This is a genomic window from Pseudomonas gingeri, assembly GCF_013386165.1.
In the GTDB taxonomy this organism is placed as follows: Bacteria; Pseudomonadota; Gammaproteobacteria; order Pseudomonadales; family Pseudomonadaceae; genus Aquipseudomonas; species Aquipseudomonas gingeri_C.
On sequence record NZ_JACAOS010000017.1, the window covers coordinates 1 to 55,969 of the forward strand.

Annotated in this window: 55 protein-coding genes (1 of these 55 cut by a window edge); 23 read left to right on the forward strand and 32 right to left on the reverse strand. The window is 62.1% G+C overall.

Features of this window, described 5'->3' with window-relative positions; translation table 11 throughout:
• Positions 1-20 precede the first annotated feature (20 nt).
• The 4 genes from HX866_RS20260 to HX866_RS20275 all read right to left on the reverse strand — a co-directional run bounded on the left by HX866_RS20260 (position 21) and on the right by HX866_RS20275 (position 4,545).
• Entirely contained in the window at positions 21-572 is a 552-nt protein-coding gene (locus HX866_RS20260) for a hypothetical protein (protein WP_177140314.1), read from the reverse strand.
• A gap of 17 nt (positions 573-589) precedes the next feature.
• Positions 590-3,052 (reverse strand): fimbria/pilus outer membrane usher protein, encoded by a 2,463-nt coding sequence (locus HX866_RS20265; RefSeq protein WP_177140315.1) that lies wholly within the window; start codon positions 3,050-3,052, stop codon positions 590-592.
• 7 nt (positions 3,053-3,059) lie between these two features.
• Positions 3,060-3,764: a fimbria/pilus chaperone family protein gene (locus HX866_RS20270; protein WP_177140395.1), complete on the reverse strand. Its 705-nt coding sequence runs from the start codon at positions 3,762-3,764 to the stop codon at positions 3,060-3,062.
• 127 nt (positions 3,765-3,891) lie between these two features.
• Positions 3,892-4,545, reverse strand: a complete 654-nt coding sequence (locus tag HX866_RS20275; protein WP_177101504.1) for a DUF1120 domain-containing protein — start codon at positions 4,543-4,545, stop codon at positions 3,892-3,894.
• 424 nt (positions 4,546-4,969) lie between these two features.
• Between HX866_RS20275 and ppx the strand changes: the two genes are divergently transcribed.
• On the forward strand, positions 4,970-6,472 hold the full coding sequence (gene ppx, locus HX866_RS20280; RefSeq protein WP_177094119.1) for an exopolyphosphatase: 1,503 nt from the start codon (positions 4,970-4,972) through the stop codon (positions 6,470-6,472).
• On the opposite strand, the gene ppk1 is transcribed toward ppx, so the two are convergent.
• Both ppk1 and hemB read right to left on the reverse strand, forming a co-directional pair.
• On the reverse strand, positions 6,459-8,684 hold the full coding sequence (gene ppk1 / locus HX866_RS20285) for a polyphosphate kinase 1 (protein WP_177094117.1): 2,226 nt from the start codon (positions 8,682-8,684) through the stop codon (positions 6,459-6,461). The two genes, ppx and ppk1, sit on opposite strands and share 14 nt — an antisense overlap.
• An 18-nt stretch (positions 8,685-8,702) precedes the next feature.
• On the reverse strand, positions 8,703-9,716 hold the full coding sequence (gene hemB / locus HX866_RS20290; RefSeq protein WP_177094115.1) for a porphobilinogen synthase: 1,014 nt from the start codon (positions 9,714-9,716) through the stop codon (positions 8,703-8,705).
• A 207-nt stretch (positions 9,717-9,923) separates the two neighbouring features.
• Here hemB and HX866_RS20295 point away from each other — a divergent pair, with 207 nt between their 5' ends.
• Positions 9,924-10,526, forward strand: coding sequence for a DedA family protein (locus HX866_RS20295; RefSeq protein WP_177094114.1), 603 nt, complete (start codon positions 9,924-9,926; stop codon positions 10,524-10,526).
• On the opposite strand, the gene HX866_RS20300 is transcribed toward HX866_RS20295, so the two are convergent.
• Together HX866_RS20300 and HX866_RS20305 are read right to left on the reverse strand one after the other, a co-directional pair.
• Positions 10,504-11,745 (reverse strand): sterol desaturase family protein, encoded by a 1,242-nt coding sequence (locus HX866_RS20300; RefSeq protein WP_177124300.1) that lies wholly within the window; start codon positions 11,743-11,745, stop codon positions 10,504-10,506. The genes HX866_RS20295 and HX866_RS20300 overlap by 23 nt on opposite strands.
• Positions 11,746-12,064: 319 nt before the next feature.
• The gene (locus tag HX866_RS20305) at positions 12,065-13,963 is read right to left on the reverse strand and encodes an FTR1 family protein (RefSeq protein ID WP_177140316.1); all 1,899 of its coding nucleotides are present in this window, start codon (positions 13,961-13,963) and stop codon (positions 12,065-12,067) included.
• Positions 13,964-14,241: 278 nt separating this feature from the next.
• Here HX866_RS20305 and HX866_RS20310 point away from each other — a divergent pair, with 278 nt between their 5' ends.
• The 5 genes from HX866_RS20310 to HX866_RS20330 all read left to right on the forward strand — a co-directional run bounded on the left by HX866_RS20310 (position 14,242) and on the right by HX866_RS20330 (position 18,928).
• A complete protein-coding gene (locus HX866_RS20310; protein WP_177140317.1) occupies positions 14,242-15,576 on the forward strand; it encodes a COG3014 family protein in 1,335 nt (444 codons plus the stop codon).
• A 180-nt stretch (positions 15,577-15,756) separates the two neighbouring features.
• A complete protein-coding gene (locus HX866_RS20315; RefSeq protein ID WP_177140318.1) occupies positions 15,757-17,154 on the forward strand; it encodes a COG3014 family protein in 1,398 nt (465 codons plus the stop codon).
• A gap of 17 nt (positions 17,155-17,171) precedes the next feature.
• Positions 17,172-17,549: a YcfL family protein gene (locus HX866_RS20320; RefSeq protein ID WP_177101497.1), complete on the forward strand. Its 378-nt coding sequence runs from the start codon at positions 17,172-17,174 to the stop codon at positions 17,547-17,549.
• A 41-nt stretch (positions 17,550-17,590) separates the two neighbouring features.
• Positions 17,591-18,181 carry a penicillin-binding protein activator LpoB gene (gene lpoB, locus HX866_RS20325; RefSeq protein WP_177094108.1) on the forward strand — a complete coding sequence of 197 codons (591 nt, stop codon included), beginning with the start codon at positions 17,591-17,593 and terminating at the stop codon, positions 18,179-18,181.
• 3 nt (positions 18,182-18,184) lie between these two features.
• On the forward strand, positions 18,185-18,928 hold the full coding sequence (locus HX866_RS20330; protein ID WP_177101495.1) for a penicillin-binding protein activator LpoB: 744 nt from the start codon (positions 18,185-18,187) through the stop codon (positions 18,926-18,928).
• 138 nt (positions 18,929-19,066) lie between these two features.
• Here HX866_RS20330 and HX866_RS20335 read toward each other — a convergent pair whose 3' ends face one another.
• Both HX866_RS20335 and HX866_RS20340 read right to left on the reverse strand, forming a co-directional pair.
• Positions 19,067-19,699 carry a LysE family transporter gene (locus HX866_RS20335; protein ID WP_177094103.1) on the reverse strand — a complete coding sequence of 211 codons (633 nt, stop codon included), beginning with the start codon at positions 19,697-19,699 and terminating at the stop codon, positions 19,067-19,069.
• Positions 19,700-19,987: 288 nt separating this feature from the next.
• Positions 19,988-21,898, reverse strand: a complete 1,911-nt coding sequence (locus tag HX866_RS20340) for an ATP-binding cassette domain-containing protein (protein ID WP_177094101.1) — start codon at positions 21,896-21,898, stop codon at positions 19,988-19,990.
• Positions 21,899-21,948: 50 nt separating this feature from the next.
• Here HX866_RS20340 and HX866_RS20345 point away from each other — a divergent pair, with 50 nt between their 5' ends.
• Positions 21,949-22,413: a TIGR02444 family protein gene (locus HX866_RS20345; protein ID WP_177124296.1), complete on the forward strand. Its 465-nt coding sequence runs from the start codon at positions 21,949-21,951 to the stop codon at positions 22,411-22,413.
• Here HX866_RS20345 and HX866_RS20350 read toward each other — a convergent pair.
• Positions 22,410-23,480 carry an AlgP family protein gene (locus HX866_RS20350; protein ID WP_177124351.1) on the reverse strand — a complete coding sequence of 357 codons (1,071 nt, stop codon included), beginning with the start codon at positions 23,478-23,480 and terminating at the stop codon, positions 22,410-22,412. The two genes, HX866_RS20345 and HX866_RS20350, sit on opposite strands and share 4 nt — an antisense overlap.
• A 172-nt stretch (positions 23,481-23,652) precedes the next feature.
• Here HX866_RS20350 and HX866_RS20355 point away from each other — a divergent pair, with 172 nt between their 5' ends.
• On the forward strand, positions 23,653-24,318 hold the full coding sequence (locus HX866_RS20355) for an FKBP-type peptidyl-prolyl cis-trans isomerase (protein WP_177094098.1): 666 nt from the start codon (positions 23,653-23,655) through the stop codon (positions 24,316-24,318).
• A 63-nt stretch (positions 24,319-24,381) separates the two neighbouring features.
• On the opposite strand, the gene rsd is transcribed toward HX866_RS20355, so the two are convergent.
• The 8 genes from rsd to HX866_RS20390 form a co-directional block, all read right to left on the reverse strand.
• Positions 24,382-24,840 carry a sigma D regulator gene (rsd, locus tag HX866_RS20360; RefSeq protein ID WP_177101493.1) on the reverse strand — a complete coding sequence of 153 codons (459 nt, stop codon included), beginning with the start codon at positions 24,838-24,840 and terminating at the stop codon, positions 24,382-24,384.
• Between the two features lie 188 nt (positions 24,841-25,028).
• On the reverse strand, positions 25,029-25,544 hold the full coding sequence (locus HX866_RS20365) for a disulfide bond formation protein B (RefSeq protein WP_177094096.1): 516 nt from the start codon (positions 25,542-25,544) through the stop codon (positions 25,029-25,031).
• 225 nt (positions 25,545-25,769) lie between these two features.
• Positions 25,770-26,993, reverse strand: coding sequence for a heme biosynthesis HemY N-terminal domain-containing protein (locus tag HX866_RS20370; protein WP_177124295.1), 1,224 nt, complete (start codon positions 26,991-26,993; stop codon positions 25,770-25,772).
• Complete coding sequence (locus HX866_RS34405; RefSeq protein ID WP_371319273.1) at positions 26,990-28,114, reverse strand: uroporphyrinogen-III C-methyltransferase; 1,125 nt, start codon at positions 28,112-28,114, stop codon at positions 26,990-26,992. Before HX866_RS34405 ends, HX866_RS20370 begins: the two co-directional genes overlap by 4 nt.
• An 18-nt stretch (positions 28,115-28,132) precedes the next feature.
• Positions 28,133-28,900 (reverse strand): uroporphyrinogen-III synthase, encoded by a 768-nt coding sequence (locus HX866_RS34410; protein WP_177124294.1) that lies wholly within the window; start codon positions 28,898-28,900, stop codon positions 28,133-28,135.
• Positions 28,897-29,838, reverse strand: coding sequence for a hydroxymethylbilane synthase (hemC, locus tag HX866_RS20380; protein ID WP_177101485.1), 942 nt, complete (start codon positions 29,836-29,838; stop codon positions 28,897-28,899). Before hemC ends, HX866_RS34410 begins: the two co-directional genes overlap by 4 nt.
• A 139-nt stretch (positions 29,839-29,977) precedes the next feature.
• The gene (locus tag HX866_RS20385) at positions 29,978-30,724 is read right to left on the reverse strand and encodes a LytR/AlgR family response regulator transcription factor (protein ID WP_121135465.1); all 747 of its coding nucleotides are present in this window, start codon (positions 30,722-30,724) and stop codon (positions 29,978-29,980) included.
• Positions 30,721-31,803, reverse strand: coding sequence for a sensor histidine kinase (locus HX866_RS20390; RefSeq protein WP_177094091.1), 1,083 nt, complete (start codon positions 31,801-31,803; stop codon positions 30,721-30,723). The genes HX866_RS20385 and HX866_RS20390 overlap by 4 nt, the downstream gene beginning before the upstream one ends.
• Positions 31,804-31,988: 185 nt before the next feature.
• Here HX866_RS20390 and argH point away from each other — a divergent pair, with 185 nt between their 5' ends.
• The gene (argH, locus tag HX866_RS20395) at positions 31,989-33,383 is read left to right on the forward strand and encodes an argininosuccinate lyase (protein WP_177094090.1); all 1,395 of its coding nucleotides are present in this window, start codon (positions 31,989-31,991) and stop codon (positions 33,381-33,383) included.
• Between the two features lie 227 nt (positions 33,384-33,610).
• On the opposite strand, the gene HX866_RS20400 is transcribed toward argH, so the two are convergent.
• The gene (locus tag HX866_RS20400; protein WP_177140319.1) at positions 33,611-34,270 is read right to left on the reverse strand and encodes a glutathione S-transferase family protein; all 660 of its coding nucleotides are present in this window, start codon (positions 34,268-34,270) and stop codon (positions 33,611-33,613) included.
• 125 nt (positions 34,271-34,395) lie between these two features.
• Here HX866_RS20400 and HX866_RS20405 point away from each other — a divergent pair, with 125 nt between their 5' ends.
• The 3 genes from HX866_RS20405 to HX866_RS20415 all read left to right on the forward strand — a co-directional run bounded on the left by HX866_RS20405 (position 34,396) and on the right by HX866_RS20415 (position 38,268).
• Positions 34,396-34,680, forward strand: a complete 285-nt coding sequence (locus HX866_RS20405; RefSeq protein WP_177094088.1) for a hypothetical protein — start codon at positions 34,396-34,398, stop codon at positions 34,678-34,680.
• 316 nt (positions 34,681-34,996) lie between these two features.
• On the forward strand, positions 34,997-35,242 hold the full coding sequence (locus HX866_RS20410; protein ID WP_100942130.1) for a TIGR02647 family protein: 246 nt from the start codon (positions 34,997-34,999) through the stop codon (positions 35,240-35,242).
• Positions 35,243-35,421: 179 nt separating this feature from the next.
• Positions 35,422-38,268, forward strand: coding sequence for a class I adenylate cyclase (locus HX866_RS20415; RefSeq protein ID WP_177140320.1), 2,847 nt, complete (start codon positions 35,422-35,424; stop codon positions 38,266-38,268).
• A gap of 69 nt (positions 38,269-38,337) precedes the next feature.
• Here HX866_RS20415 and rnk read toward each other — a convergent pair whose 3' ends face one another.
• The 3 genes from rnk to cyaY form a co-directional block, all read right to left on the reverse strand.
• On the reverse strand, positions 38,338-38,751 hold the full coding sequence (rnk, locus tag HX866_RS20420) for a nucleoside diphosphate kinase regulator (protein ID WP_177094086.1): 414 nt from the start codon (positions 38,749-38,751) through the stop codon (positions 38,338-38,340).
• 169 nt (positions 38,752-38,920) lie between these two features.
• Positions 38,921-39,145 carry a DUF1289 domain-containing protein gene (locus HX866_RS20425; protein ID WP_177094140.1) on the reverse strand — a complete coding sequence of 75 codons (225 nt, stop codon included), beginning with the start codon at positions 39,143-39,145 and terminating at the stop codon, positions 38,921-38,923.
• The gene (gene cyaY, locus HX866_RS20430) at positions 39,145-39,501 is read right to left on the reverse strand and encodes an iron donor protein CyaY (protein ID WP_177094085.1); all 357 of its coding nucleotides are present in this window, start codon (positions 39,499-39,501) and stop codon (positions 39,145-39,147) included. Before cyaY ends, HX866_RS20425 begins: the two co-directional genes overlap by 1 nt.
• Positions 39,502-39,716: 215 nt before the next feature.
• Here cyaY and lptM point away from each other — a divergent pair, with 215 nt between their 5' ends.
• From lptM to HX866_RS20460, 6 genes are read left to right on the forward strand one after another with little or no spacing between them, the layout of a single operon-like run.
• A complete protein-coding gene (gene lptM / locus HX866_RS20435) occupies positions 39,717-39,878 on the forward strand; it encodes an LPS translocon maturation chaperone LptM (RefSeq protein WP_177094084.1) in 162 nt (53 codons plus the stop codon).
• A 9-nt stretch (positions 39,879-39,887) separates the two neighbouring features.
• Complete coding sequence (lysA, locus tag HX866_RS20440) at positions 39,888-41,135, forward strand: diaminopimelate decarboxylase (protein ID WP_177094083.1); 1,248 nt, start codon at positions 39,888-39,890, stop codon at positions 41,133-41,135.
• Positions 41,136-41,139: 4 nt separating this feature from the next.
• Positions 41,140-41,970 (forward strand): diaminopimelate epimerase, encoded by an 831-nt coding sequence (gene dapF, locus HX866_RS20445; RefSeq protein WP_177094082.1) that lies wholly within the window; start codon positions 41,140-41,142, stop codon positions 41,968-41,970.
• Between the two features lie 13 nt (positions 41,971-41,983).
• Complete coding sequence (locus HX866_RS20450) at positions 41,984-42,709, forward strand: DUF484 family protein (protein WP_177094081.1); 726 nt, start codon at positions 41,984-41,986, stop codon at positions 42,707-42,709.
• A gap of 2 nt (positions 42,710-42,711) precedes the next feature.
• A complete protein-coding gene (gene xerC / locus HX866_RS20455) occupies positions 42,712-43,608 on the forward strand; it encodes a tyrosine recombinase XerC (protein ID WP_177094080.1) in 897 nt (298 codons plus the stop codon).
• The gene (locus HX866_RS20460; RefSeq protein WP_177140321.1) at positions 43,608-44,315 is read left to right on the forward strand and encodes an HAD family hydrolase; all 708 of its coding nucleotides are present in this window, start codon (positions 43,608-43,610) and stop codon (positions 44,313-44,315) included. Before xerC ends, HX866_RS20460 begins: the two co-directional genes overlap by 1 nt.
• 69 nt (positions 44,316-44,384) lie before the next feature.
• Here HX866_RS20460 and sutA read toward each other — a convergent pair whose 3' ends face one another.
• From sutA to glnK, 4 genes are all read right to left on the reverse strand, one after another.
• On the reverse strand, positions 44,385-44,714 hold the full coding sequence (gene sutA / locus HX866_RS20465; protein ID WP_177094078.1) for a transcriptional regulator SutA: 330 nt from the start codon (positions 44,712-44,714) through the stop codon (positions 44,385-44,387).
• A 102-nt stretch (positions 44,715-44,816) separates the two neighbouring features.
• Positions 44,817-45,242, reverse strand: coding sequence for a secondary thiamine-phosphate synthase enzyme YjbQ (locus HX866_RS20470; RefSeq protein ID WP_177101471.1), 426 nt, complete (start codon positions 45,240-45,242; stop codon positions 44,817-44,819).
• Positions 45,243-45,455: 213 nt separating this feature from the next.
• Positions 45,456-46,796, reverse strand: a complete 1,341-nt coding sequence (locus HX866_RS20475; protein WP_177094076.1) for an ammonium transporter — start codon at positions 46,794-46,796, stop codon at positions 45,456-45,458.
• 34 nt (positions 46,797-46,830) lie between these two features.
• Positions 46,831-47,169, reverse strand: coding sequence for a P-II family nitrogen regulator (gene glnK / locus HX866_RS20480; protein ID WP_002555808.1), 339 nt, complete (start codon positions 47,167-47,169; stop codon positions 46,831-46,833).
• A gap of 417 nt (positions 47,170-47,586) precedes the next feature.
• Between glnK and HX866_RS20485 the strand changes: the two genes are divergently transcribed.
• From HX866_RS20485 to HX866_RS20495, 3 genes are all read left to right on the forward strand, one after another.
• Positions 47,587-47,847: an accessory factor UbiK family protein gene (locus tag HX866_RS20485; RefSeq protein ID WP_177094075.1), complete on the forward strand. Its 261-nt coding sequence runs from the start codon at positions 47,587-47,589 to the stop codon at positions 47,845-47,847.
• A gap of 206 nt (positions 47,848-48,053) precedes the next feature.
• On the forward strand, positions 48,054-48,710 hold the full coding sequence (locus HX866_RS20490; protein ID WP_177140322.1) for a hydrolase: 657 nt from the start codon (positions 48,054-48,056) through the stop codon (positions 48,708-48,710).
• Between the two features lie 66 nt (positions 48,711-48,776).
• The gene (locus HX866_RS20495) at positions 48,777-50,603 is read left to right on the forward strand and encodes a monovalent cation:proton antiporter-2 (CPA2) family protein (protein WP_177094073.1); all 1,827 of its coding nucleotides are present in this window, start codon (positions 48,777-48,779) and stop codon (positions 50,601-50,603) included.
• A gap of 39 nt (positions 50,604-50,642) precedes the next feature.
• Here the strand turns inward: HX866_RS20495 and HX866_RS20500 are convergent, their stop codons facing one another.
• Positions 50,643-50,948, reverse strand: a complete 306-nt coding sequence (locus HX866_RS20500; RefSeq protein ID WP_177094072.1) for a HigA family addiction module antitoxin — start codon at positions 50,946-50,948, stop codon at positions 50,643-50,645.
• Between the two features lie 7 nt (positions 50,949-50,955).
• Positions 50,956-51,234: a type II toxin-antitoxin system RelE/ParE family toxin gene (locus HX866_RS20505; RefSeq protein WP_177094071.1), complete on the reverse strand. Its 279-nt coding sequence runs from the start codon at positions 51,232-51,234 to the stop codon at positions 50,956-50,958.
• A gap of 524 nt (positions 51,235-51,758) precedes the next feature.
• Here HX866_RS20505 and HX866_RS20510 point away from each other — a divergent pair.
• Entirely contained in the window at positions 51,759-53,252 is a 1,494-nt protein-coding gene (locus HX866_RS20510) for a YifB family Mg chelatase-like AAA ATPase (protein ID WP_177140323.1), read from the forward strand.
• Between the two features lie 31 nt (positions 53,253-53,283).
• Here HX866_RS20510 and HX866_RS20515 read toward each other — a convergent pair whose 3' ends face one another.
• The 3 genes from HX866_RS20515 to HX866_RS20525 form a co-directional block, all read right to left on the reverse strand.
• Complete coding sequence (locus tag HX866_RS20515; RefSeq protein WP_177094061.1) at positions 53,284-54,168, reverse strand: alpha/beta hydrolase family protein; 885 nt, start codon at positions 54,166-54,168, stop codon at positions 53,284-53,286.
• A gap of 188 nt (positions 54,169-54,356) precedes the next feature.
• Positions 54,357-55,184, reverse strand: a complete 828-nt coding sequence (locus HX866_RS20520; protein ID WP_177094060.1) for an NYN domain-containing protein — start codon at positions 55,182-55,184, stop codon at positions 54,357-54,359.
• Between the two features lie 215 nt (positions 55,185-55,399).
• A protein-coding gene (locus HX866_RS20525; protein ID WP_177140324.1) for an aldose 1-epimerase family protein crosses the window boundary here: on the reverse strand, positions 55,400-55,969 show its 3' end. It continues 645 nt past the right edge of the window; the window shows 570 of its 1,215 coding nt (coding positions 646-1,215); the start codon falls outside the window, past its right edge; its stop codon occupies positions 55,400-55,402.

The following is a 55,969-nucleotide window of genomic DNA, read 5'->3' on the forward strand; positions in this document are numbered from 1 at the left end:
GCTTGCCAGCGATGAGGCCCTTATTCCACCGGCAGCAGCTCGAAACGGCCGCGACCTTCGACCCATGTCTCGTCGTGCACCCGGGTCGCACTCACCGGCAGGTGCGTGTCGACCTCGACCTGCGCCGAGAAAAACCGACCTTTGACTGGCCGGTCCCCAGCCAGCACCACCAGGCTCTGACCCGGCGCCATCAAGCGGCTGGCCGCAGCCTCGGTCGAGTGTTGCGCCGTGGCCAGGGTCACCGGTTTGCCATCGAGCACGGCGTGACTCAGGCCCACGGTGAAACGCCCCTGGCGATCGAAACGAAAGGCCTGCGCCCCCGCTGCCGCCGCCTCGAACCGCAGCACCATCGAGGTCGGCCAGGGGCAGGCAATGTTCAAGCTCAGCCGCCGGGTGCCGAGGAACAGGTCCGGCTGTCCTGGCGCCAGCGCCAAGCCTCCCGGGTGCAACGCCCCCAGTTCGATCTGCGACTGGCTCAGCGACAGCGTGCAGTCATTGGCCTCGGTCTGGACCGACAACAGGACAAGCGCGACGCAACAACACTGTAAAACCACGCGGACATGAGCGTTCATGGAAACCATCCCCAGGGTTAACTCGCCCGGCAAACCGCCGTGGCCGTTTCATAAAGCCGGTCACTGTCCAGGGTCTCGGACAACTCGACCGGCAACGTGCAGGCGCTGTGATCCGCCAACCTGATGGTGAATCGCTGGCCAGTCTCGACATTGCTCAGGAACACCATGCCGTCACCGACCACCGTGGTCAGGAAGTCCTCGTCATCACTGAACACCGAAGCGCCCTGAGGCAACGGCGTGGCGTTTTCGTCGGTGACCTTGAGCAGTAGCCGTCGCACCTTCACCACGCTGAAATCCACCCGATTGAATGAGCCGCGTCCGGCCTCCAGGCTTTTTGTCCCATTGCGCAGGTCGACCCGCCGCGGCAACGAGCGGGTGTCGACCTCCAGTTGGCTGTTGCGGTAGGCCGGCAGACCGGCGACCACCGCCTGCCCGCTGAAGTCGGTCCAGACCGGCCCCTGGGGCGTGGCGATCCGCGCTCCGGAAAGATCGCCCACCGAGACCACGCCAAAGGTCTCCTGGATCGCGTAGGGCGAGAACGTCAGGCCACCCTCGTGCAACGCGAGGCCTCCGGACAGCTGTCCGCTGTAGCTGCTGCTGGCGTCATTGCGGGTCACCCCCAGGCCGAGCTGGGTGTAACGTGGCATCAGGTCCAGCTGGCCCCGGGCAATCTGCCGGTCGCCCTTGAGATCCTGCTCCAACCCCAGGTTGTAACTGACCACTTCACTGACCCGTTCGCGGTAGTCGCCGCCGATATCGAGGCGCTCGCCGCGACGATTGAGGTAGCTGCTGATCCGCCGGTCGCCGCCCAGCGGAACGCTGACTCCCAGGCGTATCCCCAGGCCTGAGTCGATGGCATCGCGGTCGCCGCTCGAACCGATGTCGGACTCCACGCTCAGGCTCAGGCTGGCGTAGCGATAGCTCTGGTTCCACGAGCCGTGCAGACGCCGGGACAAGCGTCCGTCGAACATCAGGCTGCGTGAGTAACCCAGGCTGAAACCGCCGAGCTGCCGGTCCGCCCAGCCGAGCCCGGCGGTGTACTGGTGTTTGAAGCGTGAAGCGGAATCGTCCCTCAGGCCCACTTCGCCGACCTGTAGCAGATCACGATAACCGTCAGTGCGCAGGGTCGCGCTGAGGTCCAGGTCGACGCCCGCCGCCAGGGGACTGTTCAACGACAGGCTGTTCTGGCTCCCCGTCAGCGAGTGCCGAGTGTCATGGGACAGGCTGTTGCGCAGGCCGACGCCGACCTGCTGCCAAAGGCGGCCATCGAGCGCCCAAGCGCTGGCGCGATAATCATCGCTGCCCAGCAGCCCGGCGCTGAATGACGCGGCCTGGCCCAGCCCCCAGGTGCCGCTGCCAGTGGCGAGCAACGGCGGTTCTTCGCGACGCTCGGCGCTGCTGCGCACCCGCCCCAGGGCAAGGAAGTAACCAGGCTGAACCGAAGCGGTCCCGGGGAAAGAAGCGGCGGGCACGACAAAACGGCGCTCGCTGCCGGATTGGCTGATGACCCTGACCTCCAGGTCGCTGGTGCCGTTGAGCAGCGGCAAACCGCCCAGACTGAAAGGCCCCTGCGGTACCAGGCTGGTGTAGATCAACGCACCGGACTGGCGAACCTCGACCCGCGAAGCATCGAAGGCCACACCCTCGACCAGCACACCATGCCCGACCTGCCCCCGCTGCGCACCATCAGGCATCAACTGCACGCCGGAAAGCTGGACCCCGGCGAACACCGGACCGGCACTGTTGATCTGACCGGCCTGGAAGGTCGTCTGCCAAGGCCGGAAATCTCGCTGCGCATAGGCATACAGATGCTCGGTCTGCTCCTGCCCGTCATTGGAGACGTGCAACTGGCGGCTGCGGACAATCCAGTCGCCGGCATTGAACCCGGCCTCGGTCGTTGCCGAAAAGAAGCGCCCGCCGCCCAGGCGTGAGCGTGTGTCGAAACCCAGCACATCGTAGTTGAGCAGTCCGGCCGTGCCGCCACGGGCGTAGACGCCGCTGTCGAGGGCCGCTCCACGCAGGGCCCGGGTCGGCACCAGCAGGGAGACCTCCTCGCTGTTGGGGCGCAAGCTGACCTGGGTCTGCGGGTACTCGCGCAGAAAGTCGTGACAGCTTTCCTCATCGGCCTCCGCGCCGGCGTCGGGCCTCTGCAAGCCGGCTTTGTCCAGCAACCCGGAGGTAAAGCACAGCTCACCGTCCTGATCGAAACGCAGCATTGCCAGCCCCAGGAGATTACCGTTGAGTTCCAGCGTCACCCGCTGCGGGCCTTCGCGAAAGCGCGGCGCCGAGCGGAAATAATCGGCCACCTGCGGATCGAGGCCGCGCCCGGAGAGCACCGACAGATCAAACTCCGTCTCAGCCCCTTCATCCTTTTTCTCGGCGGCGAGCGGCTCGCCGAACCCCAGCAAAACGGCGACACCGAGGGCCTTTGCCAGCCCTGATGCGCTGGCGAACCTGGCTGGCGGTCTTGGGTTTCTCATGGAGGCGTCACAGCGCCTCGAACAGAATGGGCGCTTCATGACGGGCAACGGCAAAACCATAGACGGTCGCGGGCTGCAGGGTGACCGAGGTGGCAGCCGGTTGCGTCGCGTCTGTTTCGACGCTCAGCGCCTCCCCCGGCAGGACATAGCCGCGACTCAACATCACGTTGACCTTGTGCGGATTGAGCTCCAGCTCCGGCGACAGGCGAACCACATAGGGACTGTTATTGCGCACCACCAGCCGGGATTTCTCCAGGTGCCAGGTCAGCTCCTTCCAGGGCGCCGGATGCCGGGCCAACCCCTTGGGATGCAAGATCAACGGCAGGTTCTGCCGCAGACTGATGCCGACGGTGGCGCCGGTCCCGGTCTTGCGTTGGGGAATGCCCTCGAAAGTGACGCGCTTCAAACGTTGGGTCTTGAGTGGCTGGTCATTGGCGCTCAGAAACCGCACCAGTTGCGTCTCACCGGCATCAACCCGGGTCACGGGGGGCGTGATCACCACCAGCGATTCAAGATCCTCGGGAATGGACTCAATGGCCGAATGCAGCAACGCCGGACCGCCGTCGGTGTTCTTGATCTGGATACTGGCTTCGCCCTCGTCTTCATAGAGGATGACCACCGTGGTTTCCGGTTGCATGCCGTCGGCACGGGCGACACTCCAGAACACCCCCAGAAGAAATAACAACACAGCGGCAGACAATGATCCGAACATCGATATAAGGGGTACAACCTTCAAGCGATACGCTCCTTGCGAATGAACTTTTATTATTCGGCACACATAGAAAGAACGCCGGCACATGTTCATGCGCCGACGATGTTGTTACTGACATCAATACACGTCAGAGATAACGCAGTTCCAGCGTGGCCAGGCCATCCAGATAGATATCCTGGGTCACATCCAACTCGGAAACCCTGTTGATCACGGCTTTAACTTCCAAAGTACCGCTGACCCGTTGTACCGACGCCGGATGAGTGGCGGTGAAGCCGCTCCAGGACAGGATGTTCTGGTACTGGCCCAAGGCACCGTTACCCCGATTCCAGTTCAAACCGTTATTGGTCGAGACAATGGTGTTGACCAGCGGAAAGTCGGCCACGGAATCTTTCACGCTCAGGGCGTAACCGCCGATCCGCCTGCCATCCACCGTGGTCCCCAGGCCATAGTTGTACACATCGCTATAGTCCGGGCCGAGAGCCGACTGCAGGATTCCCGGGACCTTGCTGCTGGAGCGGTTGTCGAGCGCCTTCACCCCCACCCGGGTGCCGCCGTCGCAATTGACCGTATACGGTACGCCCCTCGGCTGCAGAGCCGTGTAGGCGTTGAGGCCCAGATCAGCGGCACGGATTTTCCCGAAATCGACCACCCCACCATTGTGCAGGCTCAACGTGCAACTGGACGGAACGATGGTGCCCTTCACCAGTAAATCCGCCGCGTTGGCATTAACTCCCAGTACGGCCAACAGAGCACCGAGCGTCCATCCGGATAGCAACTTCATTTTCCTACTCCCTATTATTAAGTGTGAGCAGATGCTGGTTATTCAGGACTGCGGAATTTAATCCCGGTTCATACCCGAAACAGAGTCAGCACTTAAGCCGCTCGACGGCAGTCCGATAAATAATTAACACCCCGGCATCATCGCCGGCCGCTAGTTTCCTCGCTGACACCTGACAAGAAAACCGGAAGGGGGCACGCTCGGGGTGCGACGGATAAACAAACACTGCCAACTTTAATAAATATCGCTGTCATCACAATTCATGACACAGGTCATCAATGTGAAATATTTATGTAGGAAAATTGAAGCAATGATTTTCCAGCCCCCTCGCTGCAAGCCCCAGGCCTGAGGCTCCCAGGCGTCCTACGTTGGCGTCGGCGCCTGATCGTGGCACGATGGCGAGGTTATCGACCGAGATCCTTCAACCATGCCGCATTCCCAAGCCAAGAATCTGTCCCTGATCGCTGCCATCGACCTGGGCTCCAACAGCTTCCATATGGTCGTGGCCAAGGCCCAGAACGGAGAGATCCGGATTCTCGAGCGCCTCGGCGAGAAGGTTCAGCTGGCGGCCGGTATCGACGAGGACCGTCAGCTCACCGAAGAATCCATGCAGCGCGGGCTCGATTGCCTGAAGCGCTTTGCCCAATTGATCAACGGCATGCCCCTGGGCGCCGTGCGCATCGTCGGCACCAACGCCCTGCGCGAAGCCCGCAACCGGGGCGAATTCATCCGCCGCGCCGAAGAAATCCTCGGCCACCCGGTGGAAGTCATTTCCGGCCGTGAAGAAGCCCGCCTGATCTACCTCGGCGTGTCCCACACCCTCGCCGACACCCCGGGCAAGCGCCTGGTGGCCGACATCGGCGGCGGCAGTACCGAATTCATCATCGGCCAGCGCTTCGAGCCGCTGCTGCGCGAAAGCCTGCAAATGGGCTGCGTCAGCTACACCCAGCGCTATTTCCGCGACGGCAAGATCACTCCGGCCCGCTACGCCCAGGCGTACACTGCGGCGCGCCTGGAAATCATGAGCATCGAGCACGCGTTGCACCGCCTGACCTGGGATGAGGCCATCGGCTCCTCCGGCACCATCCGCGCCATCGGCCTGGCCCTCAAGGCCGGCGGCCAGGGCAGCGGCGAGGTCAATGCCGAAGGGCTGGCCTGGCTCAAGCGCAAACTGTTCAAGCTCGGCGATGCCGAGAAAATCGATTTCGAAGGGATCAAGCCCGACCGCCGCGCGATCTTCCCGGCCGGCCTGTCGATTCTCGAAGCCATCTTCGACGCCCTCGACCTGCAACGCATGGACCACTGCGACGGCGCCCTGCGCGAAGGCGTGCTCTATGACCTGCTGGGTCGCCATCACCACGAAGACGTGCGCGAACGGACCCTCAGCTCGCTGATGGAGCGTTACCACGTCGACCTGGAACAGGCGGCACGGGTCGAGCGCAAGGCACTGCATGCCTTCGATCAAGTGGCGGATGCCTGGGAACTGGCGGATGGGGTCTGGCGTGAACTGCTGGGCTGGGCCGCCAAGGTCCATGAAGTGGGCCTGGACATCGCCCACTACCAGTACCACAAGCACGGCGCCTACCTGATCGAGCACTCGGACCTGGCCGGCTTCTCCCGGGAAGACCAGCAAATGCTCGCCCTGCTGGTGCGCGGGCACCGGCGTAATATTCCCAAGGACAAGTTTGCCGAATTCGGTGATGAAGGCATCAAGCTGATTCGCCTGTGCGTGCTGCTGCGCTTCGCGATCCTGTTCCATCACATCCGTGGCACCCAGGAAATGCCGCAGGTCACCTTGCGTGCCGACGGCGATAGCCTGGATGTGGTGTTTCCCAAGGACTGGCTGGAGCAGAACCAGCTGACTCAGGCCGACTTCGCGCTGGAAGCGGAGTGGCTGACCCGAGTCAGTATTACCCTCAACGTACGCTGAGGACCGGGTTGCTCAGGCGATCGAGCAGGATCGCCTGGGCACTGCGCGGGTTCTGGTTGCCGGTCGGCGTGTTGCGGATATAACGACCGTCCGACTGCAGGCTCCAGCTGTGGGTGTTATCGGTGAGATAACTCTCCAGCTCTTTCTTGACCCGCAGGATCAGCTTCTTGCCCTCTACCGGGAAGCAGGTCTCGACGCGCTTGTCGAGGTTGCGCTCCATCCAGTCGGCACTGGACAGGAACATCTGCTCCTCGCCACCGTTGAGGAAGTAGAACACCCGGGTGTGCTCCAGGAAGCGGCCGATGATCGAACGCACGTGGATATTGTGCGAAACCCCGGCGATGCCCGGACGCAGGCAGCACATGCCGCGCACCACCAGATCGATACGCACGCCGCACTGGCTGGCCTTGTACAAGGCGCGGATGATCTTCGGATCGGTCAGCGAGTTGAACTTGGCAATGATGTGCGCCGGCTTGCCGTCGATGGCGAACTGGGTCTCCCGGGCAATCATGTCGAGCATGCCCTTCTTCAGGGTGAACGGCGCGTGCAGCAACTTCTTCATGCGCAAGGTCTTGCCCATGCCGATCAACTGGCTGAACAGTTTGCCGACGTCTTCGCACAGGGCGTCGTCGGAGGTCAGCAGGCTGTAGTCGGTATACAGGCGAGCGTTACCGGCGTGGTAGTTACCCGTGCCGAGGTGCGCGTAACGGACGATCTCGCCCGCCTCGCGACGCAGGATCAGCATCATCTTGGCGTGGGTCTTGAAGCCGACCACGCCGTAGATCACCACCGCACCGGCCGCTTGCAGGCGGCTGGCCAGTTGCAGGTTGGACTCTTCGTCGAAGCGCGCCCGCAGTTCGATCACCGCGGTGACTTCCTTGCCGTTGCGCGCCGCGTCCACCAGGGCGTCGACGATTTCCGAGTTGGCCCCGCTGCGGTACAGGGTCTGGCGTACCGCCAGGACGTGCGGGTCCTTGGCCGCCTGGCGCAGCAGGTCGACCACCGGGGTGAAGGATTCGAACGGGTGCAGCAAGAGGATGTCCTGCTTGCTGATCACGCTGAAAATATTCTCGCTGTTCTGCAGCAGTTTCGGGATCTGCGGGGTGAACGGCGTGTATTGCAGCTCCGGATGACTGTCCAGGCCGGTGATGCTGAACAGCCGCGTCAGGTTCACCGGACCGTTGACCTGATACAACTCGGTCTCGTTCAGGTTGAACTGCTTGAGCAGGTAGTCCGACAGGTGTTTCGGGCAGGTATCGGCCACTTCCAGGCGCACCGCATCACCGTAGCGACGGGAGAACAACTCGCCGCGCAGGGCGCGGGCCAGGTCTTCGACGTCTTCGGAGTCCAGCGCCAGGTCGGCGTTACGGGTCAGGCGGAACTGGTAGCAGCCCTTGACCTTCATGCCCTGGAACAGGTCGTCGGCGTGCGCGTGGATCATCGACGACAGGAATACATAGTTATCGCCAGGCCCACCCACGTCTTCGGGTACCTTGATGATCCTCGGCAGCAGACGCGGTGCCGGGATGATCGCCAGGCCCGAATCGCGACCAAAGGCGTCGATACCTTCGAGCTCGACGATAAAGTTCAGGCTCTTGTTCACCAGCAAGGGGAACGGGTGCGTCGGATCGAGGCCGATGGGGGTGATGATCGGCGCGATCTCGTCGCGGAAGTAACGACGGACCCAGGTCTTCAGCTTGGTGGTCCAGTAGCGGCGGCGGATAAAGCGCACCTGGTGCTTTTCCAGCTCCGGCAACAGGATGTCGTTGAGGATCGCGTACTGGCGATCGACATGCCCGTGCACCAGCTCACTGATGCGCGCCAGGGCCTGGTGCGGCTGCAAGCCGTCGGCGCCGGCCTGCTCGCGGGCAAAGGTGATCTGCTTCTTCAGCCCGGCCACGCGAATTTCGAAGAACTCATCCAGGTTACTGGAGAAGATCAGCAGGAACTTGAGTCGCTCCAGCAGCGGATAGGACTCGTCCAGCGCCTGCTCCAGCACGCGGATGTTGAACTGCAACTGCGACAGCTCACGGTGGATGTACAGGCTGCTGTCATCCAGGCCGGGAATCGCCACCGCCGACGCCGACGCCACCACTGGCGGCGCTTCGGCAACCACCGGCACGGGTTCCAGCTCCGGCGGGGTTTCGGTGATCTGCTCGACCACCGGTTGGGCGTCTATTACTTCAACTTCGCTGAGTCCTTCGGTATTCATCGAGTGTTCCTGTGAGGGCTATTTCTGCTCTCGTAGCAGTTGAGCGGCGCGGGCGGCAAAGTAGGTCAGAATGCCATCGGCACCAGCCCGTTTAAAAGCGGTCAACGATTCAAGAATAACGCCTTCGCCCAGCCAGCCATTCTGGATAGCCGCCATGTGCATGGCGTACTCCCCACTGACTTGATAGACAAAGGTTGGCACCTTGAATTCATCCTTGACCCGAAAAAGGATATCCAGATACGGCATGCCCGGCTTGACCATGACCATGTCGGCGCCTTCGGCCAGGTCCGCGGCCACTTCGTGCAGGGCTTCGTGGCTGTTGGCCGGGTCCATCTGGTAGGAGGCCTTGTTCGCCTTGCCCAGGTTCAGCGCGGAGCCGACGGCATCGCGGAAAGGACCATAGTAGGCGCTGGCGTACTTGGCGGAATAGGCCATGATCCGCACATTGACGTGATCGGCCAGTTCCAGGGCTTCGCGGATCGCCTGGATGCGTCCGTCCATCATGTCGGACGGTGCGACCACCTGGGCGCCGGCCTCGGCATGGGACAGGGCCTGCTTGACCAGGGCATCGACGGTAATGTCGTTCTGTACATAGCCGTGTTCGTCGAGGATACCGTCCTGCCCGTGGGTGGTGAACGGGTCCAGGGCGACGTCGGTAATCACCCCCAGCTCCGGGAAACGCGCACGCAGGGCGCGGGTGGCGCGCTGGGCAATGCCTTGCGGGTTCCAGGCTTCGCTGGCATCCAGCGACTTGAGTTCGGGCGGTGTCACCGGGAACAACGCCAATGCCGGAATCCCCAGCTCGACCCATTTCGCCGCTTCTTCGAGCAACAGGTCGATGGTCAGGCGTTCAACCCCCGGCATCGAGGCCACGGCTTCGCGGCGATTCTCACCGTCCAGCACAAACACCGGCAGGATCAGATCATCAACCGTCAGAACATTCTCACGAACCAGACGACGAGAAAAATCATCACGGCGATTGCGGCGCAGGCGGGTGGCTGGAAACAAGCGATTGGCGGGGGTAAAGCTCACGGCAGACTCCTGAGCCCGCAAAAGCGGGCGAGCATGGCAGTTATAAGCGGCCATTATGACGAAGGAATTACAGTTGTGCTTACTCCTGCGACCTGCCGCCGCAGTCGCTGCTCTTGTAGGAAATGTTAACGTGGAGACACATTTCGACACTTTCCTCTCTGTCCTCGAAGGGTTAGGCTGCGCGTTCATTTCGCCAGCATCCAGACAATGCTCCAACAATTTCTGCAGGATTTCGGCTACTTCGCCTTGTTTCTCGGCACGTTCTTCGAAGGCGAGACCATTCTGGTACTGGCCGGCTTCCTCGCGTTCCGCGGATACATGGACATCAACCTGGTGGTTATCGTGGCGTTCTTCGGCAGCTATGCCGGTGACCAGCTGTGGTATTTCCTGGGGCGCAAGCATGGCCGAAAACTCCTGGCCCGCAAGCCGCGCTGGCAATTGATGGGTGACCGGGCGCTGGAGCATATCCGCCGCCATCCGGATATCTGGGTGCTGACCTTCCGCTTCGTCTACGGCTTGCGCACGGTGATGCCGGTGGCCATCGGCCTGTCGGGTTATCCGCCGGGCCGCTACCTGTTGCTCAACGGGATTGGTGCCGCCATCTGGGCCGCGGCCCTGGCCGCGGCGGCCTATCACTTCGGGGCGATCCTCGAAGGGATGCTCGGCAGCGTGAAGAAATACGAGTTGTGGGTGCTTGGCGGCCTGCTGCTGGCCGGCCTGCTCCTGTGGAGCTGGCGGCGCATCCGCAGCGCGCGCCTGGCTCGGGCCGAGGCCCGCCAGGCGGAAACTACGAACCGGCCAGGCGAATGACCCGCGGCTTGCTGCAGTAGTAAAGACCGATCACGCTCAACAGGCTGTAGCTGAGCACGCCGACCCAAGCCAACGGGCTGGCCGGCCACAGCCCGACCAGCGGCGCCCACCAGACCAGCGGCAGGTTGAACGCCAGGCGCACGATCTCCAGGCGCAACGCCCAAGGGCGATTCTCCAGCGCCGCGCCGAGCACGAACAGGCCCAGTATCAGGGTGCCGGCGCCCAGCAGCAGCGCCGCCAGCGGCAAATGCTCGCCGAAGTTCATCAGATAACTGCCCAAACCGACATAGACCGCGAACTGCAGGGCCAGGTAGATCTGCTGGCGAACCTCCAGGTGCACCTCGAATTTGCGGAACTGGCTCAGATCAGGCTTGTTCAGCGGGTATTTCGCCGCGACATCGGCCGGGCGCCAGCCGGTGCGCATAAACCAGATCCGCAGCTTGTCCCAATAGCTTTGCGTGCGCCGGGCGTCGGACCATAACTGCGCATAGAACTGCAGGTTGGCCCACAACGGGTTCCAGCTGGCGAGCGGTGTGGTCACGCCGAAGATCACCGGTTCACGCTCGTCCTCTTCCTGGAAAGTGCCGAACAGCCGATCCCAGAGGATAAACACCCCGCCGTAGTTGCGATCCATGTAGAGCGCGTTCTGCGCATGGTGCGCCCGATGGTTGGACGGCGTGACAAAAAACCACTCGTACCAACCCAGCTTGGGCACGTGCCGGGTGTGCACCCAGAACTGATACAGGAGGTTCAGCGAGGCCACGCTGATAAACACCACCAGCGGCACGCCGAGCACGGCCAGCGGCAGGTAGAAGATCCAGCTCAGGAGAAACCCGGTGCTGGTCTGGCGCAGGGCGGTGCTGAGGTTGTAGTCCTCGCTCTGGTGATGCACCGAGTGCGCGGCCCAGAGAATATTGCGCTCGTGCCCCATGCGGTGCAGCCAGTAGTAGCAGAAGTCGTAGGCGACAAAGGCGAACACCCAGACCCAGGGCTTTTGCGCGGAGAGTTCGAACAGCGCCAGGTGCTGGAGCGCAAAGGCGTAGGTGAGTATACCGACGCCCTTGGTGATCAGCCCGGTGGTGGTCGACAGCACGCCGGTGCTCATGCTGTTGATGGCATCCGCCATGCGATAGTTGCGCACGCCACGCCAGCGATCGGCGAGCAGCTCGATGACGATCAAGGCAATGAAAAACGGTACCGCGTAAGGCACGAAGTCCATGGGGCCAACCTTCCAGAGTCGATCTGTAAAGATTAGGGGCTATGGCGAAAAAATCCGCTGACCATGAATGCCAAAGCCGTAGACATTTAACGCCAGAAACCAGCAAAGGTCGAAACGCGATTACTGTAGGAGCCGGCTTGCCGGCGATGGGGCCCTTGAGTCTGGCGGCGTTCTGACTGACGCCATCGCCGGCAAGCCAGCTCCCACAGTCTTTCGGCGTACACAAAATCTGTGGTCGGCCCGGACCCTGTGAACAGAATCAATCAGTTGCACCGAACCATAGAATCTCCCACATGGGTTCGGCGTCTCACCACAAAAGTCAGGCCGTCTGAACCCGACGCTTCTCCGCCAACCGGCTGCGGCCGTACAGCACGCCAATCGCCAGCAATGCCAGCGCCTGGGCACCCAGCGAGTAGGCGTCGGCATGAATCCCCAGCCAGTCGAACTCGAAGAACGCCACCGGCCGCGTGCCGAAGATCCCGGCCTCCTGCAACGCCTTGACTCCGTGTCCGGCAAACACCACGGACAATGCGCACAGCAACCCGGCGTTGATCCCGAAGAACAGCGCCAGCGGCAGCTTCGCCGAACCGCGCAGGATCACCCAGGCCAGGCCGATCAGCAGCACCAACGCGGTGGCGGCCCCCGCCAGCACGGCGTTGTGTCCTGCAGGACCTGCCTGCAACCAGAGGGTTTCATAAAACAGGATCACTTCGAACAGTTCGCGGTACACCGAGAAAAACGCCAGCAGGGCGAAACCAAAACGCCCGCCGCCACTGACCAGGCTGCTCTTGATGTAGTCCTGCCAGGCCGCCGCATGCCGGCGGTCATGCATCCAGACGCCGAGCCAGAGCACCATGACGCTGGCGAACAGCGCCGTGAAGCCCTCCAGCAGTTCACGCTGGGCACCGCTGACGTCGATCAGATAAGCCGCCGCCGCCCAGGTCAGCAACCCGGCGACCAGCGCCAGGCCCCAGCCGACATGCACGCTGCGCACCGCCGACTGCTGGCCGGTGTTGCGCAGGAAAGCCAACACCGCGGCCAGGACCAGGATCGCCTCAAGACCTTCGCGCAGCAGGATCAGCAGCCCGGAGATAAAGCTCAGCGATTGGCTCAGGCCATCGTTGCCGAGCAAGTCAGCCGACTCCTTGAGCTTGCCCTTGGCAACATCCAGACGCTGCTCGACCTGCTCCATCGGCAAGCCATCCTGCAACGACTGCCGATAGGCCATCAGCGACTTCTCGGTGTCCTTGCGCACCGTGGCATTGACGTTATCCAGGGAGCTTTCCACCAGCTCGAAGCCTTCCAGGTAGGCCGCCACGGACAAGTCATAGGCTTGCTCATGCTCACCGGCACGGTAGGCGGCGAGGCTCTTGTCCAGGGTCGTCGCGGTGTAGTCGAGCAATTGCCCCGGACCGCGCTTGACCTGTGGCGGCTGGGCCCGCTGGGCACGGAAGGTGACGGCGGCGGCCGGGCCTTCGGCGGCCTGCACTTCAGCCGGCGTCGAGCGGGCCAGGTCGGCCAGGTTATAGGTTTTCCCACCATTGGCAGCGACCGGGGCAGCACTGAAACCGGCGATGTAGGTCGCCAGGTCCCAACGCTGACGCTCATCCAACTGGTCGGCAAAGGCCGGCATATCGGTGCCTTCGACGCCCAGGCCGAGGGTGGTGTAGATCGCGTAGAGGCTCAGTCGATCCAGCCGCGCGGCATCGCGCAGGTTGGCGGGCGGCGGTGTCAGGCCGACACCGGCCGGACCGTCCCCGGCCCCCGCGTCGCCATGGCACACCGAGCAGTGCTGGGCATAGAGCGGCGCCCCACGGCTCGGGTCGGGGGTAATGATCGGTGCCTGGCTGACCTCATAGGCCACGGCCAACTTCGCCCCCAATTGCCGGGCCTGGCGGGCAACGCTTTCGCCCTCCTCCCGAGCCGTCACGGCCGCCTGCAAAGCCTCGATGCCCTGCACCAGCCCGGCCTGTTCCGGCTTGGCCGGCAAGGCGGCGACCAGTCCTTGCAGGACCTTGATAAATTCCAGTTGTTCGCGGTATTCGGAGTCGTCGACCACCTGGCCGGCCTGCACCGTGGGCGGGTAATCGGCGCCGATATAGTCCAGCAGATGCAGGGCCTGGGGTGCGCCCTCCACCGTTTCAGCCAACAGGTTGAAGCTGCAAAGAGCGAACAGCGGCAGCATCAGCCACGCCAGGAAACGAGAGGGAACAGTCATGAAAAAGCCTAAATCCAGATGCGAAGTCACACATTGTTCCTTCTCAAAGCACGTGGCTCAACCCTGATCGGCCTTAATCCCCAATGTTTTGATCACGATCAGCCATCGTGATCCCAGCCAGAACGCGATCTCAACAACCGGTAGCAGTGTGGTTTTTCAGTGATGGCGATGTAATATCCACCACCGTTATCGTCGGCAAGCCAGCTCCCACGCCCAGCGTGCATCAGATACCTCGCGTCAGCGCTCATCACCCCAGGTAAGACAAGGAACGCCACACCATGCCCTCGCGCCGTTTACTCACACTCCTCTCCTGTGCGTTGCTCCTGAACGGTTGCGGACTGCTGCACGACTACGACCGGGAACTCCAGGCCACCAACGAGCAGTTGATCGCGGGCAACGTCAATGGCGCGCTGCAGTTGCTGGAACTGCACAACCCCTGGGACGACAAGGAACTGCTCTATTACCTGGAAAAAGGCGAACTGCTGCGGGTCAATGGCGACCTGCCCCGCAGCCAGGACGCCTGGCGCTCGGCGGACCAGATGATCTTCAAGTTCGAAGAGGGGACGCAGTACAGCGCCTTCCTGAAGAGCCTGGGGGTCGGCTTCGGCGTCGTCGGTGATTCGCTGCGCCGCTACGAAGGTTATGACTACGAGAAAGTCATGCTCACCACGCAAATGGCCCTTAACGAGCTGGCCCTGGGCGACTTCGACGGCGCCCGCGTCGATATCAAGAAAACCCACGAACGCGAAGCCCTGATCGCCGAACAGCGCGACAAGCAATATCTGGCCATCGAAGAAAAGGCCAAGGCCAGCGGTATCAAGTTGCGCTACCAGGACCTGCAAGGCTATCCGGTGACGACCCTCAACTCACCGCAAGTCATTGCCCTGAAAAACGGCTACCAGAGTGCGTTCAGTCATTACCTGGCCGGCTTTGTCTATGAAGCCCTGGGCGAGCGTGACCTGGCCGCACCGGGTTATCGCCAGGCCATCGAGTTGCTGCCCAATACGCCGCTGCTGGAAAAGGCCCTGTCCAACCTCGGCAAGCCGCCGCAAGCTTCCAGCGACAGCGACGTACTGATCGTCATCCAGACCGGCCTGGCACCCGCACTCCAGTCGCTGCCGATACCGATCCTGGTGCAGACCGAAGACGGCCAACGGATCACCGTCAACCTGCCGATTCCGGTGCTGGTAGCCGACACCTCGACGCCGCCCCTGAAACAGTTCCGCGTAGACGGCAAAGCCCAGTCGCCGACACAGCTCAACAACATTACCGACATGTCATTTCGTACCCTGCACGACGATATGCCGGTCATTATCAGTTCCACCCTGGCCTACGCCCGCGTCAATGCCGAAATTCAGGCCAAGGAGAACAAGCGCAAGCCGGACAAAGCCTCGTCGGTCTATCAGGGATTCATGGGGCGGTCCGATACCCGGACCTGGCGGACCCTCGCGGACAATACCCTGGTCATGCGCCTGCGCCTCAAGCCCGGCGTACACCAGATGCAACTGGGTCAGTCGGCGGGTTTGACGCCGTTGAGCTTCAAGATCGACCGGCCCTTCCAGGTGATCAGCCTGCGGGTCATCGGCAACCGGATCTTCGTCCTGCCCGGATGACGCTAAAAAGCCATTACATAGCCAATAGCCACAGTTATACTGGCGCGCCTTCGTTATCGCGATATGGCATTAAAGCTCCTCGATTTATGAGGAATTGGCAGGGTAGCCGCTTTCCCTCTCAATGGGTCCATCTCAGTCCGACCAGCACGCTTGGCTGATTTTTTCATCAGGGAAGATTACATGGCATCCCGTGCCCTCCTCTCGTTTGCCCTCGGCGCCGCGACCTTGCTGTCCGGCTGTTCGATCATGCGCAGCTACGACACCGAACTGGCGCAAACCAATCAGCAACTGGCCTCGGGCAATGTTGACGGCGCGCTGACCCTGCTGGAAAAGAACAACAGCGACGCGGACAAGGACCTGCTGTATTTCTTCGAAAAAGGCGAGTTGCTGCAGGCCAAGGGCGATCTGGCCGGCAGCCAGAAAGCCTGGGGCAGCGCCGACCAGATGGTCGGTCAATGGGAAGACGCGGTGAAACTGGACAGCGCCAAGTACCTCGCCCAGTTCGGCAGCTTCCTGGTCAACGACAAGGTCCGTCGCTACGAAGGCTACGACTACGAAAAAGTCATGCTGACCACCCAGATGGCGCTGAACCAGCTGGCCCTGAACGACTTCGACGGCGCCCGCGTCGCGATCAAGAAAACCCATGAACGCGAAGCGGTGATCGCCGACCTGCGTGACAAGCAGTACCTCAAGAGTGAAAACGAGGCCGACCAGCAGGGCATCAAGACCCAGTACAAGGATCTCCAGGGTTATCCGGTGGCCAGCCTCGACGCCCCGGACGTGGTCGGTCTGAAGAACAGCTACCAGAGCGCGTTCAGCCACTACCTGGCCGGTTTCGTCTACGAAGCCATCGGCGAGAAAGATCTCGCCGCCCCCGGTTATCGCCAGGCCGTCGAACTGCGCCCGAACACACCGCTGCTGGAGCAGGCGCTGGTCAATCTCGACAAGCCTGCCGGCAAGGATGACGACGGCGACATCCTGATTGTCGTGCAGAGCGGCCTGGCGCCGTCGCGCTCCTCCATCAGCATTCCGCTGCCGTTGCCGATCGACCACAACCTGGTCATCACTCCGTTGTCGTTCCCGATCATCCAGGCCGACACCTCGACGGCCACCTTCGCCCAGATCGGCGTGGACGGCCAGCCGCAGAACCTGACCCTGCTCAACAGCACCAACGCCATGTCCCGCCGCGCCCTGCGCGACGACATGCCGGGGATCATCCTACGCACCAGCGTGCGGGCCATCAGCCGTGGCGCGGCGCAGGCCAAGCTGAACAAGACCAATCCCCTGGCCGGTCTGGCCGTCGGCATCACTTCCGCGGTCCTCGAAGGCGCCGATACCCGCACCTGGCGAACCTTGCCGGACACCACCCAGGTGGTACGCCTGCGCCTGAAAAAGGGTGAACACCAGGTCACCCTGCCGAATGCCCTGGGCGGTTCCCGCGTAGCGTTCACGGTTGACCGTCGCTATCAGGTCATCAGCCTGCGTGCCGTGGGCAACCAGGTGTTCACCAGCGGCGTAGCCACCCAACGGATGGCGGATAGCGGGCCGACCGCCATCGCCAGTGTCAAACAACCTTGAAGAACGGAGTCTCGTGCATGCGTTTCAAACTGATTGCTGCCGTCGCCCTGGCCCTCCTGGCCGGGTGCGTCACCCCGCCGCCGCCACCACCGGCTCCCGGTAGCGCGGCGAGCAAGATCGTCGCCATGGGCCCAATGGAAAACATCGAGGTTGGCGCCATCCGCGTCGCCCGGGAAAACGGTTTCCTCACCGTCAAGGTGCAGCTGAGCAACACCCGCACCAAGAACAAGATGATGTATTACCGTTTCTCCTGGCTGGGCAACGACGGCTTCCCGGTGAGCGACGACGAAGTCTGGAAAACCCTGAACCTGTATGGCGCCCAGAGCACCTTCCTGCAGGCGATTGCGCCGACGCCCAAGGCCACCGATTTCCGCCTTGAAGTCAAAACCCCCTGAGTCGACGCCCCCTCTCGCGTCCTTTTGAAGAGAATCAGCCCATGTTTGCACGCCTGTCCCTCCTTGCCGCCTTCGCCCTGCTGGCCAGCGGCTGCGCCAACAACACTTCGCCCGTGCTGGGCGGCGGAAACATCAGCTACGGCGACACCAAGGCCGTGGAACTGGTGACCAACGAGTTCGGTTCCACCGACCTGCAGATGATCGCCGAATCCATGACCCGCTCCCTGGCCCAGTCCGGCATCCTGCAAGGGCGTCCGGTGGTGCAGGTCTATGACGTGAAGAACAAGACCAGCGAGTACATCGATACCCGCGACATCACCAACTCGATCAAGACCCAGTTGATGAAGACCGGCACCGCCCGCTTCGCCAGCGACAACACCGAGATGCAAAGCCAGGTCGACCAGCTGAAGTTGCAGAACCAGAGCGGCCTGTACAAGAAAAGCACCGTCAGCAAGACCGGCAACATGATCGCTGCCAAGTACCGCCTGGAAGGTTCGATCAGCTCGATCGTCAAGCGCAGCAGCGACTACAAGGACGTGTTCTACAAGTTCAGCCTGCAACTGATCGACGTCGAAAGCGGCCTGGCCGAATGGATGGACGAAAAAGAGATCCGCAAAACCACGGAGCGTTAAACAATGCGTGCATGGATTGGCATGATCGGCCTGGTCTGCGCCTTCGGCGTCCAGGCCGCGCCCAAGGTGGCGGTGGCGGACCTGGCGTACCAGGCGCAGGTGGAGCAGTACATCCACAATATCTCGGCGCGGGATAACCACCAGGAGAGTTACTACGGCGCCAGTGGTTCGTCGAGCTACGACGAGTACGAAAGCCGCAGCAGCTACATCGAGCAAGGCGAACTGCGCCGATTCACCGGCGATATCAAGGGCGAGATCCTGCGCAGCGGGATGTTCCAGCTGGTCCAGGGCACGCCCTATACCGCCAGTTCCAAGGGTGATGTCTACGACGTCATCAAGCGGATCAAGGGTGGCAGCTTCAAGGGTGCCGATTTCGTGCTGTTCGGCACCGTGTCGGACATCGACTTCACCCAGGACATCAACGAGCTGGCCAACACCAACAGCTACTCTGCGGTGCTGGGGCTGACCCTGGTGGGCGATTTCAGCCTGATCAACACCCGCACCTACGAGATCACCTCGGCGTTCACCGCCATGGGTGAGGGCCAGGACACCAAGCTGATCAACAGCCGGGATGTCCACGTGTCGCTGAACCGTCCGCGGGTGGTGCGTGATGTGTCCAAGGCATTGGGCGAGGATGTGGCGCGGCAGTTGAGCCTGCAATTGGGCGGGCCGGACATGGGGCCGGGTTCGGCGCCACCATTGCGCAACAACCTGCCGCCGGATGAAGCGCCACGGATTCTGAACTGATCCGGGACCGCGTTATCGTTCATCGCGAGCAAGCTCGCTCCTACAATGGTTCGCGCTGACCTGAGTTTTTGTACACGACGCGGACAACGGTAGGCGCCGGCTTGCCGGCGATGGCGTCCGCTCAGACAACCCTGACCTTCAGGTGGTCGCCTTGTGCAAGGTCGCCAGAAACCCCGCAGCCCCCACGAACAAACCGGCAAAGGTGCGGTTCATCCGACGTTGCTGCTTGGGCGTGCGCAACAGGCGCAGGACCTTGGACGCCAGGCCCGTGTAACCGGCCATGACGACCATATCGACAGCGATCATGGTCACGCCGAGGATCAGGTACTGATGCACCAGCGGTGCTTGGGGATCGATGAACTGCGGCAGCACGGCCAGCATGAACACCAGGGCCTTGGGGTTGCTGACGTTCACCAGGAAACCACGGAACATCAAGGTCAACGGCTTGCCGACCGGGCGAATCGTCGATTCTTCAGCCATGTTGCTGGGCAACGCACGCCATTGCTTGACCGCGAGGTACACCAGGTAGATCACGCCGAACCACTTGATGGCATAGAAGGCCGAGGAAGACGTCGCCAGGATCGCCCCGACGCCCGCGGCAATCACCGCGATCTGCGCCGCCAGGCCCAGTTGCAGGCCCAGGGCATTCCAGTAGCCACGCAGGAAACCGTATTGCAGGCCGCTGGACATCGAGGCGATGGCGCCGGCACCTGGGGATAGGCTGATGACCCAGCACGCGGCAAAAAAGGCCAGCCATGTCTCAAGCAGCATCACGCACCTCGGATAAGAGTTGTAACAAACCTCTAAGCTAATCCGTGGGCGTGAAATTGACTATCGTTTTTTGTCGGGCGCGCGCGCCGCTGACAAACACCAGCCGCCGATCCGGTTAACCTTTGTGGCGAGCGGGCTTGCCCGCGTTGGAGCGCGAAGCGCTCCTAAAACCAGAGAACGCGCTGTATCAGATACACCAAGGTGACCGGTTTCAGGGCCGCTTCGCAGCCCAGCGCGGGCAAGCCCGCTCGCCACAAATCTTGCCCAGGCTTGAGCCCGGCGGCGCAATCAGGACAACGCTTCCAGCTCCGCCTGCATGCTTTCGAGCAATTCCAAAGCTTCCATCCACGCTTCTTCGAGCTGGGACTCGCGCACTTTCAACTTGGCCTGTTCAGCCAACAGATCACGCAACTCGTCCTTGCGAGCGGCTTCGTAAACGGCGCTGTCACCGAGGCTGGCTTCAATCTTCGCCAGCTTTTCGTGCAGCTTGCCCAACTCGGCCTCAAGCTTGTCGGCTTCGCGCTTGTGCGGGGCCAGTTGCTGGCGCAACGCGGCAGCCTGCTGACGCTGGGCCTTCTTGTCGGTCTTGTCGGCATTCACCGGCGTATTGCTCACCGGCGCATTGCGCTGGCGATACTCCACCAGCCAGCGGGCGTAGTCTTCCAGATCGCCGTCGAACTCTTCGACCTTGCCGTCAGCCACCAGGTAGAAATTATCAGTGGTGCTCTTGAGCAGATGACGGTCGTGGGAGACCACCAGCACCGCACCACTGAACTCCTGCAAGGCCATGGTCAACGCCAGGCGCATTTCCAGGTCCAGGTGGTTGGTCGGTTCGTCGAGCAGCAACAGGTTCGGCCGCTCCCAGGCGATCAAGGCCAGCGCCAGGCGCGCCTTCTCGCCACCGGAGAAGTTCAGCACCGGCTCGTCGATGCGCGCGCCACGGAAGTCGAAACCACCCAGGAAGTCGCGCAAGGTCTGCTCGCGCTCGGTCGGCGCCAGACGCTGCAGGTGCAACAACGGGCTGGCCTTGGAGTCCAGCGAGTCGAGCTGATGTTGGGCAAAGTAGCCGACCACGGTGTTTTCACCGCGGGTCATCCGCCCCGCCAGCGGCGACAGCTCGCCCGCGAGGTTCTTGATCAGGGTCGATTTACCTGCGCCGTTGGGGCCGAGCAAACCGATCCGGGCACCCGGGGTCAGTTGCAGCTTGACCTTCTCGAGGATGGTCTTGTCGCCATAACCCAGCCGCGCGTCGGACAGATCCAGCAGGGGGCTGGAGATCTTCTGCGATTCGCGGAACACAAAGTCGAACGGCGAATCGACATGGGCGGCAGACAGCTCCTCCATCCGCTCCAGGGCCTTGATCCGGCTCTGGGCCTGGCGGGCCTTGGTGGCCTGGGCCTTGAAGCGGGCGATGTAGCTTTCCATGTGCGCACGCTGCGCCTGCTGCTTCTCGTAGGCCTGTTGCTGCTGGGCCAGACGCTCGGCACGAGCGCGCTCGAACGCCGTGTAGCCACCGCGATAGAGGGTGATCTTGCGCTGGTCGACATGGGCCACGTGATCGACCACTTCATCGAGGAAGTCACGGTCGTGGGAGATCAGCAGCAAGGTACCGGGGTAACTCTTGAGCCAGTCCTCCAGCCAGATGATCGCGTCGAGGTCCAAGTGGTTGGTCGGTTCGTCGAGCAACAACAGGTCCGACGGGCACATCAGGGCCTGCGCCAGGTTCAGGCGCATCCGCCAGCCACCGGAGAAAGCCGAGACCTGATGGTCCATCTGGTCGTTGGTGAAGCCCAGGCCCGCCAGCAGCTTGCGCGCGCGGGCATCGGCGGTGTAACCGTCGGCGCTGTCGAGTTCCGAGTGCAGGCGCGCCTGGGCGGCGCCGTCATGGGCCGCTTCGGCCGCCGCGAGGTCGTGTTGCACCTGGCGCAGGCGCACGTCACCGTCGAGCACGTAGTCGACCGCCAGGCGTTCGAGGGTATCGACCTCCTGGCGCATGTGGGCGATACGCCAATCGGCCGGCAGGAAGCAGTCACCCGAGTCGGGGTGCAGCTCGCCCCGCAGCAGGGCGAACAGGCTGGATTTGCCGGCGCCGTTGGCACCGATCAGGCCGGCTTTATGGCCGGCGTGCAGGGTCAGCTCGGCGTCTTCTAGCAGACGTTGCGGGCCACGCTGTAAAGTCAGGTTCTGAAGTCGAATCATAATGGCGGCGGAGTCTACCAGCTTCCCTCGCAACTGGCGCGGATCTCACCATGCATGCTGACCTGTGGACGTTTTCCCTGAACACTTACGCCAAACCCGGCGTCGAAGAAACCTGCCTGGCGCTCCAGGCGCAGGGGGCGAATGTCTGCCTGCTGCTGTGCGCGGCCTGGCTGGGCCGACGTGGGGTGCGTTGCGAGACCGAACGCTCGCGACAATTGCAGGCACTCGCCGAGCCCTGGGATGAGCAAGTGGTGCAGCCGCTCCGACAGTTGCGCACGCAATGGCGCACCGCGGCATCCGCGGACGTCGAGTTGAAAATACTGAGGGATCAGGTCAAGGCATTGGAGCTGGCCGCCGAACAGCAGCTATTGCAGCGACTGGAAGGGTTGGCGCGGGACTGGCCAGAGGTGGGCGCGGAAGATCTGGACGCGTGGCTGGAGGCTGTCACCACCCAGGCCGCGCACCTGAATCGCGACGCGCTGCGGCAGCTGCGCGTCGCGGTGAGCCAGACTTAGGAAGCGCTGGTCGGGGTTACGGCAGGTGCGGCTGGAGCAGTCGGCGCGGCTGGAGCAGCGCTGGCTGGCGCAGCCGATGCCGGCGCGGCGGGCTTGGCGGCAGTCACAGCTGGCTTTGCGGCGGGCTTGGCAGCAGCTGGTTTAGCAGCAACCGGTTTTGCAGCTGGCTTGGCGGCAGCAGGTTTGGCAGCAGCAGGTTTTGCAACTGGCTTGGCGGCAGCAGGTTTAGCGGCGGCAGCTTTTACAGCAGGCTTGGCGGCAACCGGTTTGGCAGCAGCAGCTTTGGCGGCTGGCTTGGCAGCAGCCGGTTTAGCTGCAGCGGCTTTTGCAGCTGGCTTGGCGGCAGCCGGTTTAGCGACAGCAGCTTTTACAGCAGGCTTGGCGGCAACCGGTTTGGCAGCAGCAGCTTTGGCGGCTGGCTTGGCGGCAACCGGTTTAGCAGCAGCGACTTTGGCGGCTGGCTTGGCAGCAACAGGTTTGGCGGCGGCAGCTTTTACAGCAGGCTTGGCGGCAACCGGTTTGGCAGCAGCGGCTTTGGCGGCTGGCTTGGTAGCAGCAGGTTTAGCGGCAGCAACTTTTGCAGCGGGCTTGGCGACGGCAGGTTTAGCAGCGGCAGCTTTTGCAGCAGGCTTGGCGGCAGCCGGTTTGGCAGCGGCAGGTTTGGCGGCACGCGTCGACAGCGCCTTGGTGACGGCTTCTTTCACACGGCCAACACCCTGGGCCAGTTTCAGACTTTCCTGGGCATCGCGCTTGAGTTGCAGGATGTAACCACGGGTGTCCGACTGGCTGGTTTTCAGCTTGTCCAGCAATGCTTCGAGTTCACCGACAGCGCTCTTGGCCTTGGCTTGTGCCTTGGCTTTTCCGGCAGTCGCCGAGTCCTGCAATTTGGTGCGGGCCTTGTGCAATTTTTCCTGCGCTTTACCGCGTTGTTTCTCCAGTTTGGCGAGCAGTTTTTCAGCATCAGCCAGGGCTTGGGTGCAAGCGGTTTCCAGGTGCTCGAGCAAGCTGCCCGACAACTGTTGGAGTAAATGCAACGGGGTATTTACAGGCTTCTTGGTGGCCGACATGGTGTACCTCCTGGCTGAGTGAATGCGGCTCATACTAGCCCTCTGGGAGTAGCGCCGCTAGGGCATGTTGACAGTATCGAAGGGCCCGCGTTGCATGCCTTGAAAAATGCTTCTTCAACAACCAACCCGGAGCACTGGCATAATCCTTTGCACCTGAGGTCGGAGAGTGCTTATGCCGCGTTATTTTCTGCTGTCACTGTGTGTGTTCTGGTCCCTTGCGCAAGCCGCGCCAGAGGTCGCGAACGACGATGCCCACGACTTGGCCTACAGCCTCGGCGCCAGCCTCGGCGAGCGTCTGCGCCAGGATGCTCCGGACCTGCAGATCAAGGCCTTGCTCGACGGTTTGAAGCAGGCCTACCAGGGCAAGCCGCTGGCCTTGAAGGACGAACGCATCCAACAGATTCTCGCTGCTCATGATGCCCAGGTCGCTCAGGAAGCCGCCAAACCACAGAGCGAAATTGCCCTGGAAGCCGAGCGAAAATTCCTCACAGAAGAGAAGGCGAAACCCGGCGTCCACGAATTGGCCGACGGCATCCTGATGACCGAACTGGCGCCCGGCACGGGAGAAAAAGTCGCGGCCAACGGCAAGGTCCAGGTGCGCTATGTCGGACGCCTGCCCAACGGCACCGTATTCGATCAGAATCGGCAACCGCAGTGGTTTCGCCTGGACAGCGTGATCAGTGGCTGGCGCACGGCCTTGCCACAGATGCCCGTCGGTGCGAAATGGCGCTTGGTGCTGCCTTCGGCGCAGGCGTATGGCGCAGACGGTGCAGGCGACCTGATCGCCCCTTACACACCGCTGGTGTTCGAAATCGAGCTGCTCGGCGTCGCCAGCTGACAGTCCCGCCACAACGAAAAACGGTGCGCCTGAGCGCACCGTTTTCATAGGTAGCCATCGGTATCAGGCCTGGGCTTCAGCCTTTTCCTTGTGCGCCGTATGCAGCACTTCGATCAGGCAATCTTCCAGTTCGAAGCGTTCGTGCAGCAGACCGCCCAGCTCCTGGAATTTATGCGCGACGCACTGACCTTCGTCGCACAGATCGTTGAAGGCCAGCAGCTTCTCGGTAATCACATCGATGCGCGGGTAGATCGTCTCGGCCAATTCCAGCCCGCGCTTGTCGCCAAAGGCCTTGGCCTCACCGGTCAACTGCTCGTAGATTTCGAAGTGGCCGGCCGACACATAATCCACCAGCAGACCGCAAAACTCCTGCAAGGGTTTAGGATTCTGCGCCAGGGCACCCGGCTCGGCACCGAGGGCATCGTAGGCACGCACGAGTTCGTGACGCTCCTTCAACCAGCGGTCGATCAGCAGATGCACTCCGCCCCAGCGTTCTTGAGCATTCCGACAACTTTCGAGCATGGTGATCTCTTCCCTTCTGGGTCATGCCGACCGATACCCCGAGCAGATCGGGGCTCCTGACTTGGCCAAACAGAACAAGCTGACTGCGATAACGCGATGCGGGCCAGATTATGCCCGCTCGACACCTGCTTCAAGGTACGCAGGAGAGAAAGTTCATACAAGTGTTTAATCCAGAGCACGACTGCCGGTTAGTTCTGCACCTTGTCCGCCACCGAATCCGGCCCCACCCATTGACAGATCACCAGCAGGCTCATCCCCACGAAAGCCAGCAGGCTCCACTCGGGAATGCTCAGGTCGAAGAGGGTCCACTGGATTTGCGCGCACTCGGCCGTGGCCCGAAACATCAGCTTGAAGGCTTCAAGGGTTGGCAACTGCTGCATCAGGCAATGCAGGTCGGGCTGGCAGATCATCAACTGCTCGGCCGGCACCCGCTGCAGCAACACCTGCCGCGCCGCCGTGGCGGCACCGGCCAGGGCCAGCAGCAGGCTCAGGCCGCCATAGACCCAGCGGCCGATGCGGCCCGGGCCGTGCAGCATCGCCAGCAGGTTGACCAGGCAGAACCCGGCGAGAAAAAAACGCTGGACGATGCACAGCGAGCAAGGCTCCAGCCCGGTCACACGTTCCAGGTACAGCGACGCCCCCATGACCAGGGCACCTGTCAACAAGGCCAGGGAGAACAGAGAACGTGAGCGGGCCAAGAACATGGCTTATCCGTAACAGGAGAGACAGGCAGTTACGGTAGAGGAAAGCCCTTGGCCCTTTCAAGGCGAGCCAGAGCAGACAATTCCTTAAGCCTGTAAGGAATTACCGACGGACATCCTATGAAACCATTAATTCAGGAGTAGGAATCAGACCTGCCCAAGGAAAGGGAAGCATCCTGACACGCAAAGACGGGATGCCTGCCGCCGCATCCCGCCTTCCAGGACCTCTCACACCGGCAGTGGCGATGCCAGCAAGCGCTTGTCCAGCAAACCCAGGCCTTCCTGGAACAACTGGTTGCTGCGCTCGGTATCGCCCAACTGGGCAAGCAGTCGCGCCAGTTCCGCGCAGGCTTCAGGATGGCGTTGCAGCCGCAGGCTGCTTTCCAGGTAGTCACGGGCCTTGCCCCAGAGACTGTTTTGCAGGCTCAGGCGCCCCAGCGTCAGCAACAGACTGGCGTCGTCTGGATGGTCTTTCAACCAGCCTTCCGCGGTCTGCAACTGCCGGGCCGGGTCACGCCCGCGCAACAAACCGTACAACCGCGCCAGATGGCTGTCGTAGCGGCGCTTGAGCGCCTCGCGCAGCGCCTCTTCGGCCTGGGCGTCGGCGCCCAGCTGACGCAATTGCTCGGCATAGGCCAGCACCAACGGCGGCTCCTGGCGCTGGGCCGAACTCAATTGCTGCCAGGCCCGATCCAGCGCTTGCAGGCCCGCTTCGCCCTCCTCGCGCTGGGCCGCCAGGCTCAGGTTTTCACCCCAGGCGCGACGCTCCAGCTCGGCCAACTCAGCCTTTGCCAGCACCTTGTCCTTGCGCAGCTCCGGCAACAGGCGGATCAACGCCGACCAATCGCCGCGCTGCTGATACAGGCGCTGCAACTGACGCAGGACCTGGACGCTGTGGGGATGACGCTCATGCATGGCCTGCAGGGTATTCAATGCCCCCTCGCTGTCGCCACGGTCCACTTGCAACTGCGCGTGACTGAGGGCTATCGCCAGCTCGGCCTGGGGTTGGCGCTCGAGGGCACGCTCCAGCAGGTTGTCGCACTCCTCGTGCTTGCCTTGTTCGTTCGCCGCCCGGGCCGCGCCGAGGTAGTACAGCAACGGCTGGCGCTCGGCCTCGGCGGCCCGCTGCAAATGACGCTGGGCGCTGGCCCAGCGGCCCTCGGCCAGGTCCATCTGGCCCTGCTCGATGGCCACCTGGGTACGCCGGCTGCGATTGCGCCGGGACCAGGGATTGGCCAACGAACCTGAAGTGGTCACCAACCCGACGAGGAATTTCAGCAGCCACAACACCAGCCATGCCAGCAGCAACACGGCCAGGAAGGCCCACAGGCTCGATTCGTAACGGAAGCTGTCATAGGCGATCAGGACGTAGCCGGCGTGCCGCGAGATCGCATAGCCGAGGCCCGCCGCAATGGCGACGACCAGCAACAGGATCAGGAAGAAACGCTTCATGGGCTGGTCTCCTCGGCCGGGGTCGCCGTCGCGCTCGGGCTGACAGGCGTTTCAATTTCGACATGTCGCCGTTCGAGATAGGCCTGCACCGCCGCCAGGGTCCCGGCCAGGTCCGGCGTGACCACGGTCACCGGCTGTTTGCTCAACTCGGCAAGGCGCTCGATCATGATCCTGCTCTGCGGATTGTCCGGGTTGAAGCTGCCGGTCAACACGTCGCGGGCCTCGGTCAAGGTCTGGGTGTAGACCCCGGCCTGCCCGTTCAAAGCCGCCCACTGGGCCTGTTCCAGGGCCAGGCTGAGGGCCAGGCGGACCTGTGCCAGGCTCTGCCCGGCGAGCAACGGCCGGATGTTCTTGTTGGCATTGAAGTCGATGCGGATGTAACGCGAGATCTCATCCCACCACACGGCCCAACGGCTGGCGCCATCGCCGTCGGCGGTCAGGCCGAGCAGGGAGTCGCCGCGATCCTTGTACTCCGGCGCCAGCTCGCTGAGCTGGCTCACCTGATCGCGCAAGGCGCCCAGTTGCAGGAACAGCCCGGTGCGGTCCGGTTGCTCGGTGCTGCGCAGCGCGGCCAGGCTCTTGGCCACTTGCTCGCGGGCGGCAAAGGAGCCCGGATCGTTCTGTTCACGCAGGATATCGTCGGCGCCCTGGACCAGGGCCTGGGCGCTGGTGATGTCCTGCAAGGCCGACAAGCGCAGGCTGGCCAGGCGCAGCAGATGCTCGGCCTCGGCCAGACGCCAGTCCTTGCGGCTGGCGCCCAGCACGCTTTCCAGACGCTGGCTGAGGCGCTGCTGATCGCCCTGCAACTGGGTCACCAGGCGACGGCGGTCTTCCAGCTCTCCGGCACCCGGCAACTGATCCAAGCGAGAGACAAGCTGCTGTTCGCTCAGCTTGAGGGACTGCGTCTGGCTGCCCAGGTCTTGCAGTTGCCCGCTCTGCTGCTGATGGTTGGCTTGCAGGTTGCGCACCTGCCAGACACCCCAGCCACCCGCCGCCGCGCCGGCGGCGCCGAGCAACAGGGCGAGGATCGCCAGGCCATTGCCACGGCGTGCCAAAGGCGGTTGAACCGGGGCATCGACCACCGGCTGGGCTTCTTCTTTCGGCAAGGCTGTTTCGCTCACGTGTCCATCCTTTGCATTCTAGAGAGCGGGTACGGGATGCTCCCGCAACGCCGCTAGCAAAGCCGTGGCGCTGGCACCACGGCAATCCACTACATCCTGGGCTCCCGCGGCACGGGCCATTTCGGCCACCCGCGGGCTTGGAACAAACAACGGCAGACGCGCCAGTTCCGGCCAGGCCGTCGCCGCCAACTGCCGCAGGTGTTCAAATCCCTGCCCACTGCTGACCACCAGGGCGTTCAGGCGTTCCGCCGCGACACGCTGGGCCAGGAGGCCCTCGGCGTACTCGGGCAGCAGCCGACGGTACAACTCAAGGTAGTCGACACTAGCACCCTGGCTGCGCAAACGCTCGGCCAGCAGCTCGCGCCCACCCTCCCCGCGCAGGATCAATACCCGCGGTTCGGGGTGCGCCAGGGCCTGCTGCAACGCCGGCAAAGCGAGCAACGCTTCACTGTCGTCGCCCTCGTTCGGATAAGCAACCTCAAGACCGTAATCGGCGAGGATCTGCGCAGTCGCCGCACCGACCGTGAACCATTGCAGGAATGGCGCCTGCGGCCAGTACTGGTCGACCAGCTCAACCGCCAGGCGCGCCGCCGGCTTGCTGACCACGACCACCGCGCTGTAGTGGGCCAAGTCGTAGATCATTGCCCGCCCGGCGCCGTCGAGGGGCAAGGCTTCGATGTCCAGCAACGGCAGGCTGCTGCTGAAAATCCCGGCAGCGCTCAAGACGCTCGCCAGCTCCGCCGACTCTGACGCCGGCCGGGTCAACAACAGGCGCCAACCCCTCACTCTTCGCCGGCCTCGCCGTAGACCGCCTGGAGAATCGCATCCGCACCCTGGGCCAGCAGCGCTTGCGCGACCTGCACGCCGAGGGCCTGGGCCTCACCCTGGGGAGCCCGGGCATCGGCGCTGAGCAGCAGGCCGCCCTTGGGATCGCCGACCAGGCCACGCAGCCAGATCTGCTCGCCTTCCAGCACCGCGTAACAGGCAATCGGCACCTGGCAACCGCCATTCAGATGTTTGTTCAAGGCGCGCTCGGCGGTGACCCGCACGGCGGTATCGGCATGGTGCAGGGGTGCCAGCAGCGTATGGATTTCCGTGTCGACGCTGCGGCACTCGATGCCCACCGCGCCCTGGCCACCGGCCGGCAGGCTGTCTTCGACACTGATGGCCGAGGTGATGCGGTCTTCAAAGCCGAGACGGATCAGGCCGGCGGCGGCGAGGATAATCGCGTCGTACTCACCGGCGTCCAGCTTGGCCAGGCGGGTATTGACGTTGCCGCGCAGGAAGCGGATCTGCAGGTCGGGCCGACGGGTCAGCAATTGCGCCTGGCGACGCAGGCTCGACGTGCCGACCACGCTGCCGGCGGGCAGGGCGTCAAGACTGGCGAAGGTATTGGAAACGAAGGCGTCGCGCGGGTCTTCGCGCTCGCAGATACAGAACAGACCGAGCCCCTCGGGGAAATCCATCGGCACGTCCTTCATCGAATGCACGGCGATATCGGCCTCGTGCTCGAGCAGCGCGGTTTCCAGCTCCTTGACGAACAGTCCCTTGCCGCCGATTTTCGACAGTGGCGAGTCGAGCAGCTTGTCGCCGCGACTGACCATGGGCACCAGGGTGACCGATAAACCGGGATGAGCCTGCTCCAGGCGGGCCTTGACGTATTCGGCCTGCCACAGGGCCAGCGCGCTTTTACGGGTAGCGATGCGGATTTCGCGAGAAGACATGGATCGATCCGTACTGAATAGATACGGCAGATAATAACAGCTCAGCCCGGCCCGCTTTGACTTGTATCAGCCAATACGCAGCCTCCCTGGCCTGGAAATACCGGGTGGACGGTACCTTGCGCCTCGCGCAAGGCACGGATTAAAGCTGTTGCATCATCTTGCGCACGCCGGCGACATGGCGTCGGCTGACGATCAGCGCATCGCCGCCCAGCCCCTTGAGGAACAACTGGAAATGCCCCAGCGGCGTACGTTGCAGGCGCTCGATGCGTTCGCGGGCCACCAGCGCATTGCGATGAATACGCACAAAACGGTCGCCGAACTCGTCTTCCAGGGCCTTCAACGGCTCGTCCAGCAGCACTTCGCCGCCCTCATGGCGCAGGGTCACGTACTTGTGGTCGGCAATGAAGTAGATCACCTGGTCCAGCGGAATCAGCTCGATGCCCTTGCGGGTACGGGCGCTGATGTGACTGCGCGGGCCAGTGCCGGATTCGGCGGCGGGCCGCGTCAGGGCCGCCAGTTGCACGCGGTTGGGACGCTCGGCTTTTTTCAGCGCTTCGAGCAGGTGCTCGGCGCGCACGGGCTTGACCAGGTAACCCACGGCACTGACCTGGAACGCCTCCAGGGCAAACTCGTCATGGGCGGTGCAGAACACCACGGCGGGCGGTGCTTCGCGCTCGCACAACCGGGCAGCCACCTGCAGGCCATCGAGGCCCGGCATGCGGATATCGAGCAGGACCACATCGGGCCTCAGGCTCTCGATCAGGGACAATGCCTCTTCGCCATTGGTGGCGCTGGGCTCCAGGACACTGTAACCCTCGAGTTCGCCGACCAAACGGCTCAAGCGCTCGCGGGCCAGGGGTTCGTCATCAACGATCAGGACATTCATATTGCACTGGATTCCTGCGTGAGTCTCGCACAAGGATAGCGTAGACAGGTGAAGTGACGACCGTCACGGCGATCCACGCTAAGACTAGCGCGAGGCCCGAAAAGTGCCGTAAGTCGAGCACCGATATTTGCCAGTGCCAACTGAGTACCGCCTGACACCTGCCGCGGTGCGACATCGTCGTAGGGATTGCTGATACACAATATGAACTCTCCCTCTTTATAGTCGGCTTCGACCCTGACCACGCCGCCTTCGATACGCGGTGCGATGCCGTAGATCAGAGCGTTTTCCAACAGTGGTTGCAAGGTTAATTGCGGGATCGGCAAATCCTCGGGAATTGTGCCCACCCTCCAGTCCAACTGTAGACGGTTGCCAAGACGATATTGCTCAATCGACAAATATCGTTGCGCTAATTCCAGCTCATCACGCCACGTCACCAGGTTGCCGGGTTTGGCCAGGCTGGCACGGAACAGGTCGGACAGATCCAGCACCGCCTGCTCGGCCTGTTGCGGATCGCTCACCACCAGGCTGGCGATGCTGTTCAGGCTGTTGAACAGGAAGTGCGGGCGGATCCTCGCCTGCAAGGCTTCGAGGCGCGCCTGCAGTTCCGCCTGCTGCTGGCGACGCCACTGACTCTGCAAGTAAAAGTAGCGCAACATCAGGGCCGACATGATGAGGCTGATCAAGCCATGGCGCAGATAGTGCCCCGCCGTGCCTTCGCCCGAGGGTGGACCGGCCAGGGAAAAATATTCGGTCAGGCCGGTGCAGGCCAGGCTCAGCCCGACCACCAGGGCGCAGCACAACACCCCGGCCAGCCCCGGGCGCAAACGCGCCAGCCAGGCCCGTGCGCTACACAATAACGCCGCCGACAACAGCACGATCCACTGCACATACAGGGACGTCAGGGCCAGGCGCACCCAGTCGAAACCGACGGGCATCGGCTCGGCCAGCACCAACACCATCACCAGCAACTCCGCCGAGACCACCAGCACCAGCAACGCCTCGGGCAGGCAGAGTTCCGGGAGGAAGAATTCCTGGGTCGCGGGCACTTCACGCCCCTCGTTCGATCGTGAAATAGGCATGGGTCCAGTCTCTGCGCACGCTCCCTTAACGACAAGCCGTTCGACAGATTCGGTCGAAATATAATTCACCAGTGTTGCAAACCTACCTTGTGGTCGCTGGCCGGCTGACGGGCATTGGCGCAACCCTGTTATGATCGGTGACGATTTTTCCGGCAATCCACCTTCAGCAGATCACGAGCGAATCCATGAGCACCGACAAGACCAATCAGTCCTGGGGCGGCCGCTTCAGTGAACCCGTCGACGCCTTCGTCGCACGTTTCACCGCCTCCGTCACGTTCGACCAGCGCCTCTATCGCCACGACATCATGGGCTCCATCGCCCACGCCACGATGCTGGCCAAGGTCGGCGTACTGACCGAGGCCGAGCGCGACAGCATCGCCGCCGGCCTGACCACCATCCAGGGCGAAATCGAGGCCGGCCAATTCGACTGGCGCGTGGACCTGGAAGACGTGCACATGAACATCGAAGCGCGTCTGACCGACCGCATCGGCGTCACCGGCAAGAAGCTGCACACCGGCCGTAGCCGCAACGACCAGGTGGCCACCGATATCCGCCTGTGGCTGCGCGACGAGATCGACCTGATCCTGGCTGAAATCACCCGCCTGCAAAAAGGCCTGCTGGAACAGGCCGAGCGCGAAGCCGGCAGCATCATGCCCGGCTTCACGCACCTGCAGACCGCCCAGCCGGTGACCTTCGGGCACCACATGCTGGCCTGGTTCGAAATGCTCAGCCGCGACTACGAGCGCCTGGTCGACTGCCGCAAGCGCACCAACCGCATGCCCCTGGGCAGCGCGGCGCTGGCCGGCACCACCTACCCGATCGACCGTGAATACACGGCCCAACTGCTGGGTTTCGACGCGGTCGGCGGCAACTCTCTGGACAACGTTTCGGACCGTGACTTCGCCATCGAGTTCTGCTCGGCGGCCAGCATCGCGATGATGCACCTGTCGCGTTTCTCCGAAGAGCTGGTGTTGTGGACCAGCGCGCAGTTCCAGTTCATCGATCTGCCGGACCGTTTCTGCACCGGCAGCTCGATCATGCCCCAGAAGAAAAACCCCGACGTGCCGGAGCTGGTACGCGGCAAGACCGGCCGCGTGTTCGGCGCCCTGATGGGCCTGCTGACCTTGATGAAAGGCCAACCGCTGGCCTACAACAAGGACAATCAGGAAGACAAGGAACCGCTGTTCGACGCCGCCGACACCCTGCGCGATTCGCTGCGGGCGTTTGCCGACATGATCCCGGCGATCAAGCCCAAGCACGCGGTGATGCGCGAAGCGGCGTTGCGTGGTTTCTCCACCGCGACCGACCTGGCGGATTACCTGGTGCGTCGTGGCCTGCCGTTCCGTGATTGCCACGAGATCGTCGGCCATGCGGTGAAGTACGGTGTGGAAACCGGCAAGGACCTGGCGGAAATGAGCCTGGAAGAGCTGCGCAAGTTCAGCGACCAGATCGATGACGACGTGTTTGCGGTGTTGACCCTGGAAGGCTCGGTCAACGCCCGCAACCATATCGGCGGGACCGCACCGGCGCAGGTGAAATTGGCCGTTGCACGCGGCCAGGCATTGCTCGCCAGCCGCTGATCCCCGGTACAAACGATCTCAAGCCTGAACAAGACTTGTGGCGAGCGGGCTTGCCCGCGCTGGGGTGCGAAGCGCCCCTGAAATCGGTGAATCCGGTCTATCAGGCAGACCGAGATAGTCGGTTTTGCGACTGCTTCGCAGCCGAGCGCGGGCAAGCCCGCTCACCACAAGACCGTGCCGGGCCTCAGGATGGCGTTGCGGCTTACCTTGTTCTCGCCTCGGTTTTCTTATTTCTTGGCCGCAATCATCGCCAGGAACGCCGGCATGGCCGCTTCCTTGTCCGCCGCGATCCGCTGCACATTCGGCCACTGCTGCAAACGCTCCAGCAGCGCCTTGGCCTCAGGCATCTCGGCCATCAAATCAATCCCGAACAGCTTCTGGCCAACTCCGCAGGCCAGGTCGACGCTGTAGAGAAAGTAGATATCCGCCACGCTGAACTCACTGCCCGCCACATAAGGGGCGAAGGCGCCATGGCGCTTGAGGGTGGCGAAGCCCAGCAACAGCTCAGCCTTGGTCTTCTCCTTGATTGCTTCCGGCACTGGCATGCCGAAAAAGGCCTCGGCAAACGACGCCCGCGCCGGCAACTCGATGTACAACTCGATTTCCTTGGCCAGCGCCAACACCCGGGCACGCTGGTAAGGATCGGCAGGCAACAGTTTCACCCCCGGTTGGGTGTCATCGATATACGGCAGGATCACCGCCGTTTCATTGATAAACCCCTGCGGCGTGCCCAGCACCGGGACCTTCCCGCGCGGACTGATGGCCAGGGCTTCAGGCGTCTGCCCGGCATAAAACGGCACTTCTTCGAAGGGCAAGCCCTTTTCCAGCAGCGCCAGCTTGACCATGTTGTAGTAGTTGCTGACCGCGAATCCATAAAGTTTGAGCATCACAAAGCCTCCAGGCCGTGCAGGGGGTTGGCCCCGGCAGTTATAGAACCTCGGACGACCTCTTGCCAGCAGCATCACGCCCCTGAATGCAGTTAAACTGGCCACCTTTCCTTGAGGAGTCCGCCATGAGCGAACCAACCGATATCGACAACGACGACGAAGCGTTCGCCGAGAGCACCCTGACCCAGGCCATCGAAAACCAGATCGAGACCGAAAACCCGCCGGCGGCCAAGGCGATCTTCAACAAACTGACCCTGGTGGGTTACGAACGTGAAGAGATCCTCAACCTGATGGCCCATGTGCTGGCAGTGGAAATCGACGGGATGCTCGATGAGGATCGCCCGTTCAATACCGAGTGGTATGAGACCGCGCTGCGCGCATTGCCGGAATTGCCGCCCGAAAATCAGTAAGGCTCCGGGACTTTCGGCGCCTTGACGGGCGCTTCGCGAGCAAGCTCGCTCCTACAGGGGTAAGTGGTGCAACACCCTATCGTGTAGGAGCAGCCGGTCGACGCTCGATTGCTCGCGAAAAATACTCAGACACACATCTAATTCCCGCCTTCCCCCCGCCCCCTTGTCTACACTGACAACGCCCCGCCGCCACCCCGGCCCGGGACACCGCACCCACCGTCCGGCCGCACACGCATCCAATACTGGACAGAGCGCTCAACTGCGATCACCTTAGGGGCGCTGTCGTCCAATAATTCCTAGAAAGTCTGGAGTCCTTATGTCGTATACCCCTGAGTTGGTTGCCGAACTGGAAATCCTTGCACTGTTCAATCTGGGCAATTCCCAGGAAGGCCTGAAAATTCATCAGACCGCCGCGCCAAAAGCCATCGCCGCCGCCCAACGCCTGTTCGAGAAGGAGCTCATCACCCAAGCCGACGGTGGCTACCTGACCAGCCTGGGCCGCGATGCGGCCGAACATGCCCAAGGCCTGCTGACCATCCTGGCCATCAAAGAGGCCGCCTGACCCCTCGCCGCGCCCACGGGATCTTCTTCTCCTGCCCGATCTCGCGGGCGCCGACGACAGAACACTGAAAAACCGCCATCCAGAAGAAATTCTGCTTAAGCGTCCCCGCACTTCAGCGCTAAACTGCCATCCTTGCGAACCCCTTCCTTTCGAGCCCCGCGAGCCGGTTTGAGTTAGACATGACGCGTACCCACGAAATTCGCCCGAACCTGGACGAGGGAATCGACCGTAAAGTCCTCAGCCAACTGCGTGCGCGCTTCCTGAAGCTCAACCAGGGACGTCTGGACCGTGCCCTTGAAGGTCTGTCACCGCGCCAACAGGTGGTGCTGAACCTGCTGCCGCTGTTTTTCCACGTCAATCATCCGCTACTACCCGGTTATGTCTCGGGCAGTACCCCGGCCGGGCTGTCGCACTATGAGCCCGACGACCTGGCCCTGGCCGAAGCCCAGCGCCTGACTCGCTCCTTCTCCTACAAGACCCGCCACGGCAATCCGCCGCGGCCGATCCACGGCCTGTTCCTGATGGGCAGCCTCGGCACCCTGGCCCAGGCCGAGCAGAGCGACATGGACATGTGGGTCTGCCACGCCGGTGAACTGAGCCCGGGCGAATTGGCCGAACTGCGCAAGAAGTGCCAATTGCTGGAGGAATGGGCCGCCAGCCAGGGCGCCGAGGCGCATTTTTTCCTGATCGACCCGAGCCGCTTCGTCCGTGGCGAACGCGATACGCAACTGAGCTCGGAAGACTGCGGCACTACCCAGCATTACCTGTTGCTGGACGAGTTCTACCGCACTGCCATCTGGCTCGCCGGGCGCACACCATTGTGGTGGCTGGTGCCGGTGTACGAGGAACAGCACTACGACCAGTACACCCACACCTTGCTGTCCAAGCGTTTTATCCGCGACAACGAAACCCTCGATCTCGGCCACTTGGCGCGGATCCCGCCAGGGGAATTCATCGGCGCCGGGCTCTGGCAACTGTTCAAGGGTATCGAGTCGCCCTACAAATCAGTGCTCAAGCTGCTGTTGATCGAGGTCTACGCCAGCGAACACCCCCATGTCGAATGCCTGAGCCTGCGCTTCAAGCAGGCGGTGTTCGCCAACCAGCTGGACCTCGACGAGCTGGACCCGTACATCGTGGTCTACCGGCGCATCGAGGAGTACCTCAAGGCCCGCAACGAACCGGAACGCCTGGAACTGGTGCGGCGCAGCCTGTACCTGAAGGTCAACCGCAAGCTCACCGGCCAGAGCAGCCGCAACCAGAGCTGGCAGCGCCAGTTGCTGATGCGCCTGGCCACCGAATGGGGCTGGGATCGCCGGCAACTGGCGCTGCTCGACAGCCGCAGCCAGTGGAAAGTCCGCCAGGTCAGCGCCGAACGCCGGGCCCTGGTCACCGAGCTCAACTACAGCTATCGCTTCCTGACCCAGTTCGCCCGCACCGAACAGGCCGTCAGCCTGATCAACAAGCGCGACCTCAATGTCCTCGGCCGCCGGCTGTACGCCGCGTTCGAGCGCAAGGCCGGAAAAATCGAGTTCATCAACCCCGGCATCGCCCCGGACCTGGCCGAAGACACCCTCACCCTGGTCCAGTCGCCGAACCGCAAGGAGCCGGGGCAAACCCACTGGGGCCTGTACAACGGCAGCCTGAACGCCCTGGAATGGGAAAACTTCGCGCCGATCAAGCGCAGCCGTGAACTGCTGGAACTGCTGACCTGGTGCCATCGCAACGGCGTAATCGACACCACCACGCGCCTGTCGCTGCACCCTGGCAGCAGCGACCTGACCGAGTTCGAGCTGTTCAACCTGCTGGGCAGCCTGCAACAGACCCTGCCCCTGCCATTGGGCAGCGTCAGCGAGGACCAGTTGCTGCGCCCGAGTATCCCGGCGGAGGTGCTGATCCTGGTGAACATCGGAGTCGATCCGCTCAAGCATCACCGCGACCTGAATATCCTGATGACCACCGAGCGCACCGACTCCCTGAGTTACGCCGGCGTCAGGGAAAACCTGGTACTGACCCTCGACCAGGTCACGCTCAACAGCTGGAACGAAGTGCTGATCAACCGTTACCACGGCCCTCATGCACTGCTCGACTGCCTGCGCAACTACCTCAACCACTTGCCGATCGGACGCCAGCTACCACGGCTGCGGGTGCGCTGCTTCTGCCACAACCGCGCGCAGTTCATTGCCCAGCGGGTCGAGGAAGTGCTCAACACCGCCCAGGAACTGTTGCTTGGCAACCTCAACCATCGTTATCTGGTCCAGATCCAGCAGCACTATCACGTATTGGAGTTGGTGCAGGGTCAAGTCAGGCATATCGCCCTCGACAGCCTGCCGGAGTTGCTCAACTACCTGAGCCAGGAGCTATCCGCCTACAGCCCGCTCTACGTGGACATCCGGGCGATGGAGGAACACGACCTGGCGCTGGTGCTGCCCATGGGCCAGCCCGAATGCGTGCAGGTGTTCTACCGGATCAACGAAACCCACGCCGACTTGTACGTGCTGGACGAGTTCAACGCCCTCTGGCAACAGCGCCTGCCGTTCCATGACGAGCTAAGCCTGCTGGTACCGCTGCAACGCTTCCTGCAGTCGATTCTCTACCGCCGCGAGGCGCTGATGCCGATGGAAACGGCACAGCCCTCGGCGGCGCTGGAAACCCTGTACTACCAGTTGCTGCCCTCGGGCCCCGGGCGGGTACGCCGGGTCGAAACCCGGCCAGCACCGCAAACCCCGGTCAACAAGCCGTTCTACGACGTCCAGGCGATTGTCGGCAAAGCCGGGACCGATGCGGTCCAGATCACCTTGTACTGCAATCAGCGGGAGTTTTCCGAACTGGAATATGGCGACCAGCTGTTTATCACGGTCGCTCGGGAAATCGTCGGGCAGCGCCGCGAAATCGAACGCTACCGCTGCTACATCACCGACCTGGACCTGAGCGCATTGATCGGTGACGGACAGGGTTCGAGCAACCTCTACCTGCGTTACAAGGCCGAGCTGGAAAGCGCGCTGAACCTGGCACTCGAACAGGTCTGAGGGCACGGCTGGCGGTCGGGCGACTGCAACCCGCAGCGCCTGCGCCCGGTCAAGGGCGCCACGGCGGGTTCAGAGGTGGAAGTCGCCAGCGGCTTCCGGCTGGTATTCCACTTCCAGCAAGTTCAGCTTCAGGATCTTGCCACCCGGGGCCGGCCAATCGATGTGCTGGCCAACCTGCAAACCGAGCAACGCGCTGCCCACGGGCGCAAGAATGGAGATCCGTCCTTCATCGGCGTTGGCGTCCTGCGGGTACACCAGGGTCAGGTGGTAATCCTTGCCACTGCTTTCCTCACGGCAGTGCACCCGGGAATTCATGGTCACGACACCGGCGGGCACTTCTTCGTGGCCTACCACGCTTTCGGCTCGGTCCAGTTCGGTTTGCAACGCGATGACGCCGGGCAGCGTGTCATCCAGGCTGTCGATCAGGCGCTCCAGACGTTGCACGTCAAGGCGGGTGAGGATGATGGAAGGTGCGGTGCTCATGATCCAGGCAGACTCCTTTTTTCTGCACGATAAAAGCAAAACCCCGCCAGGAAAGGCGGGGTTTTCACGGGCCTCGTCAACGTGAGGCGTAGCCGGACACTACCACAGCGGCGTAAATACACAACCCGAGGCAGCTGGCGCTGAGGGTACCTGTGGCGAGGTGGCTTCGTCAGGCCTGCGCCTTGCGCTGCATGGCCTGCTCGCAGATCACCCGGCGGCGGGCATCATCCGCCGAGCGCCACTCGCGAATATCCTCGACGTGCCGAAAACAGCCGATACAAATTTTCTGCTCGTCCAGCCGACAAAGGCTCACACAAGGTGACGACACGGCCGAACTGACATTGCTGTACAACGGCTTGGCGGGACGGACCGGGGCGGTTTGCTGCGTCACGATCAGATCTCTTCGAAATCCAGGTCGACATCGGCCTGTTCCAGGGTAAAGCGCGCCAGGATCTCGTTGAGCTTCTCTTCGCTCTTCACGCAGAACCAATAGCTGCCGTCTTCATCCTCGCTGCTGCTTTCCTTGTACTCGAAGTGATAGCCGCCGGTGGGCTTGGACGTCGCCAGCCAGAGCTGACGCAGAGGCTCCTGGCGACTGAAGATCAGTTGGCTGCCGCTTTCGAACTTCACAGTGAGCACGCCACCGGAGTTTTCCAGGTCCACATCCAGGCCACTCTCATCGAACACATCTTCCAGATTTTGCTGGGTGTTATCGACCAGATCGTGAAAACGGGCTTCAGTCAAACTCATTGCGCGAACCTCGAAAAATGCGTGTCCCTTCAAGCGTCGCAAGATACGAGCGCTCTCGGACGATGGCGAAGCATAACCACGTGGGGCCAAGAGTGACATCAATAATCCACGCAACGGTAGCTGGGCGCCGCCGGACGGGCAGCGGCCCGCATAGGCAAGCCGACAGGTGGCCGGTATACTCCGGCGCAATTAATGCTTTTTCAAAGGATTTCGCCATGAAGCGCCTGATCTCTTCCCTTGCTGCGCTCCTCGCGATCGCTTGCCTCGTCTCTGCCTGTGGTCAAAAAGGTCCGCTGTATCTGCCCGACGACAGCCAGAACCCGAACGACCAGGCCAAGTCCTCGCAAGCCAAAGCGCACCAGAACGACACCTACTAAGGGATCATCATGGACGCTTTTAACTACCGTGGCGGTGAGCTGTTCGCGGAAGGTGTAGCTTTGTCTGCCATTGCCGAACGTTTTGGCACGCCGACCTACGTCTACTCCCGCGCCCACATCGAGGCGCAGTACAACGCCTATGCCAATGCCCTCGAAGGCACGCCACACCTGGTGTGCTTCGCGGTCAAGGCCAACTCCAACCTGGGCGTACTGAACGTCCTCGCGCGGCTCGGTGCCGGGTTCGACATCGTCTCACGCGGTGAGCTGGAGCGTGTCCTGGCCGCCGGCGGCAGCGCGGACAAGATCGTTTTCTCCGGCGTCGGCAAGACCCGCGAAGACATGCGTCGGGCCCTGGAAGTCGGCGTGCACTGCTTCAATATCGAGTCCACCGACGAGCTGGAGCGCCTGCAAATCGTGGCGGCCGAGCTGGGCGTGCGTGCGCCGATCTCGTTGCGGGTCAACCCGGATGTCGACGCCGGCACCCACCCGTACATCTCCACCGGCCTCAAAGAGAACAAGTTCGGTATCGCCATTGCCGATGCCGAGGATGTCTACATCCGCGCCGCACAGCTGCCAAACCTGGAAGTGCTGGGCGTTGATTGCCATATCGGCTCGCAGTTGACCAACCTGTCGCCGTTCCTCGATGCCCTCGACCGCCTGCTGGCGCTGATCGATCGGCTTGGCGAATGCGGCATCTACCTGCAGCACATCGATCTCGGTGGCGGTGTGGGCGTGCGTTATCGCGACGAAGAGCCACCGCAAGTCGGTGACTACATCAAGGCCGTGCGCGAGCGTATTGCCGGTCGCGACCTGGCGCTGCTGTTCGAACCGGGCCGCTACATCGTCGCCAATGCCGGCGTGCTGCTGACCCAGGTCGAGTACCTCAAGCACACCGAGCACAAGGATTTCGCCATCGTCGACGCGGCGATGAACGACCTGATCCGTCCGGCCCTGTACCAGGCCTGGATGGGCGTCAGCGCCGTGCGTCCGCGCGAGAGCGCCGGGCGGGTCTATGACATCGTCGGGCCGATCTGCGAGACCGGTGACTTCCTGGCCAAGGAACGTCAGCTTGCGCTGGAAGAAGGCGACCTGCTGGCCGTGCACTCGGCCGGCGCCTATGGTTTTGTCATGAGCTCCAACTACAACACTCGCGGCCGTGCCGCCGAAGTGCTGGTGGATGGCGAGCAGATGTTCGAAGTGCGTCGTCGCGAGACGGTCGCCGAGTTGTATGCCGGCGAAAGCCAGCTGCCGGAGTAAGACCATGCTGCTGCGTTTTACCAAGATGCACGGCCTGGGCAACGACTTCATGGTCCTCGACCTGGTCAGCCAGCACGCGCATATCCAGCCCAAGCACGCCAAGCAATGGGGTGACCGTCACACCGGGATCGGCTTCGACCAGTTGCTGATCGTCGAGGCGCCGAGCAATCCGGAAGTGGATTTCCGCTACCGGATCTTCAACTCCGACGGTTCGGAAGTGGAACAGTGCGGCAACGGTGCCCGCTGTTTCGCCCGTTTTGTGCTCGACAAGCGCCTGACCGCCAAGCGCCTGATCCGCGTCGAAACCAAGAGCGGGGTCATCGAGCTGGATGTCCGCCAGGACGGCCAGATCAGCGTGAACATGGGCCCGCCGCGCCTGGTGCCGGCCGAGATTCCGTTCCAGGCCGACCAGCAGGCCACGAGCTACAGCCTGGACGTCGACGGCCAGAACGTCGACCTGGCCGCCGTGTCCATGGGCAATCCCCATGCGGTGCTGCGGGTCAGCGACATCAACAGCGCGCCGGTGCATGAGCTGGGGCCAAAGATCGAACATCACCCGCGCTTCCCGGCCCGGGTCAACGTCGGCTTCCTGCAAGTGATTGACCGCCACCGCGCGCAACTGCGAGTCTGGGAGCGTGGCGCCGGGGAAACCCAGGCCTGCGGCACCGGCGCCTGCGCCGCCGCGGTGGCCGCCATCAGTCAAGGCTGGATGGATTCGCCGGTAACCCTCGACCTGCCCGGCGGACGCTTGTCCATCGAATGGGCGGGTGTCGGCGAGCCGGTGATGATGACGGGTCCTGCCGTTCGGGTGTATGAAGGACAAGTGCGTCTATAAGCGAGCCAATACCATGACCGATCAGCCTCAGGTTCCAGCCGAACAGCCCAACGAGTCGCCTGCACAGAGCCTTGAGGCGGCGCAGGTCGCCGCCTACCTGGAGGCTCATGCGGACTTCTTCGTCGAACACGAAGAGTTGCTGCCGGCGCTGCGCATTCCCCATCGGCGCGGCGATACCGTGTCGCTGGTCGAGCGCCAGATGAAAATCCTCCGCGAGCGCAACATCGAGATGCGCCATCGGCTGTCGCAGCTGATGGATGTCGCCCGGGACAACGATCGCCTGTTCGAGAAAACCCGCCGCCTGATCCTCGCGCTGATGGACGCCGCCAGCCTGGACGATCTGGTCATGGCCGTGGAAGACAGCCTGCGCCAGGACTTCCAGGTGCCCTTCGTCAGCCTGATCCTGTTCGGCGACAACGCCATGCCGGTGGGCCGCTGGGTCAGCCATGCCGAAGCCCAGCAAGCCATCGGTGGCCTGCTCTCGGAAGGCAAGAGCGTCAGCGGCAGCTTGCGCGAGCACGAACTGGACTTCCTGTTCGGCGAAGAACAGCGCAAGCAGATCGGCTCCACCGCGGTGGTCGCCATCAGTCATCAGGGCGTACATGGCGTTCTCGCCGTGGCCAGCCGCGATCCGCAGCACTACAAAAGTTCGGTGGGCACCCTGTTCCTCAGCTACATCGCCGAAGTCCTGGGCCGCGTCGTTCCGCGCTTCACTCCCGCCCTGCGCTCGGTGCGCTAGCCATGGAGCGACAGCTGGACGCCTACTGCGAGCACCTGCGCAGTGAGCGCCAGGTGTCGCCCCATACGCTGCAAGCCTATCGCCGCGACCTGAACAAGGTCCTGGCCTTTTGCACCAAGGAACAGATCGGCAACTGGAGCGCCCTGGATATCCAGCGCCTGCGCCGCCTGATCGCCCGCCTGCACCAGCAGGGCCAATCTTCCCGCAGCCTGGCACGCCTGCTTTCGGCGGTGCGCGGGCTGTACCTGTACCTCAACCGCGAAGGCCTCTGCAACCACGACCCGGCCACCGGCCTGGCACCGCCCAAGGGCGAACGGCGCCTGCCCAAGACCCTGGACACCGACCGCGCCCTGCAATTGCTCGACGGTGGGGTCGAGGACGACTTTATCGCCCGGCGCGACCAGGCCATTCTTGAGCTGTTCTACTCCTCGGGCCTGCGCCTGTCGGAGCTGACCGGCCTTGATCTGGAGCAGCTTGACCTGGCCGATGGCCTGGTTCAGGTCCACGGCAAAGGCAGCAAGACCCGCGTCCTGCCCATCGGCCGCAAAGCCCGGGAAGCCCTGCAGAACTGGCTGCCGTTGCGCGCCCTGAGCAATCCGCCGGACGATGCCGTGTTCGTCAGCCAGCAAGGCCGCCGCCTCGGGCCCCGGGCCATTCAATTACGGGTCAAAGCCGCCGGCGAGCGCGAACTGGGGCAGAACCTGCACCCGCATATGCTCCGCCACTCCTTCGCCAGCCACCTGCTGGAGTCGTCCCAGGACCTGCGTGCCGTGCAGGAACTGCTCGGCCACTCGGACATCAAGACCACGCAGATCTACACCCACCTGGACTTCCAGCACCTGGCAACCGTCTATGACAGTGCCCATCCACGGGCCAAACGCAGCAAGGACCCTTCGTAATGACGATTCAGCTGATCACCTTCGACCTCGACGATACCCTGTGGGATACCGCGCCGGTGATCCACAGCGCGGAGACCGTTTTGCGCGAATGGCTGGCCGAGCATGCACCGAACCTGGGCGGCGTTCCGGTGGAACACCTGTGGGCGATTCGCGAACGGGTGTTGCTCAAGGAACCGACGCTCAAGCACCGCATCAGCGCCTTGCGTCGGCGGGTGCTGTTCCATGCCCTGGAAGAGGCCGGTTACCCTCATGCGCGGGCTTCAGAACTGGCGGATGAGAGCTTCGAGGTGTTTATCCACGCCCGGCACCAGATCGAGGTGTTTCCGGAGGTCGAACCGACCCTGGAGGCCCTGGGCCGCTCCTTTGCCCTGGGGGTGGTGACCAATGGCAATGCCGACGTACGCCGCCTCGGGCTTGCCGACTACTTCCGCTTTGCGCTGTGTGCCGAAGACATCGGCATCGCCAAGCCGGATGCACGGCTGTTCCATGAGGCCCTGGTGCGCGGCGGGAATGTGCCGGCCAGCGCGGCAGTGCACATCGGCGATCACCCCGGGGATGACATCGCCGGGGCCCAACAGGCGGGCCTGCGGGCGATCTGGTACAACCCGACGGGCAAGGCCTGGGAAGCCGACCGCCAGCCGGATGCGCAGGTTCGCAGCCTGACCGAGCTGCCGGCGCTGCTGGCCGGTTGGAATACCCCCGCCTGATCCGCAGCCATGAAAAAGCCCGCAGCGATGGCGGGCTTTTTCAACAAACCAGAAAACCGGCACTGAGACTCAGATAGGCCGGCTACCGTATTTGTTATCGGGCTTCTTGGGTGGATCAGCCACCACATTGGCCTCGACTTCCTGCACCTTGCCGCCACGCGCGAGGAACTCGTCCATGGCCTTGGCCAGGGCATCGCGTTCCTTGTTCTTGGCTTCAACACTCGGCAGTTCGTCAACCGATACCGCAGCCTTGGCCTTGCCTTTGGCAGTCGGTGCCGGCGCGTCACCGCCATCGTCGTCGGCAACGTCTACGTCTTCAGCTGCCGCTTCCAGACCTTCTTCGGTTTCGTCGTCTTCACCGACCTCAAGGTCGTCGTTTTCCAGATCATCGTCGCTCATGTTCTACCTCATGACTTGCGAAAAGCAGATTAGTTATAGCCCAGCTACGCCGACTGTCGAAGGCCGCCGGAAAAAATTCAACATCCGCTGCATACCAGCGGCTTATGCCCCATCACCGTAAAAGGTGGCAAGGACTTTACGAGCCCCGCCATGATCCCGGTGCTCGCCCAGATAGACACCTTGCCAGCTACCCAGAGCCAACCGTCCCGCCGTCACCGGCAAAGTCAGCTGACAGCCTAGCAAACTGGCCTTGAAATGCGCCGGCAGGTCGTCCGCGCCTTCGTCGTTGTGTTCATAATCGGCCTTGACCTGGGGTACCAGCCGGTTGAAAAAACGTTCGAAGTCACGACGGACCGCCGGATCGGCGTTCTCGTTGATGGTCAACGAGGCCGAGGTATGCTGCAGCCACAAATGCAGCAGACCGACCTGGCACGCCTGGAGTTCAGGCAAGCCGTCGAGCAACTCCTGGGTCACCAAATGAAAACCCCGGGGCCTGGCCCGCAAGGTAATCAGTGTCTGTTGCCACATACAGATCGAAGCCTCTTCGGCGCGCATTCTAGCGCGCTGTGGAAAAAAGCAAAGAGCCTAATACTCTTGCTTTGCTGTAAGCAATCAGCCCTTACAAAAACACCCGGGGGTTTTGGCCGTAATGCCTTTGGATAAATCCTTTCAGTCCCTTTTTCAATGACAAACTCCAGACAAAAAAATGCCCGGCAAGCCGGGCAATTTTTTTTGCTGCGTTTACAGGTTGTAACCGCGCTCGTTGTGTTGCGCCAGGTCCAGGCCCACCGACTCTTCTTCGTCGGCGACGCGCAGCCCCATCACGGCGTCCAGCACCTTGAGGATGATGAAGGTCACGATCGCCGTGTAGATGACGGTGAAGCCGACGCCTTTGCACTGAATCCAGACTTGTGCGGCAACGTCAGTGGTCGCGGTGTTGAAGCCGCCCATGGACGGTGCAGCGAACACACCGGTCAGGATCGCGCCGAGGATACCGCCGATACCGTGCACGCCGAAGGCGTCCAGGGAGTCGTCGTAGCCCAGTTTGCGTTTCAGGGTGGTGGCGCAGAAGAAGCACACCACGCCGGCCGCCAGGCCGATGATCAGCGAGCCCATCGGGCCAACGGTACCGGCAGCCGGGGTAATGGCCACCAGACCGGCAACCACACCCGAAGCGATGCCCAGGGCACTTGGCTTACCGTGGGTCAGCCACTCGGCGAACATCCAGCCCAGGGCAGCGGCGGCGGTAGCGATCTGGGTGACCAGCATCGCCATACCGGCGGTGCCGTTGGCCGCGGAAGCGGAACCGGCGTTGAAGCCGAACCAGCCGACCCACAGCATGGCCGCGCCCATCAGGGTGTAACCGAGGTTGTGCGGCGCCATCGGGGTGGTCGGGAAGCCTTTGCGCTTGCCCAGCACCAGGCAGGCCACCAGGCCAGCCACACCAGCATTGATGTGAACCACGGTGCCGCCGGCGAAGTCGAGCACGCCCCAGTCACCCAGCAGGGAACCCGGACCGCTCCAGACCATATGCGCAATCGGCGCATAGACCAGGGTGAACCATACGCCCATGAACACCAGCATCGCGGAGAACTTCATGCGTTCAGCGAAGGCACCGACGATCAGCGCCGGGGTGATGATGGCGAAAGTCATCTGGAAGGTGACGAACACCGCCTCAGGGAACAGCGCCGTCGGCCCGGTGATACTGGCCGGCGTGATGCCCGCTAGGAAGGCCTTGGCCATGCTACCGACGAAGGAGTTGTAGTTGACGACGTTGGCTTCCATCCCGGTGGTGTCGAACGCGAGACTGTAGCCATAAATGAACCACAGAATGGTGATCAGACCGGTAATGGCGAAGCACTGCATCATCACGGAAAGAATGTTTTTCGAACGCACCATGCCGCCGTAGAACAGCGCGAGGCCTGGAATCGTCATGAACAGCACGAGGGCTGTCGAGGTCAGCATCCAGCTGGTGTCGCCGGAATTCAGGACTGGAGCAGGTACCGGGTCCGCCGCCATTGCCAAGGCTGGCATTACGAGGGACAACAGGGCTCCTAGCCCTGCGAATTTACGCAGAGTCATATTGTTTTCTCCTGGGGCGTTGGGGTTTGGCGGCTTAGATTGCGTCGGTATCGGTTTCGCCGGTACGGATGCGAATAGCCTGTTCCAGATTGACCACAAAGATCTTGCCGTCACCGATCTTGCCGGTGTTGGCCGCCTTGGTTATCGCCTCGATAACCCGGTCAAGATCCTTGTCGTCAATGGCGACATCAATCTTCACCTTGGGCAGGAAGTCGACCACGTATTCCGCGCCGCGATACAGCTCGGTGTGACCCTTCTGCCGACCGAAGCCTTTGACCTCAGTGACGGTAATGCCCTGCACGCCGATCTCGGACAACGACTCGCGCACGTCGTCCAACTTGAACGGCTTGATGATGGCAGTGACTAGCTTCATGAAAACTCTCTCCCGAATTGGTGGACTTGCCCCAGGAAAACAAACCCGACTCAAGTCTAAGCGCAGTGCCTGGCTTTGTAACGCATCGTCGGTCCACATCGACCGCCCGACGCCAGCTAAACCGCTGCTGGCGAAACTTCCCAGCTTCGTCTGCCGCACTGCATTCGTCACAGCGACTGCATCAGTGCATGGGTCATTGGCAACTAAGCAGAAACCTTGCCAGCTCCGTAAAAACCAGTGATTTCAGTCTGTTGGCCGCTACGCGGGGTGAAAAGGCGGGTTGCATCCGGGCTATACGCACAACAACGGTGCGCACTGCGCCGAGGCAATGCGCGATAACCGTGCGTCCGCCCCCATGAAAATCACTATAGACACTGCGTGGTACACTGCCGGCAATCTGTTTCCGGAACCTTAGCCATGCTTGCGCCCAAAGCTTTCCTCGATGCCCTGAGCGGCCACGCCTCCCGTTTGTTCAGCGGCGAAACACCCCTGCCCCGCCAGGAATTCGAAAGTCAGTTCAAGGTGTTGCTGCAAAGCGGCTTCAGCAAGCTGGACCTGGTCAGCCGGGAGGAGTTCGACAGCCAGATGGTGGTGTTGGCCCGTACTCGTGCACGACTGGAGAGCCTGGAGGCGAAGGTGGCAGAGTTGGAAGCACGGCTGGCACCCGTCGAGGAATAAACGTCCGGCTGCCTGGGCCGCGCCAGGCACCCGCTCGAACACCGCACCAATTGTCCCTTTATTAGAATCAATGATTTCCGTTTTTGCCGGATTGTTTCGAGAGATGAGCGAACCTAAAGTACACCCATGCCGCAGCCACTGACCACAACGACAGGCCGCCGCCAAATTCGCTCCGCCAAAACTCTCGACGCATAAGGAAATCCATCATGTCCAATCTCGAACTGCTGAACCCAACCAACGCCACCCTGATCCTGATCGACCACCAGCCACAGATGTCCTTCGGCGTGCAATCGATCGACCGCCAGACCCTGAAGAACAACACCGTGGGCCTGGCCAAGGCAGCGAAGATCTTCAACGTGCCGACCATCTACACCTCGGTGGAAACCAAGAGCTTCAGCGGTTATATCTGGCCTGAACTGCTGGCGGTCAACCCGGGCGCAGAACCGATCGAGCGCACCTCGATGAACTCCTGGGAAGACAAGAAGTTCGTCGAGGCGGTGAAGGCTACCGGCCGCAAGAAACTGATCATGGCGGCGTTGTGGACCGAGGTCTGCCTGAACTTCCCGGCCCTGGAAGCCCTGGCCGAAGGTTTTGAGGTGTACATTGTCACCGACGCGTCCGGCGGCACCACCAAAGAGGCCCACGACATGTCCGTGCAGCGGATGATCCAGGCCGGCGCGATCCCGGTGACCTGGCAGCAGGTCCTGCTCGAATTCCAGCGTGACTGGGCCCACAAGGAAACCTACGATGCGGTGATGGATCTGGTGCGCGAGCACAGCGGCGCCTACGGCATGGGCGTGGACTACGCCTACACCATGGTGCACAACGCCCCGCAACGTACCCTGGACGGATCCTTCCGATGATTGGCCCGCCAGGCGGCAGCGCTGGCGGGTTTTCATGCTATCCACCCGAAGAAAGGGAGTTCCCCCATGCCACATGAGGGCAGCCTGCTGCAGGCCGCGGTCATTTTCCTGATGGCTGCGGTCATCATCGTTCCCCTGGCCAAGCGCTTGCAGCTCGGTGCCGTGCTCGGCTACCTGCTGGCCGGTGTGCTCATCGGCCCGCAAGTCCTGAAACTGATGGGTGACGCGGATAACGTCGCGCACTTCTCCGAGATGGGCGTGGTGTTCCTGCTGTTCATCATCGGCCTGGAGCTGTCGCCCAAGCGCCTCTGGCTCATGCGCAAGGCGGTATTCGGCGTTGGCCTGGCCCAGGTGCTGTTGACCGGGCTGGTGATTGGCGCGCTGGCCATGCTCGTCTTCGGCCAGAGCCCGCAGGCGGCGGTTATCCTCGGGTTGGGCCTGGCGCTGTCGTCGACGGCGATGGGGCTGCAGAGTCTCGCCGAAAGCCGCCAGTTGAACAGCCCCCACGGTCGGCTCGCCTTCGCCATTTTGCTATTCCAGGACATCGCCGCCATCCCGCTCATCGCCCTGGTGCCGCTACTGGCCGTCACCGATCCGCAAGCCGGCGGCGAAAGCAGCCTGGTTCATGGGCTGAAAGTGCTCGGGAGCATCGCCCTGGTCGTGGTGGGCGGGCGCTACCTGCTGCGCCCGTTGTTCCGCGCCGTGGCCCGCACCGGCCTGCCGGAAGTCGCCACCGCCACCGCGCTGCTGGTGGTGATCGGCACCGCCTGGCTGATGGAACTGGCGGGGGTATCGATGGCGCTGGGGGCATTCCTGGCTGGCTTGCTGCTGGCCGACTCGGAATACCGTCATGAGCTGGAGTCGCAGATCGAGCCTTTCAAGGGCCTGCTGCTGGGCCTGTTCTTCATGAGCGTGGGCATGGGCGCGAACCTGCCGCTGCTGTTCGAGCGCCCAGGCCTGATCATCGGCCTGACCCTGCTGCTGATTGGCCTCAAGCTGCCCTTGCTGATGTTCGTCGGGCGCCTGGCCGGCGGGTTGTCGCCTATCGCGGCACTGCGCCTGGGCGTGGTGCTGGCTGCGGGTGGCGAATTCGCCTTCGTGGTCTTCAAACTCGGCCAGAACCTGGGCCTGTTCGATGCCCGCACCTACGACACCCTGATCATGACCATCACCCTGTCGATGGCCGTCACCCCGCTGTTGTTGATGGCCTGCGCACGCTTCTTGAAAGCGCGGCCGCAGCCGGTCAAGGAAGTGCCGGAAAACCTGAAGAAGATCCACAGCGACGGCCCCCGGGTCGTCATCGCCGGCATGGGCCGGGTCGGCCAGATCATCGCGCGAATCCTCCATGCGCAGGACATCCCCTTTGTCGCCCTGGACACTTCGGTCGATACCATCGAGATGGTCCGCAGCTTCGAGCATGCGCCGGTCTTCTATGGCGACCCCATGCGCCCGGAAATCCTCAGCGCGGCCAAGGTCGGCGAGGCCGAGTACTTCATCGTCGCCGTGGACGACCCGGAGATAGCGGTGAAAACCGCGCAAACGGTGCAGCGCCTATACCCGCAGGTCAAAGTCCTGGCCCGCGCGCGCAACCGCCAGCACGTGCACAAACTGCTCGATGCCGGTGCCGAGCCGGTGCGGGAAACCTATTACTCGAGCCTGGAAATGACCCGCCGCGCCCTGGAAGGGCTGGGCATCAGCGCGACCCAGGCCGAGCACCGCATCCAGCAGTTCATGGCTCATGACGAACAGGTGCTGGCGGCCCAGCGACTGGTGCGCGACGACAGCTCGAAGATCAAGCAGACCACCCTCGAAGCCCGCGCCGAGCTGGCCCGGCTGTTCGAAAGCGATACGGGGGAGCCGGAGCAGGCGCTGTCACCGGCGAGCCGGGTTTAACAGGCGTCTCCTCGTTTTCATGAGGTTGCACGCTATGTGTCAGGCACAGTGGGGCAGGCGCGCCACTTGCTGCCTGATCGTTGCACCGCGCTCGATTTCAGCGGTGCGCAAATCGTAGGTCGATTGCAGGTTAAGCCAGAATTCGGGCGTGGTATCCAGGCAGATCGACAACCTGAGCGCCATGTCCGCACTGACACCACGACGTTGCAGCACAATGTCGTTGACCGTTGGCGCCGAGACGTTCAGCGCCCTTGCCAAGGCTGCCGCCGTCAGCTCCAACGGCACCAGGTATTCTTCCTTGAGGACTTCTCCGGGGTGTACCGGACGCATACCGTTCTTGATCATGCTCACCTCAGTGATAATCGACGATCTCGACATTTTCGGCCCCGTTAGGTCCCCAGATGAAGCAGATTCGCCATTGGTTGTTGATGCGAATACTGTGCTGCCCCTTACGATTCCCTTCCAGCACCTCCAGGCGGTTACCCGGAGGCGAACGAAGGTCCATCAAGGCGGAGGCCGCGTCGAGCATCGCCAGCTTCCGCTCCGCGACATTGACAATGGCTGACCATAAACGGGTCTTACCCTTACGAAAAAGCCACTCGGTCTCGGAACAGTTGAAGCTTACAATCATGATTAACTCTTAACGTTATTCATTAATCAAGTGTATCGCCTAGGCACATAAAAGCAACCCGGCAAAACCCCATCTCTGCCACGTGCGCAAAATCACAGGGAACGATTCACTTTGCATTCAAGAAACGCGCATACCCCTGGCCGTCTTCCACAGTCGCACCCAAATGAGTGTGGAAGCCCCCGCCGCTATCGTGTACGGCGAGCTAGCATTCCGCTGATGCCAGTGAGTTGCCACTGAGGTGATTGTTACTCCTTCACTTCAGCGAAGCAGGTGCAATTAATCTGGCGATACGGTGCTTAGAATGCCAATTTAATTGCACTTTCGTTCGAGCATACCGAGCGCTTACCCAACCTGATCATCGCTCATTTGCGTGTTAACCAACGCCCTCCGACACCATCAACGCTAACTCATCCTGCGACCAGACCCCGAATCGTCTGGACACATAAAACCCCTCAAGCCCCTCCCCCGCTCAACTAGTCTTCCAGAACCGCAGGAAGCGGCCCCTTCGCGTTCAAGGAAAGAGCATGTCCCTGGCCATCGTCCACAGTCGCGCCCAGGTGGGCGTGGAAGCCCCCGCCGTTACCGTCGAAACCCATCTGGCCAACGGTCTGCCGATGCTGACGCTGGTCGGGCTGCCGGAAACCGCCGTGAAGGAAAGCAAGGACCGGGTCCGCAGTGCGATCCTCAATTCGGCTCTCGATTTTCCGGCCCGACGTATCACCCTCAACCTCGCCCCAGCCGACCTGCCCAAGGACGGCGGACGCTTCGACCTGGCGATTGCCCTCGGCATCCTCGCTGCCAGTGTGCAAGTGCCAAGCCTGGCGTTGGACAATCTGGAGTGCCTCGGCGAACTGGCCTTGTCCGGCGCCATCCGCCCGGTGCAAGGCGTGCTGCCGGCGGCGCTGGCCGCACGCGCCGCCGGACGCACGCTGGTGGTGCCGCAGGCCAATGCCGAAGAGGCCTCACTGGCTTCCGGGCTGACGGTGATTGCCGTCGACCACCTGCTGCAACTGGTGGCCCATCTCAACGGCCATGCGCCGATCAAGCCCTTCGAATCCAGCGGCCTGCTGCACCTGAGCAAGCCCTATCCGGACCTGAGCGAAGTACAAGGTCAACTCGCCGCCAAACGCGCCCTGCTGATCGCCGCCGCCGGGGCGCACAACCTGCTGTTCAGCGGCCCGCCCGGTACCGGCAAGACCCTCCTTGCCAGCCGTCTGCCCGGCTTACTACCGCCGCTGGATGAACAGGAAGCCTTGGAAGTCGCGGCCATCCAATCGGTCGCCAGCCATGTGCCGTTGAGCAGTTGGCCACAACGGCCCTTTCGCCAACCCCATCACTCGGCTTCGGGACCCGCATTGGTGGGTGGAGGTTCCCGACCGCAGCCCGGTGAAATCACCCTGGCCCATCACGGCGTGCTGTTCCTCGATGAGTTACCGGAATTCGACCGCAAGGTGCTTGAGGTCTTGCGCGAGCCGCTGGAGTCCGGCCAGATCGTCATTTCCCGGGCCCGGGATCGGGTGCGCTTCCCTGCACGATTCCAACTGGTCGCGGCGATGAATCCCTGCCCCTGTGGATATCTTGGCGACCCCAGTGGACGTTGCCGCTGCACCCCGGAACAGATCCAGCGCTACAGCAACAAACTCTCCGGCCCATTGCTGGACCGCATCGACCTGCACCTGACCGTGGCCCGCGAGGCCACGGCCCTCAGCCCCAGCCACCAGGAGGGCGACAACACCACCCAAGCCGCCGCCCGGGTCGCCGAGGCCCGACAACGCCAGCAACAACGCCAAGGTTGTGCCAATGCATTTCTCGATTTGCCGGCACTGCGCAGGCACTGCAAGTTATCCACAGGCGATGAAAAATGGCTGGAGACGGCCTGTGAACGACTGACGCTTTCGCTACGGGCGGCCCACCGGCTGCTCAAAGTGGCGCGCACCTTGGCGGATCTGGAGCAGGTGGAAAACATCGGTCGGGATCATCTGGCAGAGGCGCTGCAATATCGGCCAGTGTCGCAATAGGTGGGGCAGCACGGTCTTTCATTCGCCGCTATCAGTGGGCAATTACCGCCTGGGCGGTATCGTGGGGAGCAGGTAGGCCTATTTTCTGCAGGAATGGCTCTACTTCACGCATCCAGACCGGTGCATTTTCAACATGATGGAAAAACCCGTGGCCGTCATTACGATAAGGCGGAGCCACGATGAAACGTACATCAACCCCTTCGTGTTGATAGGCGCCATAGAGTTTCCTGGCCAACGCAGCATAGAAAAAGTGATCGTTTTCGGAATAGAACCACAACATCGGTACATGGGTGGTCTTGGCATAACGATCAAAGGTCTCCACCAACTTGCTTTCATCACAGACCTCATCAGGCCCGCGTGAACCACGTCCCCCGGCAAAGTTGATGACGCCAATCACCCCAGGCTGATTCAGGCTGGCCAACGCCAGCACACCGAAACCACCGCCCGATTGGCCGACCAGGACAATCCGTGTGGTATCGATATAGGGCTTGCTCCTGGCATACGTCACCGCCGCACCAATGTCCCTGGCAGTTTCCAGCCCGGCCTCAAAATAGCTCGGATTATGGCAATTGCCATAGCTGTCCCCGGCAACGCCATCGGACTTTCCGAACCCCAGACGCAACGGATTGATGACCACAAACCCACGTTGAGCAAACAGTCGCGCCTGTGGCTTGAAGCCGTCTTTCATCCGCGCATTGTCGGCCTTCGAGCGCGGGGTACCATGATTGAGTACCAGCAGCGGAAAGGGGCCCGGGCCTTCCGGACGAAACTCGGTAGCCACCATATTTTGCTGCGAATCGCCAAAAAGGCCTTTGACCGTGACCGGAATCGTGACCTCCTGTTCGGTGATCGCCGCTAGCGTGGGTGTGCTGAATGCAATGGCAAGGAGGGCACTGCCGAGAGTCTTTAACAGCATCGGGCTCTTCCATATGGGTCTACGGTGCTCAGCTTCTACTATACCCACGCAAACATTGCCACTATTCAGCCGTTACCTTTGGGTTACGCCAATACGCGTCTAAATTTTCCAGGGCGGCGCGCGCACTGCGCGTTATCCAGCGACTATAGAAAATATCTGGCGAACGCGATGGAATATCTCCTACACGCTCAATTGAAAACACCTGTATCCGACCCCAAGCCTCGAGTGATAGTCATCTCTGCATAGTGCTTCTGTAGGTTGATGTCCGAACACTTTTGCCACCAATCAGGAATATTTGAAACAACCTCCCCCGTCACATCTCGAATTATCCGGACCAAGTCATATGATTGAAGTCCATCGACATGCTCACTCAAGCTACTGCTCGTATTAGCCCACATGGGGTCCAGAACAAAATCGATACCTTTCATACGCGCCAATTTGGCAGCGGGAACAAAATCAGAATCCCCGGCAACCAATATGATGACATCCACCAACTTGTCGAGAGCAAGCGTTGTTATATCCATCCCAAGCTTCGTATCAACTGCCTTCTGCTGAACCTTGTAGTGAAAATCATCGTTCGTCAGTTCTGCCCATTGCCGTGTACCTCTAAGCAGGTCCCTCAGAGTATGGACGTTAAGCTGCCACTCTCCGTTTTTAGCCAACTCCCCCAGACGTAAAGCGGTCTTTCGGCTTGACCGGAGATGATCGTGCAAATCCCGCCGAAGCTGATAAGGCGGATGACTTTTGAAATTGAAATGACCTGCCGAAGTTTGCCCTTCAGGGGCTATTGGCAGACGCACCTGATTCGACGGCGGCGGACAGTCGTAATAGTAAACCCGGTACAGCTCTCGAGTTGCCGCTCGTGAGTCTTCGACATGAAGCCGAACGATTTTCTTGATAACCCGTGCTAATTGCTCAGCGGTGATAGAAAAATCTTTCCTGAAATATTTTCGAATAAAAAACAGGGTTCTCTGGAAGAAGAACCCTCCGTCAATAAGGACGGCTGTTCGTTTCATTGGCTTTCTCCAGGCAAAAAAAAGCCCAGGACCGCTGGGCAGGTTCTAACGATTGCCTGCGCGCTGTACTGGGCTGTTGATGGAATATTATTCGCCTATGACGAAACAGTCAAACCAATGTCATACGCTGTTTCAAAACTCAGTGAAAACAGTAACATCGCTTGAGTAAGACCTGGCCGAAACAGCTAGTCACCGGCCAGCCCATCCCAATCAGGTTATTCCTTGCTCAAATCCACCAACGGCGTGCCCCGCACCTCCGTCTTGCGCCCATCCTGAATCTGCGTCACCCGCTGCACCGCCTTATCCACAGCCGCCTTGTCCGCCAGCAGGCTGTAACTGATCTGGAACTGGCGTTTCTGCCCGGCGCCAATGGTCGGCACCAAACCCAGTGGACGCTGGTAATGGCGGTTATAGGAGAAGCTGGTACCCGGCTCCAGCCCGGTGACATAGCCCTGGCCCTGGGTATCGGTGTTTTTCCACAGGGAGAACACCGGCAACTGCTGGGTATTGAACCCGAGCGAAACCCCGAGACTGCCAGCCTTGTTGTGCAACACCGCCAGTGTGTCGCCCTTGGCATCGGCATACGGCACAACGTTATAGACGGTCTCGTCATAGTCCCTGGTCGGTGCGCGATAGGTCTGCCAGTCCGGCAGGTCGCCCTTGGCCTTGTCGTTGAACGGCGACACCTGCTTCACCGGCGCGACGAAACGCGCGCCCTGCTCCAGGAACGGGGTGCTGAAGTTGCTGTGATACAGCGCCTGGTATTCCTTCGGATAATCGCCGTT

Excerpts from the sequence above, each read along its gene's own strand:
- sutA (WP_177094078.1), bottom strand. The coding sequence starts at position 44,714 with ATGAGCGACGATGATCTGGAAAACGACGACCTTGAGGTCGGTGAAGAC.
- HX866_RS20495 (WP_177094073.1), top strand. The coding sequence starts at position 48,777 with ATGCCACATGAGGGCAGCCTGCTGCAGGCCGCGGTCATTTTCCTGATG.
- HX866_RS20460 (WP_177140321.1), top strand. The coding sequence starts at position 43,608 with ATGACGATTCAGCTGATCACCTTCGACCTCGACGATACCCTGTGGGAT.
- cyaY (WP_177094085.1), bottom strand. The coding sequence starts at position 39,501 with ATGAGTTTGACTGAAGCCCGTTTTCACGATCTGGTCGATAACACCCAG.
- ppk1 (WP_177094117.1), bottom strand. The coding sequence starts at position 8,684 with ATGAATACCGAAGGACTCAGCGAAGTTGAAGTAATAGACGCCCAACCG.
- HX866_RS20515 (WP_177094061.1), bottom strand. The coding sequence starts at position 54,168 with ATGCTGTTAAAGACTCTCGGCAGTGCCCTCCTTGCCATTGCATTCAGC.
- HX866_RS20345 (WP_177124296.1), top strand. The coding sequence starts at position 21,949 with ATGCATGCTGACCTGTGGACGTTTTCCCTGAACACTTACGCCAAACCC.
- HX866_RS20485 (WP_177094075.1), top strand. The coding sequence starts at position 47,587 with ATGCTTGCGCCCAAAGCTTTCCTCGATGCCCTGAGCGGCCACGCCTCC.
- HX866_RS20490 (WP_177140322.1), top strand. The coding sequence starts at position 48,054 with ATGTCCAATCTCGAACTGCTGAACCCAACCAACGCCACCCTGATCCTG.
- HX866_RS20260 (WP_177140314.1), bottom strand. The coding sequence starts at position 572 with ATGAACGCTCATGTCCGCGTGGTTTTACAGTGTTGTTGCGTCGCGCTT.
- hemC (WP_177101485.1), bottom strand. The coding sequence starts at position 29,838 with ATGTCTTCTCGCGAAATCCGCATCGCTACCCGTAAAAGCGCGCTGGCC.
- HX866_RS20370 (WP_177124295.1), bottom strand. The coding sequence starts at position 26,993 with ATGAAGCGTTTCTTCCTGATCCTGTTGCTGGTCGTCGCCATTGCGGCG.
- HX866_RS20405 (WP_177094088.1), top strand. The coding sequence starts at position 34,396 with ATGAGCGAACCAACCGATATCGACAACGACGACGAAGCGTTCGCCGAG.
- HX866_RS20450 (WP_177094081.1), top strand. The coding sequence starts at position 41,984 with ATGACCGATCAGCCTCAGGTTCCAGCCGAACAGCCCAACGAGTCGCCT.
- HX866_RS20470 (WP_177101471.1), bottom strand. The coding sequence starts at position 45,242 with ATGTGGCAACAGACACTGATTACCTTGCGGGCCAGGCCCCGGGGTTTT.
- dapF (WP_177094082.1), top strand. The coding sequence starts at position 41,140 with ATGCTGCTGCGTTTTACCAAGATGCACGGCCTGGGCAACGACTTCATG.
- HX866_RS20475 (WP_177094076.1), bottom strand. The coding sequence starts at position 46,796 with ATGACTCTGCGTAAATTCGCAGGGCTAGGAGCCCTGTTGTCCCTCGTA.
- HX866_RS20335 (WP_177094103.1), bottom strand. The coding sequence starts at position 19,699 with ATGCTGCTTGAGACATGGCTGGCCTTTTTTGCCGCGTGCTGGGTCATC.
- HX866_RS20500 (WP_177094072.1), bottom strand. The coding sequence starts at position 50,948 with ATGATCAAGAACGGTATGCGTCCGGTACACCCCGGAGAAGTCCTCAAG.
- ppx (WP_177094119.1), top strand. The coding sequence starts at position 4,970 with ATGCCGCATTCCCAAGCCAAGAATCTGTCCCTGATCGCTGCCATCGAC.
- HX866_RS20410 (WP_100942130.1), top strand. The coding sequence starts at position 34,997 with ATGTCGTATACCCCTGAGTTGGTTGCCGAACTGGAAATCCTTGCACTG.
- rsd (WP_177101493.1), bottom strand. The coding sequence starts at position 24,840 with ATGCTCGAAAGTTGTCGGAATGCTCAAGAACGCTGGGGCGGAGTGCAT.
- lpoB (WP_177094108.1), top strand. The coding sequence starts at position 17,591 with ATGTTTGCACGCCTGTCCCTCCTTGCCGCCTTCGCCCTGCTGGCCAGC.
- HX866_RS20355 (WP_177094098.1), top strand. The coding sequence starts at position 23,653 with ATGCCGCGTTATTTTCTGCTGTCACTGTGTGTGTTCTGGTCCCTTGCG.
- HX866_RS20350 (WP_177124351.1), bottom strand. The coding sequence starts at position 23,480 with ATGTCGGCCACCAAGAAGCCTGTAAATACCCCGTTGCATTTACTCCAA.
- HX866_RS20265 (WP_177140315.1), bottom strand. The coding sequence starts at position 3,052 with ATGAGAAACCCAAGACCGCCAGCCAGGTTCGCCAGCGCATCAGGGCTG.
- HX866_RS20305 (WP_177140316.1), bottom strand. The coding sequence starts at position 13,963 with ATGACTGTTCCCTCTCGTTTCCTGGCGTGGCTGATGCTGCCGCTGTTC.
- lptM (WP_177094084.1), top strand. The coding sequence starts at position 39,717 with ATGAAGCGCCTGATCTCTTCCCTTGCTGCGCTCCTCGCGATCGCTTGC.
- HX866_RS20270 (WP_177140395.1), bottom strand. The coding sequence starts at position 3,764 with ATGTTCGGATCATTGTCTGCCGCTGTGTTGTTATTTCTTCTGGGGGTG.
- HX866_RS20415 (WP_177140320.1), top strand. The coding sequence starts at position 35,422 with ATGACGCGTACCCACGAAATTCGCCCGAACCTGGACGAGGGAATCGAC.
- HX866_RS20320 (WP_177101497.1), top strand. The coding sequence starts at position 17,172 with ATGCGTTTCAAACTGATTGCTGCCGTCGCCCTGGCCCTCCTGGCCGGG.
- HX866_RS20315 (WP_177140318.1), top strand. The coding sequence starts at position 15,757 with ATGGCATCCCGTGCCCTCCTCTCGTTTGCCCTCGGCGCCGCGACCTTG.
- HX866_RS20330 (WP_177101495.1), top strand. The coding sequence starts at position 18,185 with ATGCGTGCATGGATTGGCATGATCGGCCTGGTCTGCGCCTTCGGCGTC.
- HX866_RS20400 (WP_177140319.1), bottom strand. The coding sequence starts at position 34,270 with ATGCTCAAACTTTATGGATTCGCGGTCAGCAACTACTACAACATGGTC.
- rnk (WP_177094086.1), bottom strand. The coding sequence starts at position 38,751 with ATGAGCACCGCACCTTCCATCATCCTCACCCGCCTTGACGTGCAACGT.
- HX866_RS20340 (WP_177094101.1), bottom strand. The coding sequence starts at position 21,898 with ATGATTCGACTTCAGAACCTGACTTTACAGCGTGGCCCGCAACGTCTG.
- xerC (WP_177094080.1), top strand. The coding sequence starts at position 42,712 with ATGGAGCGACAGCTGGACGCCTACTGCGAGCACCTGCGCAGTGAGCGC.
- HX866_RS20520 (WP_177094060.1), bottom strand. The coding sequence starts at position 55,184 with ATGAAACGAACAGCCGTCCTTATTGACGGAGGGTTCTTCTTCCAGAGA.
- HX866_RS20295 (WP_177094114.1), top strand. The coding sequence starts at position 9,924 with ATGCTCCAACAATTTCTGCAGGATTTCGGCTACTTCGCCTTGTTTCTC.
- HX866_RS20275 (WP_177101504.1), bottom strand. The coding sequence starts at position 4,545 with ATGAAGTTGCTATCCGGATGGACGCTCGGTGCTCTGTTGGCCGTACTG.
- HX866_RS20385 (WP_121135465.1), bottom strand. The coding sequence starts at position 30,724 with ATGAATGTCCTGATCGTTGATGACGAACCCCTGGCCCGCGAGCGCTTG.
- glnK (WP_002555808.1), bottom strand. The coding sequence starts at position 47,169 with ATGAAGCTAGTCACTGCCATCATCAAGCCGTTCAAGTTGGACGACGTG.
- HX866_RS20390 (WP_177094091.1), bottom strand. The coding sequence starts at position 31,803 with ATGCCTATTTCACGATCGAACGAGGGGCGTGAAGTGCCCGCGACCCAG.
- argH (WP_177094090.1), top strand. The coding sequence starts at position 31,989 with ATGAGCACCGACAAGACCAATCAGTCCTGGGGCGGCCGCTTCAGTGAA.
- HX866_RS20510 (WP_177140323.1), top strand. The coding sequence starts at position 51,759 with ATGTCCCTGGCCATCGTCCACAGTCGCGCCCAGGTGGGCGTGGAAGCC.
- HX866_RS20505 (WP_177094071.1), bottom strand. The coding sequence starts at position 51,234 with ATGATTGTAAGCTTCAACTGTTCCGAGACCGAGTGGCTTTTTCGTAAG.
- lysA (WP_177094083.1), top strand. The coding sequence starts at position 39,888 with ATGGACGCTTTTAACTACCGTGGCGGTGAGCTGTTCGCGGAAGGTGTA.
- HX866_RS20300 (WP_177124300.1), bottom strand. The coding sequence starts at position 11,745 with ATGGACTTCGTGCCTTACGCGGTACCGTTTTTCATTGCCTTGATCGTC.
- HX866_RS20365 (WP_177094096.1), bottom strand. The coding sequence starts at position 25,544 with ATGTTCTTGGCCCGCTCACGTTCTCTGTTCTCCCTGGCCTTGTTGACA.
- HX866_RS20310 (WP_177140317.1), top strand. The coding sequence starts at position 14,242 with ATGCCCTCGCGCCGTTTACTCACACTCCTCTCCTGTGCGTTGCTCCTG.